Source organism: Paractinoplanes toevensis (genome assembly GCF_018332695.1).
GTDB lineage: Bacteria > Actinomycetota > Actinomycetes > Mycobacteriales > Micromonosporaceae > Actinoplanes > Actinoplanes toevensis.
Genome location: NZ_BOQN01000038.1, coordinates 1 through 54,947 on the forward strand (window position 1 = coordinate 1; position 54,947 = coordinate 54,947).

Genomic DNA, 54,947 nt, shown 5'->3' on the forward strand with positions numbered 1-54,947 from the left:
CATGAACACATTCTCTCGCGGTCGGCAGAACGCGCGCGAACAATCGATCATGAAGGTTTGAAGAGGGCGGTAAGCAAATCTAATCAACCCTGGAATCAGGGCAACAGATAGCGGTGTAACACCCGTTACATTCCTGGGGCGAGCTGCTCGCGGCGGCGGGTCAGGTAGGCGATCTCGGCGGTGTTGGCGGTCAGCTCGATGGCTCGGTCGTAAGCCGCTCGGGACTGCTGGCTGTGGCCCAGCCGGCGGAGCAGGTCGGCTCGCGTCGCGTGGTAGGCGTGGTAGTCGGCCAAGCGGTCCGCCAAGCGGTCGACGGCCGCCAGGGCCACGTCCGGGCCGTCCAGCTCGGCGATCGCGACGGCTCGGTTGAGGGCGACGATCGGCGACGGGTCCAGGCGGACCAACTGGTCGTAGAGGGCGAGCACCTGCGACCAGTCGGTGTCGCGGACGTCGCGGGCCGAGGTGTGCACGGCGTTGATCGCGGCGAGGATCTGGTATCGGCCCGGGGTGGCCCCGGTGGCCAGGCGCTCGCGGACCAGCCGGTGTCCCTCGGCGATCAGCGTCGTGTCCCAGGCGCCCCGGTCCTGCTCGCCCAGGGTGACCAGTTCGCCGGTGGCGGCGACCCGGGCGGTGCGCCGGGCCTCGGTCAGGAGCATCAGCGCCAGCAGCCCGGCCACCTCGCCGTTGTCCGGCAGGAGGGCCCGGATCAGGCGGGTGAGCCGGATCGCCTCGGCGGTCAGGTCGTGCCGGATCGGATCGGTGCCGGGGCCGGTGGCCAGGTAGCCCTCGTTGAAGACCAGGAACAACACGGAGAGTACGCCGGACACCCGAGCCGGGAGATCCTGCGCCGACGGCACCCGGTAGGGGATGCGGGTCGCCTTGATCTTGGCTTTGGCTCGGGTGATGCGCTGCCCCATCGCGGTCTCCTGCACCAGGAAGGCGCGAGCGATCTCGCCGACGGTCAGCCCGCCGACCATGCGCAGGGTCAACGCCACCCGGGTCTCCGGGGCGAGCGCCGGGTGACAGCAGGTGAAGATCAGCCGGAGCCGCTCGTCGTCGACGGCGCCGGTCGGCTCGGGTGGGGTGTCGTCGTACAGCATCTGAGCCTCCCTCTGCTTGTCGTCCCGCTTGTTCTCCCGGCGGAGCCGGTCGATGGCCTTGCGGTTGGCGGTGGTGGTCAGCCAGGCGCCGGGATTGGGCGGTACGCCGTCGGCCGGCCACCGCTCGACGGCGGTCGCGAACGCCTCGGCCGCCGCCTCCTCGGCGATGTCGAGGTCACCGAAACGCCGGGTCAGTGCGGCGACCACCCGAGCCCACTCCTCGTGGTGGGCGCGGGTGACCGCCTCACGTACGCCGGTCATTCAGCCTCGCTGTAGAACGGCCGGACCTCGACCTTCCGGTTGCAGGCCTTCGAGCCGTCGGCGGCGAGTTCGAGCGCCACGTCCAGGTCGGGGGCTTCGAAGATCCAGAAGCCGGCCAGGTATTCCTTCGACTCCACGAACGGCCCGTCGGTGAACAGCGCCTGCCCGTCGCGGTTGTCGACGACGGTGGCGGTGCTGGGCGGGTTGAGGCCGGCGGCGAAGACCCAGTGGCCCTCGGCCTGGACCCGCTCGTTGAACACGTCGATCGCGGTCATCTCCTCCGCGGTGGCGAGGCCGGTACCCTCGGCGATCACCGAAACCAGGTATTGCATGTCATCTCCTCGTTCTTGGTGCCCGTTGGCGGGCTCTCACCCCTGCTACGAACGCCGATGCCCCGATCCGACAGTCAGGCCGGCTCCGTCGGCCAGGTCGTACGAGACGGTCAGCACCCGGTCGGCCTGCAGGTAGATCGAAAGGTCGGCGGCGATGCGGTGCCGGCTCGCCGTGCCGGTCACCGCGATGGTCAGCTCGCCGGCCTCGAGGTGCTCGATGAGCACGAGGGCGTCCCGGCCGAGCCGGTCCGCGCTCTCATGAACCGGTACGGCGACGACGCTGTGCCGTGGCAGGCGGGTCCGCAGGCCGGTGACCAGGCCGGCGGCGCTGAGCCGCGGACCGTCGTCGACCCCGTAGACCACGAGCAACTCGTCGCTGGTGGCCAGCTCGGCCAGCCCGGCCACCACCGCCGCCGCGCACAACCGGGTGTCCGGCTCGGCGAGGACCGCCACGGTCGTCGCGGTCGGACTCGGGCTCGGCTGGAACCCGACGGCCAGGCCCAGCCCGACCCGCAGGTCACGCGTCCGGACGTACAGCATCGCGGCCAGCAGCACGGCGGCCAGCAGGCTCCAGCCCGCGGTGTACGAGTGGGTCAACCCGTGCAGGCCGGCCAGCAGCAGCGGCGGAATCAGCGCGCCGAGAGTGCCGGCCGCGCCGGTCACCCCCATCACCGAGCCGACACTGTACGGCCGGGCCGCCTTGCCGATCAGCGCGAGCAGTGCGCCACCGGCCACCCCGTCGCAGGCGGCCACCCCGGCGATCGCGACCAGCGGCAGCCACGACCGGGGTGCCAGCGCCACGACCACGTACAGGGCCGCCGCGAGGCCGTAACAGCTCACCAGCAGCCGGGCGGTCGGGTGGCGGTCGGTCCACCAGCCGCCGGCCAGCCGGGCCAGCGCGGCCACGGTGACCACCGACCCGGTGGCCGCGAGGGCGTGCGACCACTCGAAGTTCAGGGCCACGACCAGGTAGACCGGCAGGAACACGCCGATCGACACCATGCCGCTCAGCGCGACCACGTACAGCAGCGACACCGACGAGGTCGCGGCCAGCCGGATCAGCGCCAGGCACTCGCGCAGCGGCGAACCACCGCGGCCGGCCGGGGCGGGTTCCCGGATCAGCGTGGCCGCCGACCCGGCGAAGGCCACCAGCAGGCCGCCGAGGACCAGCGCGGTGAGCCGGCCCTCACGGTCGACACTCCAGGAGACGATCGAGAGCACCACGGTGAACGCCACCCCGAGACCGAAGACTCCCAGCGTCAGGCCGCGCCGCCCGTACCGGAAAAGCCTCGAGACCAGCGCCGCGCCCACCACGAAGGCCGAGCTCGCCGAGCCGGCCGCCGCTCCGGCGGCGACCACCGCCGGCAGCGAGTCGGCCAGGCCGAGACCGACGACCGAGGCCGCGGCGATCAGGCTGACGGCCGGAAACATCACGCGTACGCCGAACCGATCGGTCAGCACGCCGACCGGCAACCGTACGAGTGCCGCCACCAGCAGGGGCAGCCCGATCAGGGCGAGGTACCAGCCGGGCGGGACCCCGAACCGCTCGTGCAGGTGCGGACCGAGAAGAACCGAGGCCCGCAGGTTCAGGCCGAGCCCGATCGTCGCGAGCGCCAGTGTCAGCGGCTTTCCCGGAAAGCTCATCACCACCCCACTCGTCTGGGCCTATCCAATCAGCCGTTCCGCGCGGTAGCCATTCGGGCACCCGGGAGTGTCAAGAACAGGTTTCGCCGGTGGTCGCCGCGCTCGCCGGGGATCGTCTTGACTGTGTGGGTGTATCGCGGAAGTGTGCGCCGGGTGAGGATCTCGCGCCGTACCTTCATCGCCGCGTCGGCCGTGGCCGGCACCGTCGCGTCCGCGACGCCGGCCCGGGCCGGCACGCGAGCGGTGGTCCGGCCGCCGGCTTTGGTTCCCGGAGATCGGGTACGGGTGATCGCGCCGGCCGGTGTACCGGACACCCGGCTGGCCCGCGGCATCCAGATCCTCGAGGGTTTCGGCCTGGTGGTGGAGGCCGGCGCGCATCTCTACGACCGGTACGGCTACCTGGCCGGCACCGACGCGGACCGGCTGGCCGACCTGAACGCGGCCTTTCGCGACCCCGGCGTGCGGGGCGTCTTCGCCGCCCGGGGTGGCTACGGCACGCAGCGGATCATCGACCGGCTCGACCTGGCCGCGGTTCGCCGTGACCCGCGGGTCTTCGTCGGCTTCAGCGACCTGACCGTGCTCAGCGGCCGGCTGTGGACCGCCGCGAGGCTGGTCAGTTTCTACGGCCCGATGGTCAACTGGACCGACACGCGCACCGGGCCGACCGAGATCGAGTCCCTGCGCAAGGCGATCATGACAATGGATCCGATCGTGCTGACCAGCGACCCGGCCGAACCCAGCGCCGCGGTCTCGGTCCCCGGCACGGCGACCGGCACCCTGCTCGGCGGCAACCTGACGATGCTCCAGGCCGGTGTGGGCACCCGCGACCTGCCCGACCTGCACCGCGCGATCCTGCTGCTGGAGGACACCGACGAGTCCGCCTACAGCTACGACCGCATGCTGACCCACCTGACCCGCTCCGGCGCCCTCCGGGGGATCGCCGGCGTGGCGATCGGCCAGTTCACCAACGCCCCGGTGGTGAGCGGCCAGTGGACCGCGGCCCAGGCGGTGCAGGACCGCCTGGCCACCCTGGGCGTGCCGGTCCTGGGCGGCCTGCGGATAGGCCACGGCAACGGCCAGCTGACCGTCCCGCTGGGAGCCCGGGCCACCATCGACACCACCACCGCCACCCTGACCGTCGCCCCGGGCGTCGCACCCCGGAGCTAGTTCTCTGACCGGAAACGTTGGCCGGGTGGGTGACACACCGGTCGGGGTGCGCGGTGTGGGCCGGGTCGCGGATCAGGCTGTCGTCATGGCAGATCCTGTTCGGGCACGGCGGCTCACCGATGACGAGGGCCGTCGATTACAGCAGATCGTGCGGCGTCAGACCGAGTCACCGATCCGGCTGCGCCGTGCGATGGTCATCATGGCGTCGGCCAGCGGAAACTGTTCCCGCGATCGCCCGTCTGGTCCAGGGTGACGAAGACGCGATCCGTGAGGTGATCCACCGGTTCAACGAGATCGGGCTGGCCTGCCTGGACCCTCGATGGGCGGGTGGCCGTCCCCGCCGGATCAGTGAAGACGACGAAACGTTCATCGTCGCGACGGCCCGCACCAGACCTCAAGCTCTCGATCAGCCGTTCACCCGGTGGAGCCTGCGTAAACTCGCCGATTACCTGGCCCACAACCGTGGTCTTCGCCGGGTGAACGTCAGCCGTGAACGGCTGCGGGAGTTCCTGCACCTGCACAAGATCAGCTTCCAGCGGACCAGGACCTGGAAGGAATCGAACGACCCGCAGCTCAAGGAGAAACTCGCCCGCATCGAGCCCGTCCGCGCACCAAGGCGCTGATATCCGCAGGTGGGCGGCCCGTAACAAGGTCGAGCTGTGTTTCACTCCGATGCGGACTCCGGGAGGCCGAGCGCCCTGCGCACGTCGCTGGTCAGGCTGGTGGTCACCGGAACCTGTCCTGCGGCTGTCAGGTAGGCGGCAACGGTTCCGGCCGCGGCGACCCGCCGGTAGGCGGCCGCGTGCGCCGCGAGCTGTTTGTGGATGGCGAGGGTCTTCGCGGTCGGTGCCGCCGCCGACATCCAGGCCTCATGGGCGGCGTTCGAGGCGGCGGTGAGTTTCAGATACGTCTCCCCGGCCTCCTTGACCGTCATCCCGGGGGCGGCGGTGGCCTTGGCCGCGACCGCGCCGGTCGTCGTTTGATGATCCGCGGTGCTGCGGCCGGCGACGCCGCGCTCCATCGGCAGGCCGCCGCGGACCTGAAGGAAAAGCCGGGACGGGTAAGCAGGGTGCGGTCACGGCCACTTCTCTGGACGCCCTTCCGAAGGCCGGCGCACCGGCTACGCGGGCCCTCGACGGTGCCGGCTACGTCCAGCTGGGCCAGCTGGCGGGCGGTTCCCGGGTCGAGCCGGCGAGACTGCACGGCATGGACCCGAAGGCGTTGGGGCTCATCGCGGCGGTCCTGGAGGAGCACGGGCTCAGCCTCGGCCGGCTGGCCGGCCGGCTCTCGGTGACCAGGCCTCCAGGTTGGCCGCACCCATGATCAGGACCGGGATGGGCGCCGCGATGGTCCACCAGTGGTGGATCGTCGCCGCCTCTGCCGTCGACAGGAGCCACGGGGAGTGGCGGCCGGTCAGGAACAGCGTTGCCGCGATGAGGCCGGCCTGCGCGGCCGGGCCGGCCAGGGCGGTGGTCCGGGAATGGCCGCGCCGCGCCGCCACCGCGGCGCCGGCCAGGCCGGTCAGCGCGCAGACGGAGGCCTCGGCGGCCAGTTCGGCCAAGGGCAGACCGTTCGCCGGGAGGCTGCGGGATGCCAGGGCGAACAGGGCCAGCCACACCGCGATGGCGGGTGCGACCGCGACGGCGGTCCGCAACCATTGCCGCAGCCAGCGACGCGTCGGCGTCACCGCCACCAGCGTCATGGGCTCGACCAGTGCGAAGCATGCGCCCGCGCCGAGCAGGAACGCGGCGATGCGCAGCGCCCAGACCTGGCTGGCCGGCGCGGGCGCCCCGGCGACGGCCGGGAGGCAGGCCAGCAACGACAACCCGGCGGCGGTTGCCGGGGGAGCCCACGGGACCGTCCGCGACACCGGGACCACGAGCAGCCGGACCTGCCGAATGCGCAGAAGCACGACGCGTCACCGCCCGCGCGGCGAGACGGCCGTGGCGGTGCCGGTGACGGGCTGCTGCGTCTGCTCGCGGCGGACCGCTACCACGGCGACGACCAGCGCGATCGTCACGACGGCAATGGCCGGCAGGCGCCAGTGCCGGGCGAGTGCCACGCCGCCGACGACGGTCAGCGCCGCGACCAGATAGAGCACGTGCCAGCCGGCCGCCCCGGGGGTCACCGGTTCGAGGACGACGGGGAACAGCAGCCATGGCATGCCGGTCGGGTCCGACCCGACCACCGGCAGCATGGCGATCGCGGCCGTGGCTGCGAACAGGGTCAGCGGGCCGGCCGGGGTGGCGGGCCACCAGAGGCCGGCCGCGACTCCCAGAGCGGCCCCGATCATGGGTGGCAGCGCCGGGACGGCGAGGAGCCAGGGGTCGAGGCGGCCGGTCAGCCCGGACGGGACCAGGACCAGGAGCTCGACGCCCTCCGCCAGGACGCCGACCGCGCCGGCCACCGGGATGAACGTCAGCAGGGCGGCCGTCCGGCGCCGGGGCGGCGTGGGGAGCGTGCCGGTGAACTCGGTGGCGTCGTGCCGGTGATCACGGGAGGCGGCGAGGTGGCCGATGAGCACGAGGAAGCCGGCCAGGACCAGTGCCGCCAGGCCGGAATGAGCGGCGAAGGCCGCCCAGGTGCGGGTCGTGCCTCTGCTCCACACGGCGCAGAGCGCCACGGCCAGGATGAATCCCATCCACAGCGTCGACATGCCGGCCAGCAGCCGGGCTTCCGTCGACGCGAGCGCGGCCGCGGCGACCCGGGGCGGCACCGGAACGGCGATCATCGGGTCGTCCCGGCCGGCGCCGGTCCGAGCAGCTTGAGGTAGCCGTCCTCGATGGAGGGTGGCACCGCCACCCCGTCCGGTGGCTGCTCGCCGAGTGTCCGGTAGTCGCCTTCCGCGGTGCGCCAATAGACCGCTCCGCCGCCGGGCCGGCCGGCGGAGCGCCACACCTGTCCGTCGGCCAGCTGCGCCAGCGCCCGGGGGGCGCCGGCGAAGACGGCTCGTCCACCGCGGATGACCACCACCCGTTCGCAGAGCGCGCCGACGTCCTCGGTCTGGTGGGTCGAGAGCAGGACCGTGCGGGTCTCGCCCAGCCGCGAGATCAGCGCACGGAAGAGCATGCGCTGCTCGGGATCGAGCCCCACCGTCGGCTCGTCCAGGACGATCAGATCGGGACCGCCCAGGAGCGCCTGGGCCACGCCGAGGCGCTGTCGCATGCCGCCGGAAAGCTTGCGGACCTTGACGTTCGCCCGGTCGGACAGGCCCACCTCCTCGAGGACCCGGCGGACCTCGGCGCGGCGGACGGCGGGGTCGACGATCTCCTTGAGGACAGCCACGTAGTCGAGCAGCGCCGCCGCGGAGAAGTTCGGGTAGAGGCCCGGGCTCTGCGGCAGGTAACCGAGCCGCCGACGCAGGGCGGTGCGCTGGCGGGAATCGGCGGGATCGAGCCCGTATGCCTCGATCCGGCCGTGGTCGGGCGCGAGCGCCGTCGCCAGGCAGCGCAGCAGCGTGGTCTTGCCGGCGCCGTTGGGGCCGAGCAGGCCGGTGACACCGACGCCGATATCCAGATCGAGGCCGTCGAGCGCGGTGGTGGCGCCGAAGCGCTTGCGAAGATCGCGCATGCGGACGGTGGTCATCGGCTCTCTCCCGGGTCGAGGTGGCGGCGCCGCAGCGTCAGGACAACCACGGCCACGACGGCGGCCAGCAGGTAGCCGAACTGGGCGGCCGGACCGAACAACGCCCCCTGGACGAGCGGCGCCGAGGTGCTGACGGCGAGGGCGACGAGCACCCAGACGCCGCCGAGAAGGGCGGCGGCCGTGGGCAGTGGCAGCACGGTGGCCAGGGCCAGGGTGCCGGCGCAGAGCAGGAACGCCGGCAGGAGCCAGGCGGCCGCCCACCAGCCCGGCCCGGGCGACGCCGCCGCGGCGACGACGCCCATCGCCATGGACGGGCCGACGACGGCCGTGGCGCGCCACAGAACCAGGGTGGGGCCGGCCATCGGCGTGGCCGACGTGATCTCGTGCATCGAATCGGCGGGCGGACCGAACGCGGTCGCGACCGCCAGCACCGGCAGCACCGGCGCGAGGACCAGGAACAGCAGCAGAGTGACGCGGGCGCCGGTCTGGCCAGTGTGTGCCGCCGCCACGGCGAAGGCCAGCACGGCGGCCGTCGCCGCGAAGTACGACAAGCGCAGGGCCGGAGTCGCCGCGATCAGGCGGGCCCGGTGCTCGGGCAGGCCGCTGCGGCGAAGCAGCCACTCCACCGGCGACGGCCGGTCGGCCACGAGCGTGTCGGCGACCGCGAGCCAGGTGCGGTCGAGCCAGGCGGCTTCCGCGGGCACCGACGCCCGGCAGGCCGCACATGCCTGCACGTGCGCGTCGACCGCCATCACCCGGCTCGGGGTGAGCGAACCATCCTCATACGCCTGCAGCAGTTCGGCGTCCACGTGCCAGGCCATGCTCTCTCCTCGCGAAGTCATGCCAGCAACTCCCGCAGCCGGGCCCGTGCTCTCATCAGCCGGGTCTTCGCCGTGCCCTCGGCGACGCCCAGAAGCGACGCGGCCTCGCGGACCGTCAGACCGTCCAGCGCGGTGGCCTGGATGACCGCTCGCAGCTCCGGGGACAGGCGGTCGAGCGCGGCGCCGAGATCTCCGTGCTCGATGCGCAGCAGCACCAGGTCCTCGGCCGACGGCACGGTCTCGGCGGCCTCCCCGGCGACGCCCACCCAGCGGTGCCCGGGCCCGCGCAGCGTGCTGACCAGCCGGCGGATCGCGATGGTCCAGATCCAGGCGGCCGCCTCGCCGCCGCTCTCCCGGTAGTTGCGGGCATCGCGCCAGACGGCGACGAACGTGTCCTGCACGGCGGCGTCGACCACGTCGGGGTCGGCGCACCGGCGGGTGAGCCGCAGCCGGATCCAGGGGGCGTGCCGCAGGTGCAACAGGCGCAGCGCGCCCATGTCCTCGGCCGCCACCGCACGCAGCAACTGCGCGTCGCCGGTCTGCTCGGTCACCGGATCGACCGGTGTCTGTCTTCTCCGCCTCACATAGGGACTATCGCCGAGCGAGCCCGGATTGGTTCACCGGAATTGAGCTTCGATCGGGTTCGCCCAGGACACGTACGTCGGAGTGAAACACAGCTCGACCTTGTTACGGGCCGCCCACCCCGACCGGTGTGTCGCCCGACCCGGCCAACGTTTCCGGTCAGAGCACTAGCCGGCGCCCAGCCTGGTGGCCACCTCGGGCGGCAGCGGGTAGACGGTCTCGGCCGGCAGCAGATCGGCGGCGGCCCGGGCGTTGCCGTCGGTCAGTCGGGAGTGGATCGTGCGGGCCAGGGCCGTCACGTCGCTGATGCCGACCAGCCAGTCGTCCACGTACCGGTCGACAGCCTCGCCCGACAGTCCCACCTGGAGCGACCGATGCGGCAGCGGCGCCAGCCGCAGCGACCGCTCCGGGTCCCACTGCACCCGCACCGGCGCGGTCTTGACCTGCCGTGCCCAGGCCACGCTGTCCGGGTGGAGCTTCCGATCGAAGTGGCTGAGCGCCGCGTTCGCGAGGGCCCACTCGAAACCGTCACGCCGGATCTCGACAGCCAGCACGTGCTCCTGGCCGGGCTTCGTGGCCCACCCGCAGCGATACATCATCCAGAGAAACGACGGCTTGATCCAGGTCATCCGCTCCCGCTTGAACGGCGCCACGAACCTGCCGGCAGCCAGCGCCGGCCGAGCGATCACCGAGGAGTACGCCTGATAGACCGTGATAGTGCTCTCGGTGAAGTGGGCGCGTACCTGTCGAAGCGGGATGTTCACGCCCCGGATGATGACCGCCCGGCGCAGGCCGGCGCATCCGGTTTTGTGCGGTGAGAGGTCCGCCGGTCGGGCCGGGCGGGGCTGGCCGGCGGACCTGGTGGGGCCGGTGGTCCAAGCGGAGGCTCTCGATCCCCTTGAACCACCGGCCTATGGTTTTGCTACCCGTTCGTGGCCGGGCTAACCACACCGGACAGCAACGGTGGGAGAAGCTCGGACAGGATGGCCACGCCGTCGCGGCTCAGGACCGACTCGGGGTGGAACTGGACGCCGGCGAAGCCGGCTCCGCGCAGCGCGTGGACCGCCGCGTCGGACGGGTCGCGGGCGATCTCCACCGGGCCGTAGGGAGAGACGAGCAGCGACGTGTCGGCCACCGCGGCGAAGCTGGAGTAGAAACCTACCCGGCGGGTTCGGCCGAACAGGTCCACGTCGCGGGCGACGCCCTGATAGGGGGAGTCGCGGCGGCGCAGCGGCAGGCCCAGCAGGACGGCCAGGATCTCGTGGCCCAGGCAGACGCCCAGGGTGGGGATGTCGGTCGCGAGCAGGCCGGCCACCAGGTCGCGCATGGCGGTCATCTTCGGGTCGGTCAGGTCGTCGGGGTCGCCGGGGCCGGGGCCGACCACCACCAGGTCGGCGGGGACGATGCCGGTCACCGCGGCGTGCCACGGCATCACCGTCACGGTCAGACCGAGGGCTTTCAGCTGGTGGGCGAGCATGGCGGTGAACGTGTCCTCGCCGTCGACGATCAGCGCGCTCCGGCCGGCCAGCGACGGGATGGTCAGTGCTCCGGGGGCGCGGGAATCCAGCCAGAAACGGGCGAGGTCGGTGTTTCTGGCGGCCAGTGCCGCCCGTACCTCTTCGGTCTCGGATGGGCGTACGGGAAGGGAAGCGTTATCGGTCGCGCCCAGCGCGGCCAGGATCCCGGCGGCCTTGGTGTGGGTTTCGGCGATTTCGCCGGCCGGCGTGGAATGCCGGACCAGGGTGGCGCCGACCGGGACGCGCAGGGTGCCGTCGGGGGAGATCTCGGCCGAGCGGATCAGGATCGGCGCGTCCAGGGTCTGCCGGCCCTGGTCGTCGTGGCCGAGCAGGGCCAGCACGCCGGCGTAGTAGCCGCGGCCGCGGCGTTCGTGGCGGGCGATCACGCGGCAGGCGTTCTCGATCGGGCTGCCGGTGACGGTGGGGGCGAACATGGTTTCCCGCAGCACCTCGCGCACGTCCATCGTGCCCCGGCCGGCCAGCAGGTATTCGGTGTGGGTGAGGTGGGCCATCTGCTTGAGGTACGGGCCGGCCACCTGGCCGCCGTGCTCGGCGACGGTGGCCATCATCTTCAGTTCCTCGTCGAGGACCATGTAGAGCTCCTCGATCTCCTTCGGGTCGGCGAGGAAGTCCATCAGTGAACCCGAGCCGTGCCGGAAGGTGCCGCTGATCGGGTTCATCATGGTGATGCCGTCGGCCACGCTGACGTGCCGCTCGGGGGTGGCGCCGACCAGCGTGCGGGTGCCGGTGTGCACCAGGAACGTCCAGTAGGTGCCCTGTTCGCCGGCGAGGAGCCGGCCGAACGCGGCGCGCGCGGCGGCCACCGGGTCGCCGTCCACCGACGCCTGGTAGACGCGGTGGATGACGAAGTTGGCGCCCTCGCCGTGGCCGATCTCGTCGCGCAGCACGTCCTCGACGATCTCGCCGTACTCGTCGTCGGTGAGGTCGAAGCGGCCGGGGTTCAGCGTCAGCGATCCGGGCGGAAACGCGGTCAGCGGTTCCTGCGAAGTGGCCGTGACCAGCAGGCACTCGAGTGGGGAACCGTCGTCTACGCAGTCGAAGCCGCGTTCGGTGATCTGCCGGTAGGGCACCACCGCGAGCGTCGGCAGGCCGTCGCGGATCGGGATGTCGGCGAGGGTGGCCACCGTGATCACGTCACCGGTGAGCACTTCGACGTGGTCGGCGCCATCGCGGTGGAGCAGGGCGAACGGTTGCATGGGTTTCCTCCGAGGGCGGGCGGTGCCGGCCGAGGCGGAGGGCCATGACGAAGGACGGCCGCCTCGGGGAGGCGGCCGCGTGAAGTTACGCGCGGGTGGGTGTGGCCGCCGGTCTGGCGGGCCACCACATGCTCAATCGCGCGTGCATGCCGACGAGCATAGGGGCAGCGTCAGTGGAATGCCAGGAGCACCGCGGTGCGGGCCCAGCGCATCCGGTCGGGGGCGCAGTCGGGGTGCTCGCCGAATTCCTGCGCGACCAGTTCGGCGCAGCGGTCCTCGCCGATGCGGTGCACGGTGTCGGTGACGGCGGCCCGGATCAGCTCGGCGGTCGGCTGCTGGGATCGCTGGACGTGAGACAGGAAGAGCGCATCGGAGAGTACGGCGTTCATCGGGTCCTCCTCTGCCGGGTGGGCGTAGCGGCGTCGTTGCACACCAGGAGACTCTTCGTGGGATGCAGGTCCGATGCGCAACGGGTGCGGCTGGGTTGCACGATCGGACCGTCCCCACCCAAATAACTGGATATAGTGCGTTTTAGTAGGGAAGACGGGCCAACCGAGGAGAAACCCGTGACGGTGGTGCTGGTCGCCGATGATGACGCCGACATCCGTGACCTGGTGGCATTCAAGCTGGAGCAGGCCGGATTCGACGTGATCGCTGTCGAGGACGGTCAGACGGCCCTCGAGCAGGCCCGCAGCCGCCAGCCGACGCTCGCCGTCCTGGACGTCTCGATGCCCGGTCTCTCCGGCATCGACGTCTGCAAGATGCTGCGGGCCGACCCGGCCACCGCCGGAATACTGATCATCATGCTCACGGCCCGGGTCCAGGAGCAGGACGTCGAGGGCGGATTCAGCGCCGGCGCCGACGATTACGTGACCAAACCGTTCAGCCCCCGCGAGCTCGTCTCACGCATCCAAGCGTTGCTGAGCCGGGCCCGGGCCTGAGAATCCGGCCGGAGGCCCCGCCGATGAGACGTCCGGCCTGCGGCGCGGCCCTCCTCGCCGGCCTGGCCGGGGGTGGGGTGCTGGGCGCCCTCGCGATGGCGCACCTGATGAGCCGGCTGCGGGCCGACAGCCGCCTCAAGGATGCCGAGACCGAGCAGCTGCGGCGCACCGAGGAGGAGCTGCTGGCCCGGCTCAAGGCCCTCGACGCCGCCAAGACCGACTTCATGGCGACCATCTCGCACGAGCTGCGCACCCCGCTGACCAGCATCTCCGGTTACGTCGAGCTGTTGCGCGACAGCGACCCGGACGAGCTGACCGACGCGCAGCAGCGGATGCTCGAGGTGATCGCCCGCAACGCCCGGCGGCTCCGCGAGCTGATCGAGGACATCCTCACCCTGTCCCGCATCGAGTCGGGTGGATTTTCCAGCGATCAGGGCGAGGTGGACCTCGCCCAGGCGATCGAGCGGGCACTCACGGCCATCACGCCGGCCGCGGAGAAGGCGTCGGTCGGGCTTCATTCCGACGTACGGGGACCGCTCCCGTTACGGGGTGACGGTGTCCAGCTGGACAAGGTGCTGGCCAACCTGATCGGCAACGCGGTCAAGTTCACCCCGCCCGAGGGCACCGTGACGGTCCGCGCCGAACGGGCCGGGGAGCACACCGTGCTGTGGGTCTCGGACACCGGCATGGGCATCCCGCCGGCCGAGCAGAACGCGTTGTTCGTCCGGTTCTTCCGAGCCACCAACGCGATCCGGCAGGCGATCCCGGGCACCGGGCTCGGCCTGGCCATCTGCCAGAAGATCGTGGACAACCACGGCGGCTCGATCGAGGTCGAGTCGGCCGAGAACGTCGGCACCACGGTGACCGTCCGCCTACCCCACTAGGGGGTGGCGCAGCCCCGGGTGGCCGGGCGGCAGGGTCTTGCGGATCACCCACCAGCTCACCGCGAGGCAGGCGGCGATCAGCGGCCAGGTCAGGGCGATCCGGGCCACGCCCAGCGCGACCACCTGCCCGGCCGCGTAGAGCGGGAGGAAGACCGCCAGCCGGATCACGTACTGCAGCACCCACACCCAGCTGGCCAGGCCGTACGACCGGAGCAGCGCGGGGTCGCGCCGCCACCGGGTCTTCTGCCCCAGCACGCCGCCGACCACCAGGCCCAGCAGCGGCCAGCGCAGCACGATGCTGACCGCCCAGGCCAGCGCGCTCGCCGCGTTGCTCAGCAGCTGGAGCAGGAAGAAGTCCTCGGCCTTGCCGGTGCGCAGCGCGATCAGGGCGGCCACGCACACGCCGAGCAGGCCGATCAGCACCGCCCGGGGCTTGTCGCCGTGCCGCAGCCGCCACCAGCCGACGGCGACGGCGCAGGCCACCGCGACGGAGGCACCGGCCCAGATGGAGCGTCCGCCGGCCAGCCAGCCGATCACGAAGCCGGCGGCCGGGAGAGTGGCGTCGATCGCCGCCCGGCGCCCGTTCAGCAACTCCGCCAGCGACTCCGGCTGTGCCATCCCGACCCCGTCCCACTCGAAAGTTAGGACAGCCTAACGGAGGACCGGGTCGCGCTCCCGGCGGTGGGCGGCCTTCTCGGCGTACATCGCGGCGTCGGCCCGGCCGATCAGGATGTCCCGGTCGATGGTCTCGCCCCGGAGCGCGCCGGCCATGCCGGCCGAGACCCCCACCTGGACGCGTGCCCCGCCCACCTCGATGGGGTGGCCCACCAGGCTCGTCATCAGTCGCGGCAGATCGTCCGGGGCGGGCCCGCGGCGCAGTACCAGGAACTCGTCCCCACCGAGCCGGCCGACGACGTCATCGGGGCCGGCCGCGCCGGTCAGCCGGGCCGCCACCGCCCGCAGCACGGCATCGCCGGCCTGGTGACCGAACCGGTCGTTGATCGGCTTGAAGCCATCCAGGTCGAGCAGGATCACGGTGACCTCGTCGAGCGTGCACCGCTCCAGGTCGGCCAGTGCCCGGTCGATCTCGGCGACCACGTGCCGCCGGTTGCGCAGGCCGGTCAACTCGTCGTGCAGGGCGTGGTGGGCGAGCGTCGCCTCGGCCCGGCGGCGCAGCTGCGACATCTGCCACAGCCGCAGCAGCACCAGTGGTACCGCCAGCATCGAGCAGACCGGCAGCACCACGCTCGCCACGTCGTCGCCGCGCAGCCCCTGGATCATGGCGATCAGCGGGTTGGCGCAGAGCGCGGCGCCGATCCAGAGCAGCGGCAGCTGGGTGCTCGGCTGGCCGGCGGACCCGTCCGGGTCGGTGATCCGCGGTGCGGCCGGGTGGACGGCCGCGGCCGCGATGGTCAGGTACGCGACCATCGTGATGATCGCGGTCCAGGCCGAGCTGCCGTGCCGGGCGGTGAGCGTTCCGGCGATGTGGCCGCCGAGGGTGGCCACGCTGCAGAGCACGAGATAGCCGATCGGGCCGCGCGCTCCGGCGGCCCGCCGCCCGATCCGGGTGAGGCAGGAGATCAGGGCGGCGAGGATGGCGATGTCGCTGAGCGCCAGCATCTCGCCGACCGTGGTGGCGGTCGGGGTGAGCCGGGGCGCGATCAGCCAGGCCCAGGCCGGACCGGCCACGCACACCCCGAACAGCGCGGCGTCCAGCAAACCGGCCAGGTCGCCGATGCCTCGGCGGCGCAACGCGGCGGCCGTGCCGACGAGGAACAGCAGGTGGGCGGAGGCGATACCGAAGTCGGCGGCGCGGCCCTCGGCCCGGCCGAAATGATGCCCCGGCACCCAGTCCGACCAGAACGCCATGCAGCCGGCGAGCAGGACCAGACCGGCGGTCGCGATGATCCAGGGGCGGCCCCTGAGGTGCCCGGTGGCGAGGGCGCCGGCGAAGGTGACCACCGGGACGAGGGTGACCATCGCGAAGATCACGACCCGCAGGTGCGGGCCGGCGAGGGCGTACGAGGTCGCGGCGAGCACCGTCGCGGCCAGCACCCCGGCGTGCACCGGCCAGGCCGGCGCGGTCGCCCGCGGCCACCTCGTCATTGCGTCCCCCTCGTCGCGCGTTGTCCGCCCATCGGCGACTGCGCGGTCGACCTGAGCGGATTCGGCGAGCGGCGCGCCCGGGCTCAGCGCCCGGCCGCAACGGTCGATAAGTCAGAGGAATAGGCGAAACGCGAATGTTGGGGGCCGTCGTGGGCAACTGGTCGGTTCGATGGAAGATCACCAGCCTGGTGCTCGTCGGCATCGTGCTGGCCGGTGTGCTCGGCGTGACCGGGCTGGTCGGCATCTCGAAGCTGGTGGCCAGCGCGAAGACGCAGGACAACTTCCGTCAGGTGAGTCTGCTGCTGGAGAAGCTCGACACCAACGCGGCCAACGTCGACAGCTTCGTCAACGCCAACCTCGCCTTTCCTACCCAGACCAAGACCTTCGTCGACGGGTCCGCCGCCTTCATGACGGCCGGCGACCAGATCGTCGCCGAGCTGCAGAAGAAGTCGCTCGGCCAGGCCGACGCGGCGACGATCGACACGCTGGACACCTCGTGGGGCTCGTTCACCGACTCGGCCAAGTCGATGCAGCAGCAACTGCTCACGAAGGTCCCGGCCGCCACCCTCTTCAAGATCGGTGGCGACCTCTACAACGCGTACACGGCCTTCTCGGAGCAGCTCACCAAGGCTTCCGCCACGATCAGCACCGAGGCCGCGGCGGCCGCGAAGTACCGCACCGCCCTGATCAAGAAGGTCACCTGGATCTTCGGCGGCGCGCTGGCGGCCGGCGTGCTGATCCTCGCGGTCTTCGGCTACCGCGTCGGGCGCGGCATCATCCGGCCGCTCGGCACCGCGGTCGAGGCCCTGCGCCGGGTCGCGCAGCGTGACTACACGGTCGACGTGCCGGTCCACGGCAGGGACGAGATCGCGCAGATGTCCACGGCGCTCAACGCGGCGGTCGGCGACATCCGCGAGGCGATCCGCACCATCGCCGGCGGCGCGCGCCGGCTGACCGAGGCGTCCCAGCGGCTCACCGTGATCAGCCACGACGTCGACGCGTCCTCGGGGGAGACCTCCGGCCAGGCCGGTACGGTCTCCGAATCGAGCATCCTGGTCACCGAGCGGGTCCGCGAGGCCGCGCAGGGCGCCGAGCAGATGACCGCGGCGATCCGCGAGATCTCCGGCAACACCACCACGGTCGCCCAGATCGCGATGGGCGCGGTCACCACCGCCCAGCAGACCACCGACGCCATGTCGAAGCTGTCCGCCTCGACCGACGAGATCGGCAACGTGATCAAGCTGATCACCGCGATCGCCGAGCAGACCAACCTGCTCGCGCTGAACGCCACCATCGAGGCGGCCCGGGCCGGCGAGCTCGGCAAGGGCTTCGCCGTGGTGGCCAGCGAGGTCAAGGACCTGGCTCAGAACACCACCCGGGCCACCGAGGACATCGGCAACCGGATCCTGACCATCCAGAGCGACACCGGTGCCGCGATCGAGGCGATCGGCCGGATCGCCGACGTGATCAACGAGATCAACCAGTACCAGGCCAGCATCGCCGGCGCGGTCGAGGAGCAGACCGCGACCACCAACGAGCTGAGCCGCCTGTTCGACGACGCCGCGCACGGCGCCGACGCGATCAACCAGTCAATCGGCCGGGTAGCGGCCACCGCGGCGCAGACCGCGGGCGGCGCGACCTCGACCCGAGAGGCGGCGGCCGACCTGTCCGAGCTGGCCGCCAGCCTCAACGGCGTGGTGTCCCGCTTCCGGGTCTAACGCCTGTTCGGTAGATGGAGCCGGGCTGCGGCGTAACCCAACCACCCCATTTTTGTACGTGATGGGGCCGGCCCAGTGGCACTCGGTTCCGCTGCGCGGGGCTCACCCTCCGCGCGCCACCGCCGGGCGGGCCCGGCCGGCAACGCCGCCCCGCTGCCGGACCCATCGCCGCCCGCGACTCACGACCCGTTACCACGCCCCCTGGACAGGCTCATGTCCCGGCCACGCGACGCGCCCTCGCGCTCAGGCTCGCCGGAACTGACCGCCGACCAACACCCGCGACGGCACCTGGAGGCACTTCGACCCTCAGCGCTGGTCAATGCCTGCGGCGCTCGCATTCAGCCGCAGACCTTGTCGAACTGCAGCACCGCACCGGGGGCTAAATCGCCAAGATCTGGACCGCATTCAAGACCGGCACCCGCGCGTACGTCGCGCTGAGCGGCGGCCCGCCCGCTGTTGCGGTTGTGGGCCCCCGGCTCGTACGCAAAGGAACCGCGAGTTCGCCGCCCGGCCGGCCGTTCCCGGGGTTTTGAACCCTGCGGAAAACGACCTAGCGCCGCAGGAACTCCAGCGCGACCGCCGGGAACAGCGGGGAATCGGCCAGGTCGTAGTGGGTCAGGCCGGGGAGGATCGCCAGGGCGTGGCCGCCCTTCGGCCGGCCCTCGCCGCCCCAGCCGCCGTCTCGCAGGCCGCCGTCGAGCAGTGCGAAGACCTCGACGAAGTGGCTCGGCGGGCACATGTCGGCGTCGGCCGCCAGCACCAGGGTCGGCACGGCTAGGCCGCGGACCTGCTCGGTGAAGTCGAAGTCCACGGCCATCGCCGCACCGATCTTGTCGAGCAGCCGGGGGAAGTCCTCCGGGCGCGGTGCCACCCGCTGGTACAGCTCGTACATCGGGGTCTCCTTCATGAACTCGGCGGCGGCCGCGCCGACCTGGCCCTGCTGGGCGAGGATCTCGGGGTAGGTGGCGTCCCGCCGGATGCCGGCCGAGGCGGCGACCAGCCGGCCCACCCGCTCCGGGTGCTGGAACGCGACCTGCAGGGCCACTCCGCCGCCGAGCGAGAAGCCGACCACGTCCGGCTGGTCGAGGCCGAGGTGGTCGATCAGGGCGGCGATGTCGCCGCCCATGAGGCGCACGTCGAGCGGCCGGTCGATGTCCGCGGTGCGGCCGTGTCCCTGCAGGTCGGGCAGGATCACCTGGCGGTCGGCGGCGAACGCGTCCAGGATCGGGCCGAACATCTCGCCGGAGCCCAGGCCGCCGTGCAGCAGGACCAGCGGGCGACCCGATCCGTGCGTCTCGTAGTACATGTTCAGGCCGTTGATCTCGGCGTACATGGTGACTCCTTCGGTTGATGTCGCCGGTATAGACCGGCGGTCGGCGCGAAACTCATCGGCATTGTTCTGGGAGCGCTCCCATGTAACGATGTCCGTCAATTACCGTCCCGCCGCTCACCCACCTCAGAAGGGAGCCCGCGGATGCGCGCTCTCGCGCGGCTGACCGTCGCCACCACCCTGATCGCGGTGTCCACCGCCGCGATCGCCGTCGCGACCCACGCGGACGCGGCTGATGCCCCCGCCCCCATCACCGTAATCAACGCCGACTTCGAGGACGGCACCGTCGAGGGTTTCACCGGCCGCAGCGCCGAGGTCCTCGCCGCCAGTACCGCGCAGGCGCACGGCGGCACCCGCAGCCTCAGCGTCACCGGCCGCACCGCCACCTGGAACGGTCCCGCGCTGAACGTGCTCGACACGTTCGAGAAGGGCACCTCCTACACCATCTCGGTGTGGGTGCGGATGGCCGACGGCTCGGACAGCGCCCGGCTCAGCGTCGAGCGGCGCCTGGCCGACACGGCCAACTACGAGACCGTGGTCGGCAACACCGCCGTAACCAGCGGCGGCTGGGTCAACCTGACCGGCCGCTACACGCTCTCGACCGACGTCGATCACCTGTCGTTCTACGTGGAGACCGCGTCCACCACCGGGTCGCTGTTCCTCGACGACGTCACCGTCAGCTACACCCCGGCCGTGCCGATCCAGACCGACATCCCGAACGTCAAGAGCGTGGTCACCGAGTTCCCGGTGGGCGCCGCGATCACCGGTGCCGAGATCCTCGGCGAGCACGGGCAACTGCTGAGCAAGCATTTCAACTCGATCACCCCGGGCAACGCCCTCAAGTGGGACGCCACCGAGCCCGCGGCCGGCACCTTCAACTACACACAGGCCGACCCCCTCATCGCGTACGCCAAGGCGAACGGTCTCGCGATCCGGGGTCACACGTTCGTGTGGCACAACCAGACCCCGGCCTGGGTGTTCCAGCGGGCCGACGGCACCGCGATGACCGGCACGGCCGACGACAAGGCCCTCCTGCTCGACCGGCTGGAGAACCACATCCGCAACGTCGGCGCCCACTACGGCAGTGCGATCGGCACCTGGGACGTGGTCAACGAGGTGATCGACGAGTCCCAGTCGGACGGCATGCGGCGGTCCAGCTGGTACACCATCACCGGGCTCGACTACATCCGCACGGCCTTCAAGGTGGCCCGTGAGGTGCTGCCGACCGCGAAGCTGTGCATCAACGACTACAACACCAACGTGGCGGCCAAGCGCGACGCCCTCTACAACCTGGTCTCCACGCTCAAGGGCGAGGGCATCCCGATCGACTGCGTCGGGCACCAGATGCACATCAACGTGAGCTGGCCGACCGTGGCCGAGACCGAGGCGATGATCCAGAAGTTCGTGCCGCTCGGCGTCACCCAGCAGATCACCGAGATGGACGTCAGCATCTACACGTCCAGCTCGGAGAACTTCCCGACGCCGCCGGCCGACCGGCTGCTGTCCCAGGCGTACAAGTACCGGGACATGTTCGCGCTGTTCCGCAAGTACGCGTCGGCGATCTCCTCGGTGACCCTGTGGGGCCTGGCCGACGACAACACCTGGCTGGACACCTATCCGGTGAGCCGCAAGGACGCGCCGCTGCTGTTCGACACGACGCTGCAGGCCAAGTCGGCCTACTGGGGCGTGGTCGACCCCACCCGGATCGGCACGACGACCACGGCCCCGACCTCGCCGTCCTCCTCCAGCACCGGTAACCCGACCGACTCGCCCAGCCCGAGCGCGTCGTCGGGGGCCAACTCCTGCTCGATCACCTACCGGGTGACCGGTAGCTGGCAGGGCGGTTTCCAGGGCGACGTGAAGATCACCAACACCGGCACCGCGCCGTACTCCGCCTGGCGGTTGAACTGGCAGTTCGCCGCCGATCAGACGATTACCCAGTTGTGGAACGGCTCGGTGACGCAGAATGAGAACTCGGTGGCCGTCTTCAACGCGGCCTGGAACGGCGTGGTACCCGCCGGCGGCTCGGCGTCCTTCGGCTTCCTCGGCTCGTGGACCGGCAGTAACCCGGCGCCGACCTCCTTCTCGATGAACGGGAACGTCTGCACCGTCGCCTAGTTCGACGTACATCGATATGCTGCGCGAACGGTCCTCCGCCACAGCGGGGGACCGTTCCGCCGTCGATACAGGAGGATCCGTGCGCAAGGCAGCGATACCCGCAGCGGCACTGTTACTCATCGGCCTCGCGGCCACCCCTGCGAACGCCGTCGACAAGATCAATAGCAAGAAGCTCCGGGACGCCGTGACGGTCAACGGCATCCTCGGCCACGAACGCGTCCTGCAGCGCATCGCCAACTCCAACGGCGGCACCCGGGCGTCCGGCACCACCGGCTTCACCGCCTCGGCCACCTACGTGAAGGACACCCTGCGCGCCGCCGGTTACCGGGTGAGCGAGCAGGAGTTCACCTTCCCGTTCTTCCGCGACCTGGCCCCGGCCACCCTGGCCCAGGTGTCGCCGGCCGCGGCCACCTACGCCACCGACACGTTCACCTACTCCGGCAGCGGCACCGTCACCGGCACCCTGGTGCCCACCACCGACGTCCAGGTGCCGCCGCCGGCCACCCCCGGCGTCACCTCCGGCTGCGAGGCGGCCGACTTCCCGCCGGCCGGCGACGCACCCGCGGTCGCGCTCATCCAGCGCGGCACCTGCACGTTCGCGATCAAGGCGAGCAACGCCGTCGCGGCCGGCTACGACGCGGTGATCATCTTCAACGAGGGACAGACCGGCCGGACCGCGCTGGTCACCGGCGACCTCGGCCAGGTCTTTGACGTGCCGATCATCGGGCTCAGCTACGCCGACGGCGCCGCCCTGGTCACCGCGGCCAAGGCCGGGCCGGTCAGCGTACGGGTCAGCACCTCCACCGAGACCGACCTGACCGCGAAGACCAGCAATATCCTGGCCGAGACACCCGGCGGCGACCCTGACAAGGTGCTCGTGGTCGGCGCCCACCTCGACTCGGTGGCCGACGGACCGGGCATCAACGACAACGGCAGCGGCGTCTCCACCGTCCTGGAGACCGCCCGGCAGCTCTCCGCGCTCAAGGTCAAGCCGCGGCAGAAGATCCGGTTCGCGTTCTGGGGTGCCGAGGAGGGCGGCCTGCTCGGCTCGGAGCACTACGTGGACACCCTGCCCGACGCCGACCTCGCCAAGATCTTCGCGAACCTGAACTTCGACATGGTCGGCTCGCCCAACTACGTGCGCTTCGCCTACGACGGCGACGGCTCGGCCTACCCCGGCACCTCCGGGCCGCCCGGCTCGGCCGAGATCGAGGCAGTCTTCCATGACTACTTCACCGCGCAGGGCCTGGCCAGCGGCGAGAAGGAGTTCAACGGCCGCTCCGACTACGGCCCGTTCATCGCCGTCGGCATTCCGGCGGGCGGTGTCTCCAGCGGATCCGACGGGGTCAAAACCGAAGAAGAGGCCGAGGTGTACGGCGGGACCGCCGGCGTCATCTACGACCCCTGCTACCACAAGGCCTGCGACACCATCAGCAACGTCAGCACGAAGGCTCTCGCCGAGCTGGGCGACGCCGCCGCGCACGGCATCTACACCCTGGCCATGACCAAGTCCGGCCTCTTCCCGGACGGCTCCCGGCGGGCCGTGGCAAAGCGTGGACCGTCAGCGATAGCTGAATCGGCCTACTAGCTTCTGCAGATCGCCGGCCAGCGCGGCCAGGTCCGCCGCGGCCTGCTGGCCGGCGAGCACGCTGCGGGTGCTGTCCACCGCGGCACCGGACACGTGGGCCACGTTGCCGGCGATCTGGGCGGCCCCGGACGCGGCCGTGGCCACGTTGCGGTTCATCTCGGCGGTCGTCGCGGTCTGCTCCTCGACCGCCGAGGCGATCGTGGTCTGCAGGTGGTTGATCTGCTCGATCACCTCGCTGATCCGGGTGATCGCGGCGACCGCGTCCTGGGTGTCGGCCTGGATCGCCTGCACCCGGGCCGCGATGTCGCCGGTCGCCTTGGCCGTCTCCTGGGCCAGATCCTTCACCTCGCCGGCCACCACGGCGAAGCCCTTGCCCATGTCACCGGCCCGGGCCGCCTCGATGGTGGCGTTCAGCGCGAGCAGGTTGGTCTGCTCGGCGATCGAGGTGATCACCTTGACCACCTCGCCGATCTCCTCCGAGCTGGCGCCGAGCTTGCCGACCGTGTCGGCGGTCGCCGCGACCACGGCCACCGCCTGCGTCGTGACCTGCGCGCCCTCGGACGTACTGCGGGAGATCTCCTGGATCGACAGGGCCATCTCGTCGGCGCCGGCCGCGACCGTCTGCAGGTTGCGGGACACCTCCTCGGCCGAGCCGTTGGCCGCGCTCGCGCCGTCCGAGACCACCGCGGCGCTCGAGGCGACCCCGTCGGTCACCGCGGACAGGTCGGCCGAGCTCTTGGCCAGGGTCGCGGCGCTGTCGGCCAGCGCGGTGACCGTATCGCGGACCGACGTGGTGGCCTTGTTGACCGACCGGGCCATCGTGCCGATCTCGTCCCGGCCGTGCACGTCGATGTCGCCGGTCAGGTCGCCGGTCGCGACCGCCTCCATGGCGTCGGCGACCACCCGCAGCCGCCCGGTGATCGAGCGGGCCACCAGCAGCGCGAACCCGATGCCGAGCAGCAGCGCGACCCCCAGCGTCACCAGCACCTCGAGCCGGGCCTGCACGAACCGGTTCTGAGCGGCCGCCGCGGCGTCGTCGGCGCTCGTGGTCTCCGCGTCGGCGATCTCGGCGGCCGCGGTGGCCATGCCCGTGACCACCTCGTTGAAGTCGATGGCCGGGGTGCGACCTTCCTTGACGTCGGTGAGGGCCGTGGTGAACTGCGCCCAGTAGTCCACGAACTTGGCCAGCGACCGGTCGGCCGCGTCGCTCTTCGGCTGCGCGCGGTAGAGCTCGAGCGTGTCGCCCAGCTCGAGGATCGCGGCGGCCTGTCCCTCGGCGGCGGTCCGCTGCACGGCGGCATCGGTGGCGGACCGGGCGGCCATGGCGGCGAAGTGGTTGATCGTCGCCTGAGCGCCGCGGATGTCGCCGAGCAGCTGGAGGTTCGTGACGTTGACCTCGCGGACATCGTCGAGCCGTCCGTCCATCTCGCCCATCCGCTGCACGGCCAGCACCGTGGCGACCGCCACGACGACGGAGGCGAGCAGCACCGCCGTGACGATCTTGCTGCGCACCCGTAGGTCGCCGAACCACCGTGACACCACGTTGCCGCCCCCGAGATCTCGTCAAAAACTCTGACTACCACTGTTCGGCCCCGCCTGATGGCCGGTTGGCGATCGTGGCCCCGGCAGAATGTGACCATGGCGATCGAAGCGGATGTGGCGGTGGTCGGTGCGGGCATGGCGGGCGTGTCGGTCGCCTACGAACTGGCCGCCGAGCACGACGTGGTGCTGCTGGAACAGGAGAGTCAACCCGCGTACCACACGACCGGGCGGTCGGCCGCGATGTTCCTGGAAAGCTACGGCGGGCCGGAGGTGCGCGCGCTGACCGCGGCCAGCCGGGCCCGCTTCGACGAGGCGGGCGGCCTGCTCAGTCCGCGATCGCTGCTCTGGGTCGCGCCCGAGGACCAGATGGACGCGCTGTCGGCGCTGGGCGCGGCACAGCCGGAACTGGTGCCGCTGAGCCCGGCCGAGGCCGTCGCGCGCTGCTCGGCGCTGCGCACCGACTGGCTGGCCGGCGCGCTGCTGGAGAAGAACGCCTCGGAGATCGACGTGCTCGGCCTGCACCAGTTCTACCTGGGCGGCGCCCGGCGGCGCGGGACCACCGTGCTGGTCGACGCGACGCTGCGGGGCGGCCGGCACACCGGCGGGAGGTGGCTGCTCGACACGGCGGCCGGGCCGGTCACCGCGACGGCCGTGGTGAACGCGGCGGGCGCCTGGGCCGACCGGGTCGCGGCCGCGCTGGGCGTGCCCGGACTGGGGATGCGTCCGCTGCGCCGCACGGCCGCGGTGGCCCGGGCGACCGGGGTGGATCGCGCCTGGCCGCTGGTCGCCGACGTGGGGGAGACGTTCTACTTCCGGCCGGAGGGCCTCGGCGTGCTGGTGTCGCCGGCCGACGAGACGCCGAGCGAGCCGTGCGACGCGCGTCCCGACGACCTGGACGTGGCCCTGGCCGTCGAGCGGGTCAACGAGGCGACCACGCTCGGCCTGCGCTCGGTGGTCACGGCCTGGGCGGGGCTGCGCACCTTCGCCCCCGACCGCAAGCCGGTCACCGGCCCCGACCCGGCCGCGCCGGGCCTGTTCTGGCTGGGCGGCCAGGGCGGCTACGGCATCCAGATCGCCCCGGCCCTGGCCCGCCTGGCCGCCGATTCCGTCACCGGCGGCGCCGTCCCGGCCGCCCTCGCGGTCGCCCGCTTCCGCTGACCGCGCCCTCGCCGGGTGCGGCCCTGGTGGGCGCGGCCCTGGTCGCCGGGGTCGCGGCCGGTGGCGCGCTGCTTGCGGGTGTGCGCTGGGCAGTCGCGCTGTTACCGCTGGTACTTCTGGGTTCGGCTGTTCTGGCGGGACTGCCACGCGGCCGTTGGCCGAATGCGGATGACCGGCCCTAGCGGGCCGCGACACGGGCCACCCGAAGCAGACGGACGGTCAGCGAGGACCGGCACCCCAGATGAAGATCAACACGGTAAACCGGACTACTCTCCCAGCCGAGCGAAAACCTGGCGGCGGGTTAATCGGCACTAAAGGAGCCTAAATCTCTATGTACTCCAATCTTTCCGACATTCTGCAGGTAGACGGCGCCCTCAAGGCGATCACGGCCGACGCCCAGGCCCTGGTCGAGCAGGAACTGGCCAACAAGTCCGGCGTCTCCGCGGGTGCGGTCAAGCTGGCCTACAAGGCAGTCACCTCGTTCGCGCCCGGCTACTACGCGCAGACCGTCGAGCTCATGGTGCCGAACATGCTGCACCAGCTGCAGCCGTTCTGGACCGACTTCCAGGCGGCCGGCGGCGGCACCTTCGGCGACTACCTGGTCAAGCGCCAGGACGAGGTCGGCCCGGCCCTGCTCCGGGTCACCGACGACATGGCCAAGGACTCCGACAAGCCGGTGATCGTCCGGGCCTACAAGACCGTGCGCGGCAGTGCCGAGAAGCACATCGAGGCGGCCATCCCGGCCGTCGGCGCGCTGGTGGAGAAGTACGCCGCCTGATCGTCCCGAAATGTGGGCCACGCCGCGAGGCGTGGCCCATCTTTTTTGATCAAAAACGGAGATCGCCAACGTTTTCATGCATTCTGAAAACGATCATCGTCTATGCCTTGACATCAGTCCGAAATGGATTTCAAACTAGCCGTTAACCCGACTCGGGAGGTCGGCAATGGCGGTGACGATCAAGGATGTGGCCCGCGCGGCCGGCGTCTCGGCGTCCACCGTCACCCGCGCGCTCACCATGCCGGCCCTGGTCCACCCGGAGACGCGCGACCGGGTCCGGCGCACCGCCGCGAGCCTCGGCTACCACCCCAACCGCGCCGCCCGCGGCCTGATCACCGGCCGCACCGGCAACCTCGGCCTGCTCGTGCCCGACCTGGGCAACCCGTTCTTCCCCAGCGTCGTCAAGGGTGTGCAGGCCCGCGCGCACGAGGCCGACTACGCGGTCTTCCTGGCCGACACCGACGAGGACTCGGCCGCCGAGATCGGCCTGGTGCGCAAGCTGTCCCAGCAGGTCGACGGCCTGCTGCTGTGCTCGCCCCGGATGACCGACGACGAGCTGCGCACGCTGGTCGGCGACACCCCGCTGGTGCTGGTCAACCGCCGGCTGGCCCGGGTGCCGTCGGTCATCCCCGAGTTCCTCGACGGCATGCGCCAGGCGGTCAGCCATCTCACCGCGCTGGGCCACCGCCGGATCGGTTACGTGGCCGGCCCGCGCAGCTCCTGGGCCAACCGCGAGCGGGCCCGCTCGGCGCGCACCGTCAGCGCCGCAGCCGGTGCCGAGCTGGTCGAGATCGGCAGCGTGGCGCCGCAGTTCGAGGGCGGCGTGGCCGCGGCCGACCAGGTGCTGGCGGCCGGGGTGACCGCCGTCATCGCCTACAACGACCTGGTGGCGCTCGGGCTGCTCAACCGCTTCACGGCCCGCGGCGTATCGGTCCCCGGCGACCTGAGCGTCCTCGGCTTCGACGACATCCCGCTGGCCGCCATGGTCCATCCCGCCCTGACCACCGTCGCCCTACCGAAGGAGCAATCCGGCCGCGCCGCGGTCGACCTGCTCCTGCAACTCCTGGCCGACCCGGATCGCTCCCCGGCAGCCCGCCGCGAGCTACCCACCCAGCTGATGGTCCGCGCGTCCACCGGCCCAGCCCCCGTCCACCCGGCCCCCAAACCCGCACCCGCCGAATCCGCGCCTTTGGGCTCGGCCGGCCCTCCTTGATCTGCTGCCGCATGCCTCCGGCTGTTGCTGGTTTCGCCCACCCCGCTGCTGCCGGCTGACCCCCGCTCCGCCGCCGAAAGGGTGTCAAATGTCCAGAAAAATCGTTTCAGGTGCTGCTCTTGCCCTCACTCTCCTGATCGCCGCCTGCGGTGCGCCCGACAAACCGGGCGGATCCAGCGGCAAGACCGACGGTCCGGTGCCGGACAAGCCGGGGAAGGCCGTCACGATCAACATCCTCGACGTCGCCGGGGACCTTCAGCTGACTCAGGGCATGATCGACGAGTTCGTGTCCAAGAACGGTGACCAGATCGCCAAGGTCACCTACTCCAAGGCCACCGCGCCCGAGCTGGTCGGCAAGGTCAAGGCCCAGCAGAACGCCGGTCGCGTCGACATCGACCTGGTGCTGACCGGTGTGGACGGCCTCGCCGCCGGCATCGACCAGAGCCTGTGGACGCCGCTGCTGCCGACCTACGCGAGCCGCCTGCCGGGCATGAACGACTACCTGCCGGGGGCGGCCGCCATGCAGAAGCTGGCCGGTGACTTCGGTGTCACGGTCACCTACTACCCGTCCGGGCCGCTGATCGAGTACCTGCCGGCCAAGGTGGCCAGTCCGCCGAAGTCCGCCGCCGACCTGCTGGCGTTCGCCAAGGCCAACCCGGGTGCGGTCCAGTACGCGCGACCGTCCAACTCCGGCCCCGGCCGTACGTTTCTGATGGGTCTGCCCTATCTGCTGGGTGACTCCGATCCGAAGGACCCGGTCAACGGCTGGGCGAAGACCTGGGCCTACCTGGCCGAGCTGAACAAGTACGTGACGCTCTACCCGTCCACCACCAGCGAGACGATGAAGAACCTGGCCAACGGGTCGGCAAAGATCATCGCCAGTACGACGGGCTGGGACATCAACCCGCGGGTGCTCGGCACCGTGCCCAAGGAGGCCGCGGTCGGCACGCTGCAGGGCTTCCACTGGGTCACCGACGCGCACTACGCGGTCGTGCCGAAGGGTGTCGACGTCGAGAAGCAGGCCGCGATCCTCAACCTGCTCAAGGACATGCTCACCCCGGCGCAGCAGGCCAAGGCGTACGACAAGGGCTACTTCTACCCGGGCCCGGCGATCAAGGACGTGCCGCTGTCGATGGCCCCGCAGGAGAGCCAGCAGGCCCTCGGCGAGTACGGCCGCCCGGAGTACGAGCAGCTCATCGCGAGCAATCCGCTCGAGGTGCCGCTGGACGCCAAGGCGCTGGTCGCGGCGTTCGACAAGTGGGACCGGGAGATCGGCGGCGCGAAGGTGAAGAAGTGACCTGGCTCCGGATCAAAAGCGTCACCCGGCGCTTCGGCGGCAAGGAAGCGCTGAGCGGCCTGACCCTCGATATCGAGCAGGGCGAGTTCATCGCCCTGCTCGGCCCCTCCGGCTGCGGCAAGTCGACCGCACTCAATTGCCTGGCCGGCCTGCTCCCGCTGTCCGAGGGCAGCATCTGGCAGGACGACCAGCGCCTCGACACGCTGCCGCCGGAGCGCCGGGGCTTCGGCATGGTGTTCCAGAGCTACGCGCTCTTCCCGCACCTGTCGGTGCGCCGGAACATCGCGTTCGGCTTGCAGATGCGGCGGCTGCCCCGGGCCGAGGTGCGCCGCCGCACCGACGAGGCGATCAAGCTGGTCCGGTTGGAGGAGCACGCCACCAAGTTGCCCGGTCAGCTCTCCGGCGGGCAGCAGCAGCGGGTCGCCATCGCCCGCGCGGTGGTGCTCGAACCGTCGCTGGTGCTGATGGACGAGCCGCTGTCCAATCTGGATGCCAAGCTGCGCCTGGAGATGCGCACCGAGATCCGCCGCCTGCACCAGAGCCTGGGCCTCACCACCGTCTACGTCACCCACGACCAGGAGGAGGCGCTGTCCATGGCCGACCGCCTGGTGGTGCTGCGCGACGGCCGGGTCCAGCAGATCGGCACCCCGGAGGAGCTGCACACCCGGCCCGCCAACCGGCACGTGGCCGACTTCATGGGCTACCGCAACCTGCTGCCCATGAAGGTCACCGCGGTGACCCCGGCGGTGGTCACGGTGGAGGGAGCCGGTCTGGCTCTGCAGGGTACGGCGGTGGGCACGCTCGCCGCCGGCGACGAGGTGGTCGCCGCCGTCCGCCCCGAGGATCTGCAGGTAGGGGAGGGCGGGGTGCCGGTCACCGTCGAGGTGGTCGAGTACCAGGGACGGGAACTGGCCGTGGAAGCCCGCACGTCGCAGGGCACGATGCTGCACCTGCGGGCGGCGGAACGGCCGGCCCCCGGGGACCGGATCTCGGTGGTCGCCGACCCGGCCCGGGTTCTGGTGTTCCCGGCATGACGGAGAAGACCGCGCTGCGGCACCGGCTCGCCGAACGCGGCGTCGACCGGCAACTGCTGCTCCTGCTGCCGGCGCTCCTCGCCGTGCTGATCCTGTTCGTCTACCCGTTCGCGTACGGCATGGGGTTGTCCTTCCAACCCGATGAGGGTGGCGTGCTGGGGGCGTACAAAAACTTCTTCGAAGATGCCTATCAGCGCGACACCATCTGGACCACCCTCCAGCTGGCGTTGCCCGCCGCCTTCCTGAACGTCGCCGCCTCCGTGCCCATCGCCTACCGGATGCGTGGCCGTTTCCGCGGGAAACGGCTGCTCACCACGGTGCTGGTGGTGCCGATCACGCTCGGCACGGTGCTCACCGCCGAAGGGCTGCTCAACTTCCTCGGGCCGACCGGCTGGTTCAACCGGGCCCTGCTCAACGCCGGGCTGGTCGACGCGCCGCTGCGGCTCACCAACAACTACTGGGGGGTGTTCCTCTCCCTGGTCATCACCGGGTTCCCGTTCGCGTTCCTGCTGATCCTGTCGTATCTCTCCGGCATCGACCCGACCCTGGAACGGGCCGCCGCGACGCTCGGGGCGGGCTGGTGGCCGCGCTTCCACCGGATCACGCTGCCGCTGCTCGCGCCGGGGCTGGCCACCACGTTCTGCCTGACGTTCGTGCTGGCGTTCAGTGTCTTCCCGTCGGCGATCCTGGTCGGCGACCCGGCCGGGTCCACCCGGGTCATCTCCATCGCCGCCTACCACGCGGCCTACGAGGCCTACGACTACTCGCTGGCCAGCGCGATCGCCGTGGTCATGGGCGTGGTCGAGCTGGCGGTCGTCGCGGCCGTGCTGGGCGTGCGGTCGCTGTTCTACACCGGCTCGACGGGAGGTAAGGGATGAGGCGTCGTCTGGTCGCTAGCCCGGGAGCCTGGGTGGTCTGGGGAGCGGTGACCTTCTTCTTCGTCATGCTGGCCGGGGTCATCTTCTCGGTGCTGGTCAGCTCGTTCGGGCGGCGCTGGTTCGACACGTGGCTGCCGGAGAGCTGGACCGGCCAGTGGTACGGCCAGGCCTGGCGGGAATTCACGCTGCCCGCGGTTCTCGTCGTCACGATCGAGGTGTCGATGCTGGTCGTGCTGATTTCGGTGCTCGTAGGCGTACCCGCTTCTTATGTTTTGGCGCGCAAGAAATTCCCCGGCCGGCGCCTTCTCTATCTGCTGTTTCTTCTGCCCATCCTGATGCCACCGATCACCTACGGCATCCCGCTCGCCACCGTGCTCTACAAGTACGGCTTCGCCGGCAACATGTCCGGTGTCGTGCTCGCCAACCTGGTGCCGTCGATCCCGTTCGTGATCCTCACCATGACCCCGTTCATCGAGCAGGTCGACCCGGCGATCGAACGCGCCGCGCGGATGTGCGGCGCCCGCACCTGGCAGGTCTTCGCGCGGATCCTGGCGCCGCTCCTGGTGCCCGGCATCCTGGCCGCGTCGATCCTGGTCCTGGTGCGCACGGTCGGCATGTTCGAGCTGACCTTCCTGACCGCCGGGCCGGACTCGCAGACCCTGGTGGTGGCGCTCTACTACACGATGTCGGCGGCCGGGATCCGGGCGCAGCAGTCGGTCGACGCGATGGCCGTGATCTACACGTCGATGATGCTGGTGCTGCTGGTGGTGGCGCTGCGTTTCGTCAACCCGACCCAGCTGGTGGCCCGGGTCAAGGAGGACGTGGATTGAAGATCGTCGAGGCCCGGGTGATCGTCACCTGTCCCGGCCGCAACTTCGTCACCCTGAAGATCGTGACCGATTCCGGCCTGACCGGCGTGGGGGATGCGACGCTCAACGGGCGGGAGCTCGCGGTCGCCGCCTACCTGACCGAACACGTCGTTCCGGCGCTGATCGGGCGGGATCCGGCGCGGATCGAGGACACCTGGCAATACCTCTATCGCGGAGCTTACTGGCGGCGCGGGCCGGTCACGATGACCGCCATCGCGGCGGTGGACACCGCGCTGTGGGACATCAAGGGCAAGGTGGCCGGGCTTCCCGTTTACCAACTGCTGGGCGGTCGGTCGCGGTCCGGCGTTCGGGTGTACGGGCATGCCAGCGGATCATCGATTCCTGATGTGCTGGCTTCGGTCGCCGGGTTCATCTCACTGGGCTACCAGGCCGTACGTGTGCAGGCTGTTGTTCCTGGAATTCCGGACATCTACGGAGTTTCCGCCGGGCCGGTCTATGAGCCGGCGACCGCCGGGGTCGCCTCCGTCGCCTCGTGGGCCACGCCTGACTACCTCGCGCACATCCCCGCGGTCTTCGAGGCGGTGCGGTCGGAATTCGGGCCCACGCTGCAACTCCTGCACGACGTGCACCACCGGCTCACCCCCATCGAGGCCGCCCGACTAGGGAAGTCGCTGGAGCCGTTCGCGCTGACCTGGATGGAAGATCCGGTCCCGGCCGAACTGCAGGACGGCTTCCGGCTGATCCGGCAGCACACCACCACACCCCTGGCCGTCGGGGAGGTCTTCAACACCATCTGGGACTGCTCTCAGCTGATCCAGGAGCGATTGATCGACTACATCCGGGCGACCGTCGTGCACGCCGGCGGGATCACCCACCTGCGGCGGATCTTCGACCTGGCCGCGCTCTACCAGGTGCGGTCCGGGTCGCACGGGGCCACCGACCTGTCGCCGATCTGCATGTCCGCCGCCCTGCACCTCGACCTGGCCATCCCCAACTTCGGGTTGCAGGAGTACATGCCGCACACCCCGGAGACCGACGCCGTCTTCCCGCACGGCTACCGCTTCGCCGACGGCTACCTGCACCCCGCCGAGGAACCCGGCCTCGGCGTCGACATCGACGAATCGCTGGCCGCTGCCTATCCGTACCGGCCGGCCGCCCTGCCGGTGAACCGTCTGACCGACGGAACCCTGCACGATTGGTGACCCGCTTGGCTCCCCGCTTGCTCCTCCGGAATCGTTCCACCGGCGGCGGTCCTGCCGATTCTCGCTGCATCGGAAGTCCGCGGGGGAGGAAACCAAATGGGTACGTCCGTCATGAGCAAGGCGCATTCGCAGAACGTCGCCGCCGCCCGGTACCGGGCCGCCGTCGCTGACGTGCCCGACGTGCTGGAGATGGTGGCGGACGTCTGCCGGGCCCCGATGGCCGCTCTCAAGGTCATCGGCGACACCGAGGCCCACGTGGCCGTCGGCCATGGCATGCCCTTCCTCGGCGATGTGCCCAAGGCAGCCTCGCTCTGCGACATGGTGTCGGAGGCCGACCACGCCGTCGCCGTCGACGACGCCGCGCACGATCCGCGGATGTCCCAGCACCCGCTGGTCGCGGGCTCCGCACACGTCCGGTTCCTGGCCGCCGCGCCGCTGCACCACGACGGGCACATCGTCGGCGCACTCTGCGTCTTCGACCCGGGCCCCCGCCAGATCGACGCCGAGACCACCACCCGGTTCCTCGAGCGCATCGCCAAGCGCATCGACTCCGAGACCGCGCTGCGGCACCTGCTCACCGAACAGCAGCCGCTGCCCCTGCCGATCGACCAGGACGAGGTCATCACCACGATCTCGCACGAGGTCCGCACCCCGCTCACCGTCATCCGCGGCCAGCTGGAGATGCTCACCGACCACCCGGACGCGATCAACCCAGAATTCACCCGGCACGCCGAGGCCGTCCGCCGCAACGCCGACCGGCTCTGCCGCACCGTCGACAACCTGCTGCGCGCCGCCGACCAGCAGCGCCACGCCCCCATCGGCGAACGGTCCGTGATGGACCTGCGTGACGCTATGCGTTCGGTGCTGGCCGAGCTCGGACCGGCCGGCGCTCGCGTGGTGCTGGACCTCCCCGGCCGGCCGGTGTGCGTGACCGCCGACCAGCGGCTGCTGGAGATCGCGCTGTCACACCTGGTCAACAACGCGTTGCACCACGGCGGGCCGGGCTCCCCGGTGGTCGTCTCGGTGCTGCCCGGCGAGCAGCCCACCATCGAGGTCCGTGACCAGGGTCCCGGCCTGGACGAGACCGAGCTGAGCCGGCTCGGCACCGCGTTCTACCGCTGCGCCGAGGCCCGCCGTCAGGAGAAAGCCGGCCTCGGGCTGGGCATCTCGATCAGCCGCCGGATCTGCGAGGCCCAGGGTGCCGCGCTGACCCTGCACAGTGCACGCGGCTCCGGCATGGTCGCCCGGGTCAGCTTCCCGGCGTCGTAACGTTGCGTAAACCCGCCACAACCTTTAGCCAATTTGGTAGTCGCGCAAACTAGGAAGATCGGCATAGGGTTCGCCGGGCGCAAGCTTCGCGCCGACGAAATCCAGGAGTGGACATGCGTCGTACCCTCGCCGTCTTCGCCGTTGTCGCGACGCTGCTGGCGTCGTCCGCGTGCACCTCCGACGTCGAGGCCGACGGCGCCGGCGCAGTCGGCACCAAGGTCGACGTCGGGGTCATCGCCATCATCGACGTGGCCCCGATCTACCTGGGCAAGGCCAAGGGGTTCTTCAGCAAGCGCGGCATCGACCTCGCCCTGACCGCCGAACAGGGCGGCGGCCCCATCGTCAAAGGGGTGCTCGCCGGGAAGTACCAGTTCGGCTTCAGCAACGTGACGTCGCTGATGGCGGCCCAGTCCGACGGCGCACCCCTCAAGGCGGTGGCCAGCGGGGTGGCCTCCACCGGCCGGGCCGGCCGGGACTTCTCGGCCGTCGTGGTGCGCGACGGCAGTCCGATCCGGACGGCGAAGGACCTGGTCGGCAAGAAGATCGGCGTCAACATCCTGAAGAACATCGGCGACACCACGGTCCGCCAGTCGGTGCGCAAGGCCGGTGGCGACGCCGGTTCGCTCACGTTCGAGGCGATCCCGTTCCCGCAGATGGCCGGGGCGCTGCGGGCCGACAAGATCGACGCGGCCTGGGTGGTCGAACCCCAGCTGTCCGAGATCCTCACCTCGGGCGGCAACGTGGTGGCGTCCAACTTCGTCGACACCGCGGCCGATCTGACCGTCGCGCTGTACTTCACCAGCCAGGCGACCATCGCGCAGAACCCCAAGCTGGTCGCCGACTTCACCGACGCGATCCGGGAGTCCCTCGACTACGCGGCCGCGCATCCCGAGGAGGTGCGCGATGTCGTGGGCACCTACACGCCCATCAACGACACCGTGCGGATCAGCATGATCCTGCCCAGCTGGCCGGAGAGCATCAACCGGGCATCCCTGGAGAAGGTCGCTCAACTGGGGCGCAAGGACGGGATCTTCAAGAAGACTCCCTCGCTGGACCAGCTGCTGCCCTGATTCGCGTCCCCTGAGATGGCACTTCCTTCATCGGCAGACTTCGATATGGTGCCGGTGTCCGGTCGTCCCGGCCGTCGGTGGAGGTAGCGATGCTGGTCAGGATTGGTGTTGTGCTCGGTGGCGTGGCCCTGTCGCTGGCGGGTCTGGTGGGCAGCGCTGTGGCGTCGCCCTCGACGGCGGCGGCCGACCCGACTCCCGGGCCGACGCTCACGTGCCCGCCGGCGTTGCCGGTCGGCGGATCGGTCACCGCCGTTACCGCGCGGAGCCTTTCCGTCAGCTACTCGATGTTGCTGACCCCGCCCTGCGGCTACAACCCGCCGGTCACCGTGACTCTCTTCGCCACTTCGGAGGATGCCCGGCAGTGGCTGAACCCGGTGGCCGAGGCGGTGTCCGGGCCGGAGCGCAACGGGACGGTGACCATCGCGGGCCTGACGCCCGACACCGCCTACTGGTTCCGGTTCAGCGCCGACGGACGCCGGGACCCGTACGTGATCGGAACCGGGCGAACCGCGGCGCTGGCGGCGTGCACCGCCACCGTGACGATCGACAGCGCGTGGGGCGGCGGCTTCGTCGCCACCGTTGCCGTGCGCAACGTGGGTGCCGAGACGCTCGGCTCGTGGTACGTCTCGTGGCGGTGGGCCGGCGGCGAGCAGATCGTGTCGGTGTGGAACGGGGTGGCCCAGGACGGCAACACCGACGTAACGATCCACAATGCCTCGTACAACGGGACGCTGCCGCCCGGCGGCTCGACAACCTTCGGCATGCTCGTCGCGGCCGGCTCACCGGCCACGATCACCCCTACCTGTGCCCGCTGACCGCCGGCTCTTGAGGTCGGGTTCGCGAGAATCAAACCCACTTTCCGGTACGGGAGACTCGTCACCAACCGCACCATCACCCGACCGCCGCCACCCCGCAAGCAGCGTGCCACACCAGCACGTGCCGCGACTCTCGCGCAACGACACACGCACGCAGCCCGCGCGCGGCAACGCCTCGCGCTGCTCACCCAGATGCGCCGCTATGCTCGGAGGGCGTTTTATACGTATGCGCCCCGGTCGCGACGGGGTGATGCCACGTCTTGACGCCCGGCATCGCAGATCTTGTGGAGTTGCCGTTCTGTCCTCGCGGAAAGTCCACAAGATCGTGTCTGATCGAGCTGTCGACATCGGACATAGCCGGTATGTCATCCTCTTCTGACCGCTAGGGAGCTTCCGGGACGAAGGTCGCGGCGCCGGCGCCCGGGACCCGCACGACGCGTGCGGGCATGCCGGGGCCCGCCGGGTCGGGGCCACAGCACCACGCCGTCCGGCAGGGGGTCGCCGAAAGCGACGCGGAGCCGGAAGACGCGCGGGCCTAGGCTCCGCCACGCGTGCGACGCTCCGCCTTCCGGCCACCGCGCGGGCCTAGGCTCCCGCCGCGCGTGCGGTGCTTCCGCCTTCCGACCACGGCAGCCCGATATGCCGTCTATATCCGGCATCGACTGTATGGCCCGCGGCGAACTTGTCGAGTTCGCACCCCGCTGAGTGCTGCACTTTTCAAGATCTGGCGGCGCGCTGCGGACCGACGTCACCACTGTGCCCCTCGTCGATCCGCCCACCCGCGGCATCTACTCGATCACGCCCCGCCGAGCGCCGCACCCCGCCGCGGCGCCGCTGATCGGCGAGCTCCTGGCCGCTTTCGAGCCGGTTTCCCGTACGGAATGAGGCCGGTCAGGCCGGTTCGACCGGCAACCACAGCTCGCACGTCGCGGTGCTGAAATCCTCGGCGCGGTCGAGCACCGCCACGATCTCCGGGCCGGGGCGTAGCCGCCAGGGGTTGGCCGGGAACCACTCGGTCGCGGTCGCGGCCCAGGTGCTCTGCAACACCTGCGGGAAGGGGCCGGTGCTGCGGAAGACCGCCCACCGGCCCGGAGGTACCTCGATGACGTCGAGGTCGTCCGGCACGGGCGTGTTGCCGGTGACGGCGACCCCGTGCAGGTAGGTCAGCTCGCTGCCCTCCGTGCGGTCCGGATCGAGATCGTCGGAGACGGCGAGCAGGCCGGCCGGCTCGGTGTCGCTCAGCGCCTTCAGCCGGGCCGGCTCCTCCTTCGGCAGGGCGGTGATGTGCCGCTGGATGTGCGGGTTGACGCCGTGGTGGATCAGTGGCACGCGGGCGGCGTGCCCGACGAGCCGGAACGCGGGCCGGTCGGCGATGCGGGTGTCCATGGGGGTGCTCCCTTCGACGGTCAGGCGGAACCTGAGCTGCGGTTGTGTGCGAAGGGGGCCGCCGTCCCGGCGCACGTCACCCGGGCCGGCGCCGTGCACCGCCCGGAACGCGCGGCCGAACGCCTCGGTCGAGCCGTACCCGAACCGGACCGCGATGCCCAGCAGGTCGTCCGTGCCCCGCACGACGTCGGCGGCGGCAACGGTCATCCGGCGTCGGCGGACGTACTCCGACAACGGCATGCCGGCCAGCGACGAGAACATCCGGCGCAGGTGGTACTCGGTGGTGCCGAGCGTCCGGGCCAGGCCACTGACGTCCAGTTCCGCGGTGAGATGCTCCTCGACGGTGCTGACGAGCTGGTTCAGTGCCGAGATCACGGTGCCTCCCTTCGACGTCAAGCCTGGGCGCCGGCACCCGGGCCGCGCCCGACCGTCCCGGTCCGATCCGATCATCCGCGTCCCGGCCGGTCGGCTCCGGCCCCACGACGATGTCCGCGGCCGGTGGAGGTCGTTAAGCTGCGAGGATGGTCCGGGATGAGCTGTTGCGGCTGAGGGCGAGCGCGGTGGCCGAGGAGGCGACGCTGGCCCGGGACCTGGAGGCGCTGTTCGCCGCGTCGAGGGATTCGAACGCCGACGACGAGCACGACCCGGAGGGCGCCACCGTAGGCTTCGAGCGCGCCCAGCTGACCGCACTGCTGGCCGCCGCCCGCGAGCGGATCACCGAGGTCGACGACGCACTGAGCCGCGTGGACCGGGGAACCTACGGCATCTGCGAACGATGCGGAAAGCCGATCGCCCAGGAGCGACTCGGCGCGCGGCCGTTCGCCCGCCACTGCATAGCCTGCGCGTGAATCACCGCTAGAAGCGGCCGCCTCCGCCGCGGCGACCGCCGCCACCGCCGCCACCGGTTCGGCGGCCTCGGGAGCCGCTGCCGCCGAAGCCGCCGCCGCCCCAGTTAGCGCCCCCGCCGCCGAAGCCGCCGCGCGAGCGGGAGCCGCCGGCCAGGATGCCGCCCAGCACCGCGCCGGCGAAGGAGCCCGCGTCGAAGCCGCCGCCCCCACCCCAGCCCTGCACGTCGGTGCGGGCGACCTGGCCGGCGTGGGCGGCCAGCTGCTGCGCCTGCTGGGCCTCGGTCAGCGCGGCGCCCGGGTCGGACGCGGCCAGGCTCTCCGCCAGGGCCAGGTGCCGCTGGGCCTCGGAGAGCGACGCCCGCGCACCCGTGTCGACCGCGCCCCGGCGGGTGGTGATGAAGTCGTCGGCCGCGGCCACCTCGCCCCGGGCCACCGGCAGTGCCTGGGCGAGCAGACTCCGCGCCCGGGAGTCCCGCTCGGCGGTGTCGCGTGCCTCGGCCAGGGCGTCGTCGAGGGCAGCGTCAGCGGCCTGCAGCCGGGCGGCCGCGGCGACCGGATCGGGCTGCGCGGCGGCCAGGCCCGCCCGTACCTCGGCCACGGCCTGCTCACCGGCGGACACCGCGCCGCCCAACCCGGCCGGGACCGCGCCACCCCCGCCCAGCACGGCCCGTGCCGCAGCGATCTCGGCCGTCACCTCGGCAATGAGCGCATCGACGGCGGCCCGCGCGGCCGGCAGGTCGACCGCCGCCCGGTTGACCGCCGCGATCAGCTGATCGGCCTGATCCACCGCCTGCTCGGCCGCCCGGACCGCGAGCGCGGCCTCGGCGCGGTCGCCACCCGGGACTGTGGCGCTGTCCCCGCCCGAGACCTGGGCGTCGGCGTCGCCCAGGTCGGTGCGGGCCTGGGTGAGGGCGGACGCGGCGAACGTCAGCCGTTCGCGGGCCTGGTCGACGTTGGCGGCGATGCCGGTGACCGAACTGCCCGCGTACCGCGAAAGGAGGTCCTGGACCGTGGCGGCGGCCGCGGGCAGCGCGGCCTCGAGTGCCGTGCGTCGCCGGTCGAGTTCGTCGGCCACCTCGGCGGCGCGGCCCTCGAGGTCGCGCAGCCGGTCGAAGGACTCGGACTCCGCGTCCAACCGGGCGTCGGCGGCCTGGCAGCGTTCGATGATCTGAGCGAGCGTGCGCCGCCGGGTGGCCTCGTCGGGAGCCGGCATCTCGTCGAGCGTCATCCGCAGGCGGAACGCCTCGGCGACATCCTGACGGGAAGCGGCAAGTGCCGCGCGGAAGGGCTCGGCCGCGGCCGCACCGTACTGACCGGCGGCCAGTTCCAGCTCGCGCTCGCTGGCCCGCAGGTCGTCGTCGAGCTCGATCAGCAGCGCGTTGGCCCGGTCGGTCAGCTCCGCCAGGCTCGGCCCGGCCGGCGGCGCGGGCACCGGGGCGGACCGGGCCTTGCTGCGGCGCCGCAGGAAGACCCAGGCCAGGGCCACGACGATGACCAGCACGATGATCACGATCACCCAGGTGAGGCTGCTCCCGGCGCCGGCCGCCTTGCCGTAACCCTGAGCCGCGGCGATCACCGCGCCGGACCAGTCGTTCTTCGCGAGGGCCGGCTCGATGTCGTCAGCGGCGACGTCGGCGAGCTCGCTGTCGGTCAACCGCGAGTCGTCCGGGAACGAGTAGGCGTAGGCCCGGTCCCCGGTGGCAACGGCCAGCAGAGCGTCGCGGTCGCCGAGGTCGCTGAGCCGGGCCGTCTCGTCGGTCCACTGCTGCGCGGGCGTGCCGTCGAACGAGTCGACCAGCACCACGAACAGCTGGATGCCGGTGTCCTCCTGCAGCTCGCCGAGGGCGTCGTCGACCGCGGCGCGGTCATCGAGCACCCCGGCCTGATCGGTGACCTGACCGGCGAGGCGCTCGGGCGCCTGCGCCCACGCCACGCCGGGCGCCAGCAGCGCGGCGACCAGGGCGAGCAGGGCGGCCAGGCGAGGGATCCGAGTCACCTGCTCAACCTAAAGGTCGCCGGGGCGGGTCAGGGGTGCAGGAGGGTTGTTCGTTCCTGGTTCAGCAGGGCCAGTTGGGTGCGGGTCTCGGTGATTCGCGCGGCCAGGGCGCTGCGGATGCGGCCTACCTGCTGGGACGCCTCGCCCAGCTGGCCCAGGCCGTCCTTGATCTGGCCGCGCACCGACAGGTCGGTGAAGATGTTGTCCAGCCAGACGTCCGCGAAGCGGGTGAAACCGCCCAGCGTCAGCCGGCCGGCCAGGGACGGCAGGGCCAGGTCTACGTCGCGCAGTTCGGCTCGGAGCACCGCCAGGCGGCGGTCGGCCTCGGCGGCCCGGGCCGCCGCGTCGTCCAGGCGGCTGTGTTTGACCAAGCTGCTCAGGCCGCCGCCACCGAGGAACGTGTCGGCGGTGGACCAGTTGTCGGCCGAATCGAGCATCTCGTTGGCGTCGGCCAGTGCCCGCGCCGCGGCCCGGGCGGCGGCCTCCGCCTCGGTCAGTTCCTTGAGTTCGGCGGTCAGGCGGCCGCGCTGCTCGGCCAGTTCGGCCAGCCGCCCGCCGGGGCCGGTGCCGTCGGTCAGCAGCTGCCGTTCCTTCTCGGCCAGCAGCATCGCGTACGTTGCGGGCGCGGTCGACGTCGCCACCAGCCGCTCCTCGACGTGGGCGAGCTGGGCGCGCAGCGCGTCGAGCCGGTCCTGGGCCTGGGCCACCCGGTAGCGCGCCGCCTCCGCCTCGGCCCGCTCCCGGTCGAGGGCCTGCTCGCGGGAACCGCGGACGGTGGCCAGCAGCCTGGCCAGCGAGAAGTTCTCCAAGCGGTCGACGTCCCGCTGCTCGATCGCGTGCCGCCGGCGCAGCCCCTCGATGGTCTGGGTGAGCCCGGTGATCGCGGCACTGATCCCGGCCTGGCGGGACCCGAGCAGCTCACGTTCGCGGAGGTCGGCGGCAAGGCGGGTCAGGTCGTCGTCCATGCTCTCGAGGAAAGCTGATGCGCGCAACTGCGACACGGGGAGGCCTCATGGCGGACGACCGGCCCTGGCTGGCGGTCTATCCGGAGGGTGTCCCGGCGGACATCGCCGAGCCGGAGCGGGCGCTCACCGCGAACCTGGACGCCGCGGTCGCTCGGTTCCCGGACCGGGTGGCGCTCGATTTTCTCGGTGCTGTCACGACGTACGCTCAGCTCGGTGACCAGGTCGCGCGGGCCGCGGAGGCCCTGCGCGGCCTCGGGGTCCGGCCCGGCGACCGGGTGGCGCTGATCCTGCCGAACTGCCCGCAGCACGTGGTCGCCTTCTACGCCGTCCTGCGTCTCGGCGCGGTCGTCGTCGAGCACAATCCGCTCTACACCGCGGACGAGCTGGCCCATCAGCTCGCCGATCACGGCGCGACCGTGGCGATCTGCTGGGAGAAGGTGGCCGCGACGGTGGCCTCGGTCGCGCGGGTGACCATCGTCGGCGTCGACCTGACCGCCGCGTTGCCGCTGGTCAAGCGGCTCGCGCTGAGGTTGCCGCTGCCGCCGGCCCGCCGGGCGCGGACCGAGATGCGGGGGCCGCTGCCGGCGGGTGCGCTGCGCTGGGAGGCGCTGGTCGCCGCGGCGTCGCCGATCGCCGCGACCGTTCCGGGGCCGGGCGTCGACGACACCGCGCTGTTGCAGTACACGGGCGGCACCAGCGGCACGCCGAAGGGCGCCATCCTCACCCACAAGAACCTGGCGGCCAACGCCGAACAGAGCCGGGTCTGGGTGCCCGGGTTGCGCGACGGGGGCGAGACCTTCTACGCGGTGCTTCCGCTGTTTCATGCGTACGGGCTGACGCTGTGCCTGACCACGGCGGTGCAGATCGCCGCGACGATCGTCCTGTTGCCGCGCTTCGACGTGGGCATGGTGCTCGACGCGGCGAAACGGCGCCCGCCCACGTTCTTCCCGGGCGTGCCGCCGATGTACGACCGGCTGGCCACCGCGGCTCGCGAGCGTGGCACCGACCTGAGCTCGGTGCGGTACTCGATCAGCGGCGCGATGCCGCTGCCGCCGAAAACCGCCGAGGTCTGGGAGCAGCTGACCGGGGGCCTGCTCATCGAGGGGTACGGGATGACCGAGACCTCGCCGATCACGGTGGGCAACCCGATGTCGGAGCGGCGCCGGACCGGCTCGATCGGCGTACCGTACCCGTCCACCCGGGTCCGCCTCGCCGACCGGGACGACCCGGCCCGGGACGTGCCGGCCGGGGAGCCGGGCGAGCTGCTGGTGCAGGGCCCCCAGGTGTTCTCCGGTTACTGGAACCTGCCGGACGAGACGGCGGCGGTGCTGCTGCCGGGCGGCTGGATGCGGACCGGCGACATCGCCGTGATGAGCGACGATGGCTTCCTGTCGATCGTGGACCGGGTCAAGGAACTGATCATCACGGGCGGGTTCAACGTCTACCCGTCGGAGGTCGAGGACGTGCTCCGGAAGCATCCGGACGTGGCCGATGTGGCGGTGGTCGGCCTGCCGTCGGAGCGTACGGGGGAAGAGGTTGTCGCCGTTGTCGTTCCGGCCGAGGGAGCGGCGGTGGACGCGGAGGCGCTGCTGCGATGGGCGCGGGAGCGGTTGTCCGGCTACAAGGCGCCGCGCCGGATCGAGATTACCGAGGAGCTGCCGCGCAGCCAGATCGGCAAGGTGCTGCGCCGCGAGGTGCGCGACCGCCTGCTCGCCTGACGGGGGTCAGGAGGTGCGGCGCTGCCACCAGTGGCGCTTCGGCGGCTTCGGTGGCTCGGGCTCTTCCTCGTCGGAGGAGCGGTTCAGGACGGCGACCGCCAGGGTGTGGTCGCCGGGGGTGCAGCCCGGGGTGATCAGCATCAGCCGGGCCAGGGACTCCTCGATGGTGACCACCCGCATCGCGGCCATCGCGGCGTCCAGGCGGGCTCGCACCAGGTCGTGCACCGCGCGGCGGCGGGCCGGGTCCCGGTAGGCGTCGGTGACCAGGGCGAACAGGGCCGCGTCGGAGACCCAGTCCTCGGGGCCGAAGGCCAGGTCGGTCAGGGCCTCACGGCCCTCGTCGCCGTGCCGGAGCAGGGCCAGGCACGCCCACGGCTGGAGCAACCGGTACCAGTAGGTGGGGGTGGTCCTGGCCAGGTGCTGCCAGCGTGGGGTGTCCGGCGGGCCGGGCAGGTGGGCCAGCAGGCCGAGCAGGTCGTCGAGCGGCAGCTTGCCCAGCGGCTCGGCCTGCAGGTAGCCCGACAGCGGTGACGGCCACGGTTCGCCGGCCACCTCCTGCAGCACCCGGACCGCCTCGGCCGAGGGTGCCGCGACCGCGGGCACCGGGTTGACGCCGTCATAGCGCCACACCTTGTAGCGGCCGGGGCGGACCGGGACGCGGATGTCCGGCGACGGGAAGCCCTCGATGGCGATGTCGACCGGACCGGTCACCCGGCGGCAGGCGGTGGTCGCGCTGGGTGGCTCGGCCGCCGAGACGGCCAGGCCGGTGAGTGCCAGTTCCTCACCCTCGGCCCGGCGTCGGCCGACCTCGTTGGCCACGTTGCACAGCGCCTCGGTGGGCATCGGCACCCAGTTCAGCCACGGCCGCTGCGCGCAGGCCAGGGCGAACAGGGTCTCGCTCGTCGCGCACGGGTGCGGGTCGTCCAGCACGGCGACCAGGGCCGCGACGTCGCCGGTTTCGCGGAACCACACCGCGTGCCGCGCGGCCTCGCGGTGCGGGAAGCTCGGGTCGTCGGCCAGACCCCGCAGGTCGGCATCCGCGTCTCCGGAAAACATGGCGGCGAGCCTACAACGGGGTAGGGCCTAGGGTGTTCCATGCGCTACGAGCGACCGTAGGGAGACCGATGCGCGCCGTCCTCGCTGATCTGTCCGTGCCGCGCTATCTGCTGACCGCCGTCGCGCCACGAGCGGGCCGGATGCTCTCGCTGCGCGACGACCTGCCGGTGCCGGCGCTGCCGGACGCGCCGGGCTGGCTGCTGCTGCGGCCGGAGCTGGCCGGGATCTGCGGCAGTGACGTCGCGGTCGCGCACGCCAAGTCGTCGGTGGTGCTCAGCGCGTTCTACTCGGCGCGCGAGCAGATCCTCGGCCACGAGATCGTCGCGGTGGACGAGTCGACCGGCGAGCGCTTCGCGGTGGACCCGGTGATCTCCTGCGTGCACCGCGGGTTCGAGCCGTGCCGATCCTGCCGGGACGGTCACCCGTACGTCTGTGAAAGGTTCGATCAGCCGGGCGTGACCGGATGCCGGTCGCCGACGCAGGGTTTCGACGCCGCCCTCGGCGGCGGATGGGGTGAGTACGTCGTCGCCCACCGCTCCCAGCTGCATCCGGTCGGCGCCGTCCCGTCCCGCCGGGCCGTGCTGGCCGAGCCCGCCTCGATCGCCCTGCACGCCGCCCTGCGCTGGCGCCGCACCGGCGACCGCGCCGTGGTCATCGGGCCGGGCACGATCGGGCTGCTCACCGTGGCCGCGCTCCGCCGGCTGCACCCGGGACTGGACATCACCGTGGTCGGGCCGGGCGCGCTGCGCGAAACGACCGGCGCCGACCGGGCCCTCGACTCCGGCCCGCACGTCGTGGAGGCCCTGGCCGAGCTGCACGGCGGGCGGGTGATCCGGCCGCGCCTCACCAAGGTCCCGATCCTCGAGCAGGGGGTGGACGTGGTCTTCGACTGCGTCGCCCGGCCGCAGACCATCGACCTCGGCCTGCACCTGCTGCGCCCGACCGGCACGCTGGTGCTGGTCGGCGGGGCCGGGCGGCAGCGGGTGGACTGGTCGCTGGTGTGGAACCGGCAGCTCACCGTGCAGGGCACGGTCAACTCGGGTCCGGAGGAGACGCTCGGCGGGCGCACCACGATGTCGCAGATCGTGGAGTGGCTGGCCGACCCGTCCTATCCGGTGGACGGCCTGGTCACGCACACGTTCGTGCTGCCCGAGTGGCGGGCCGCGCTGGCGACGGCGGCGGCCGGGCCGCCGGCGGTCAAGGTGACGCTGCGCCCCAACCCGGGGTTGCCGTTGATAGCCTGACGGCTACCGTTCAGTAATTCGAATCGGGGGCGCGGATGATCACCGGTAGCGCGCAGGCGGAGGCGTGGCGGCAGCGGGTCCTCCCGCCGATCGAGGAACCGAGGCCCGGCGTCTGGTCGATCCCGGTGCCGATCCCGCACAACCCGATGCGGTACACGCTCTGCTACGCCTTCCCGGACGACGGCGGCCTGATCGTCGTCGACCCCGGCTGGGACAGCGACGAGGCCCGGGCGGCGCTGACCGCCGGGCTCGCCGCGGCCGGGGCGACCGTCGCCGACGTGCGCGGCGTCGTGGTCACCCACGTGCACCCCGACCATCACGGGATGAGCGGCTGGCTGCGCGGTGAGTCCGGGGCCTGGATCGGCATGCACCCGGCCGAGGCGGCCACGCTTCCGGCGCGGGCGTGGCGCGGTCAGCATCCGGGTACCGACCCGGAGTGGCTGGGCCGGCACGGCGTACCCCCGGAAGAAGTTGATCTTTTGGGGGTTCGGCCCGAGCGGATGGCAGCGCTGCTGGAGATGCCCGAGCCCGACCGGGAGATCAATGACGGTGACCGGTTGCCGCTGGCCGGGCGGTCGATCCGGGCCGTCTGGACCCCCGGGCACACGCCCGGTCACCTGTGCCTGCACGACGCGTCGGCCGGTGTTCTGCTCACCGGCGACCACCTGCTGCCCCGGATCAGTCCCAACGTGGCCGTGCTGCCGACCTCGGCGGGTGACCCGCTCGGCGACTACCTGGGGTCGCTGTCGCGGATGTCGGCGTTCGGGGACGACGAAGCGTTACCGGCGCACGAGTACCGGTTCCGGGGCATCGACGCCCGGGCCGCCGCCCTGGTCGAGCACCACGACGAGCGGGCGGCCGAGATCCTGCTGGCCGTCGCGTCCCTCGAGCGGCCGACCGGCTGGGCGATCGCGTCCCGGCTGACCTGGTCGCGGGGATGGGACGCGCTGCACGGCATGCTGCGCCGGATGGCCCTCGCCGAGACCCTCGCCCACCTGCACCACTTGGCCGCGATCGGCGTGCTGGAATGCCTGCCCGGCACTCCCGCCGTATGGCAGAAAGTCTGATTCTCAGGCCATCGCCAGCAGCGTCAGGCCCATCGCGGCGCTCATCGTGCCGTGACACAGCGCGGTCCAGTCCGCCGGTCGTGTGTCGACCGTGGTGGCCGACAGCCGCATGCCCCTGATCAGCCACCACACCGAGGCCGCGACCAGGTAACCGCCCAGTCCCGCGCTCACCCAGGGGTGTTGATGGCCGCCCGCACTCATCCAGACCATCGCCCCCATCGTGCTGGCGAAGAACAACGGCATCCCCCGCCGGGCGTACGCCGCCCGGGCCGCGAACCACCCCGTCGCGAGCGTGAACACGGTGATCCAGGTGCTCTCCGGCACCGCATCACCCCACGGCCAGATCATCACGATCATCGACAGCCCCATCACCAGATGCAGCGCGTCCTCATGCAGCGCACCCGTCCGCCACAGCCACCTCACCAGGTGAAAGGCGGCAGCCGCGCCGAACGCCAGCGTCAACATCCATCGCAGCGACTCGAGCTGGATCATCGTCCTCACGCTAGGGCGCGGCGATCATGCGGTCAGTCCCTCGCAGGGCTGCTTCGTCACCGTCGGCGGTACGCCGCGCCGCCCCGGCCGACTTGCGGCAGGATCGGGGTATGCGACTTGATCTTTCGGGACGAACGGCGCTGGTCACCGGATCCACCCAGGGCATCGGCCGGGCCATCGCGGCCGGGCTGGCCGCCGCGGGCGCCCGGGTCGGGGTGAACGGGCGGTCGGCGGAGTCGGTCGAGCGGGCCATCGCCGGCCTGCCCGACGGCGACTTCGTGCCGGTCCCGGCCGACGTGGCCACCGAGGCGGGCGCGGCCGGCGCCGTCGCGGCACTGCCCGAGGTGGACATCCTCGTCAACAACCTGGGGATCTTCGGCGCGCAGCCGGCACTGGAGATCACCGACGACGACTGGCGCCGCTACTTCGAGGTGAACGTGCTGGCCGCGGTGCGCCTGACCCGCGCCTACCTGCCCGGCATGCGGGCGCGGGCCTGGGGCCGCATCCAGTACATCGCCAGCGACTCGGCGGTGGTCACCCCGGCCGAGATGATCCACTACGGGATGACCAAGACCGCCCTGCTCGCCGTCTCCCGCGGCTTCGCGAAGGCGGCGGCAGGCTCGGGCGTCACGGTCAACAGCGTCATCGCCGGCCCGACCCACACCGGCGGCGTCGAGGACTTCGTCCGTTCCCTGGTCGGCGATGACCTGCCCTGGGACGAGGCGCAGCGCGAGTTCATGCGCAAGCACCGCCCGCAGTCCCTGCTGCAGCGCCTCATCGAGCCGGAGGAGATCGCCAACATGGTCGTCTACCTGGCGTCGCCGCAGGCCTCCGCCACCACCGGCGGTGCCCTCCGGGTCGACGGTGGCTACGTCGACGCCATCCTGCCCTGACCGGCGTTTCCTGGGCCGCGGTTGCTGGGCCGCGGAAAAATGGCTTGCCCGCCATGTGACGATCTCCGCGATGCCTACCGCCGTACGTTTCGTGCCACTGCCCCCGCGAGCGCTCGAAGCTCTGCTCGCCGACGACCTGGAAGCCGCCCGGACGATCACCGGGGTCCGGCTGACGGAATGGTTCCTCTCCGACGAGATCACCTGGTTGTGGCGGATGCGCCTCGACCAGATCGCCGGGGATCCCCGGGCCGCCGACTGGATCGCCCGGGCCGCCGTCTCGGTCCCCGACGAGGTGGTGGTCGGGGCCGGCGGCTTCCACGGCCCGCCCGACGAGTCCGGCATGGTGGAGATCGGCTACAGCACCGACCCGGCCCACCGGCGGCGCGGGTACGCCCGCGCGATGGTCACCGAGCTGTTGCGGTGGGCGGCGACCGAGCCGTCGATCCGTACGGTCCGGGCCACCATCAGCCCGGACAACAAGCCGTCCCTGGCGACCATCGCCGGCTTCGGCTTCGCCCACGTCGGCGAACAGTGGGACGAGGTGGACGGCACCGAACTGATCTACGAACGCCCGCCGGTCCAGGCCGCCTGACCAACGGGCGGCGCCGGGTGGGCCGGGCCTCGGGTGAAGTACGCGCGGGTCGCCCGGGGTGCGCTCAGGGTGATCAGGGCGGCCACCGCGACCAGCACGACGCCCGCGCCGGCCCACGGGACCGCGCCGCTCAGCGCGGTGATGAGCAGGAGCACCACGCCGAACAGGATGGTGAACGGCAGCATCACCAGGCCGGTGATCCAGGCCCAGGTGCGGCCGCGCCGCACCTGGTCGCCGAGCAGCAGCACGAACAGGCCGAAGACCAGCACGAACGAATTCAGCACCAGGAACACCGCGCGGGCGCCGGAACTCCACTGGTCCTGGCCCAGGTTCACCGCCACGCCGTACGCGACCCGGCCGACGATGAGCACCCCGACTGTCGCGAGCAGGCTCGCACCTATCTCCACCGACCGCGGCCGTTCCTGATCCCCGTACGACATTCTGTTTCTCCCCGTTGCATCGATCATGATCGTTGCTGCCATCCTAGGGTGAGTCGGACGACCGGAAGGACCCCGCATGCAGCAGGACAAAGGCGTACGCGTCGACCACGGCGTGGTGTCCGGCACGTTCAGCCTCGACGGGCAGACGTACGACGTCGACAACAACATCTGGGTGGTCGGCGACGACACCGAGTGCGTGGTGATCGACGCCCCGCACGACGTCGACGCGATCCTGGCCGTCGTCGGCGACCGCACCGTCCGGGCCATCGTCTGCACCCACGCCCACGACGATCACGTACGGGTGGCGCCCGCCCTGCGCGACCGCACCGGCGCGCCGATCCTGCTGCACCCCGCCGACCGCCCGCTGTGGGAGTTGACCCACGGCACGGCGACCGCCTGGGACACCGACCTGGCCGACGGCGACGCGATCGCCGTCGGCGGCAGCACCCTCACGGTGCTGCACACCCCGGGCCACGCGCCCGGTGCGGTCTGCCTGTACGCCGCCGACCTGGGCTGCGTGTTCACCGGCGACACCCTGTTCCAGGGCGGCCCGGGCGCGACCGGCCGGTCGTACTCGGACGCCGACCTGATCGTCGCCTCCATCCGGGCGAAGCTGTTCGCCCTGCCGGCCGGCACGGTCGTGCACACCGGCCACGGCGACGACACCACGATCGAGGCGGAACGCGCTAACGCTTGAGGAAGAGCCGGGCCGCGTCCTCCAGGCGGCGGTGGTAATCGGACCACCAGGCCTCGTCCTCGGACGGCAGATTGCTGTTGCTCTGGCGTACGCCGGCCGCGCCGTCGGCCAGCTCGCGCACGATGTCGGCGTGGCCGGCGTGCCGGTGCGTCTCGGCGATCACGTGGACCAGGATGCGGTGCAGCGAGACGACCTGGGACTCCGGGCGCCACCACGGCACCCGGCCGGTCGCGTCCAGGCCGAGGGTGGCGATGGTGGTGTCGGAGTGCTGCCACACGCGGCGGTATCGGTCGATGATCTCGTCGCGTGACTCGTCGGCGGTGGCCCACATGTCGGCGTTCGGCTCGGCGCCGGCGTCCATCCACGGCATCGGCTCTCCGAACGGCCGGCCGAAGGTGTCGCCGAGGTAGCCGGCCTCGACGCCCGAGACGTGCTTGACCAGGCCCAGCAGATTGGTGCCGGTCGGGGTGAGCGGACGGCGTACGTCGTACTCGCTCAGGCCGTCGAGTTTCCAGACCAGAGCGTGCCGCGCCTCGTCGAGGTACTGCCGGAGGTCGGCCTTGGGATCGAAAGACGTCATGCCCACGAGCATGCGTCATCCGACCGGCTTCGCGAAGAACACCCGGCGGTAGCCGTGGTGCGTGGCGCGTTCGATCTCCCGGAAGCCGCGGCGCGGGTAGTACTCGAGGTTCTCGGTCATCGCCTCGTTGGTGTAGAGCCGCACCTCCGGGAGTCCGAGCTCGCGGGCCTGCTCCTCGGCGTACGCCAGAAGCTCTGTCCCGACGCCGAGGCCGCGCGCCTCCTCGGCCACCGCGATCGTCTCCACCTCGAGGTATCCGGTCCGCGCGGCGCACTGCACCATCCCGACGACCCGGCCGTCGTGCTCGACGACCCGGCAGCGCCCCTCGGCCACCGGAACGCGATAGTCCACCCCCATCGGCGCCGGTTCCCGGCCGATGCGCGGCACGTAACGCACGAAGGCCGCCCGGACGAGCTGCTGGATCGATGCCGCGTCCGCGGCCAGCGCCAACCTCACCACCATGCGGTCAGCCTCGCAATCCGGTTGTCCGGCGCGGCCATCGGGGTGACCATGCCGGGGTGAGGTCGCCGCTGCAAGGTGGACTGCCGCCGTCGGGGGCGGTGGGTGGTGCCGTGGTGGAGATCGCCTGCGACGAGTCCGGGTTCTCCGGCACGAATCTGTTGCACTCGACCGAGCCGGTGATCACCCACGCGAGCGTCGATCTGAGCACGAGCGAGGCCGTCGAGCTGATCGCGGCGCTGCGGTCCCGATTCCGGCTCTCGCCGCACGAACTCAAGTCGGGTCACTTCCTGCGCCGGCTGGGCGCGAGCGAGATGGTGGACTGGTTCCTGGCGGCGCTGCGGGGCCGGGCCCACGTGCACGTGATCGACAAGGAGTTCTTCCTGGTCACCCGCATCGTCGATCTTCTGCTGAGCGAGCCCTCGTACGCATCCGGCACCCGCCTGGCCCAGGAACGACGGCCGGCGGCGATCGCCCTGCACCGAGCCGGCCGGCCCGGCGACGACTGGGACGCCTTCCTGTCGGCCTTCGTGGACATGGTCCGGCGCAAGCGCCGGGGTCCGGCCCGGGAGACCGTGGAGCGCTTCTTCCACGCGCGGGACGCCCTGGCCCGGCGGGTGCCGGCCGACGCGGTCCTGGCCGCCCTCGATCCGGTCCGGGTGCGGGCCGTGCTGACCAGGCTCGACGACGACGATCGTACGATTCCGCCGCCGCTGGAGCCGATGCTGCCGGCCCTGGCCGAGACGGTCCTGTTCTGGAGCGGCGGCGGCCGCCGGGTGCTGGTCTTCCACGACGAGCAGAGCGCCCTGACCGCCGACCGGCTGACCCGCCTCCAGCAGGTGCTGCCGGCCGGCGCCCTGGCCGGCCTGGTGATGGTCGACTCCCGCGACGACCCGCGGGTGCAGGTCGCCGACCTCCTGGCCGGGGTGGCCCGGCGACTGCCCACGGCCCGAGGATGGCTGGGTGACCAAGGACTGGGTTCGATGGCATCGGGACTATGAGACGCCGGGGTCGTCGCTGGCCCGGCGGCTCACGGTCGTACAGGACTACCTCGGCCGCGCGCTGGGCGAGGGTCCGCTGATCAGTCTGTGCGCCGGGGACGGGCGCGACGTGCTGCCCGAGCTGGCCCGGCGCCGGAGCGTGCGCGCGGTGCTGGTGGAGCTCGACCCGGAACTGAGCCGGCGAGCCCGGACGACGGCCGCCGAGCTGGGCCTGACCGGCGTCGACGTGCGAACGGCCGACGCGGGCGACGCGACCAACTACCGCGACGCCGCCCCGGCGCAGGTGGTCATGGCCTGCGGGGTGTTCGGCAACATCAGCGAGACGGACGTGCGCCGGACCGTCGCGGCGCTGCCGTCCCTGCTGGAGCCGGGCGGCATCGTGATCTGGACCCGTGGGCGGGGCGACAGCGGTGCGGATCCGAGCGACGCGGTCCGAGGGCTCTTCGCGGAGAACGGATTCGAGGAGATGGCCTTCGCCCGGCCCGCGGACGCTCGCTTCCGGGTCGGCATGCACCGGCTGGTCACCGAGCCGGGTCCGCCCGTGGCCGGGCGGCTCTTCGCTTTCCGCGCGCCCCAGCCGCCGCCAGGGCGAGGCGGTAGAGTCGCGCGATGACGCTCGATGATCGGCTCGATGCGCTGGACGAGCTCTGGTCGGTTTGGGCTGCCGTGGGGGCGGGCCTGACCGATGCGGACTGGCAGCGATCCACTCGCCTGGACGGCTGGGACCTACGTGCGCTGTGGGCGCATGCGGCCGGCTGGCCGTTCGGTTTCTCGATGCTGGTCGGGCGGGTCACCGACGACAAGGTGACCCATCCGGTGGCGGCCGACCTGCTGCGCGAGTTCAACGAGCCGGGCGGGATCGCCAACACCGGGCGCGAGCAGGTGGCCGGATCCGCCCGGGACGACGCCGCGAAGTACACGATCGAGCAGTTGGTCGGGCAGTTCGCCACGGCCGGGCCGGAGGCCGTCGCGGCCGCCCGCTACCTGGGGCCGGTGACGGTCGACTACTTCGGGCGGGCGGTGCTGCCGCTGGGTGAGGCGGTGAGCATCGGGATCGTCGAGGCGACCGTGCACCTGCTCGACGTTCAGCGTGCTCTAGGGCGTACGCCCGAATTGCCGGAAGCCGGACTCGCGCACACCGCCGAGGTGATCGCTCAGATCGCGCCGCCGGTCGATTTCATCGAGGCCGCGACCGGCCGGGCGTCCACCGACCTGTTCCCGGTGATGTCCTAGCTACGAAACCTCGGTGACGATCAGGTGGCCGACCCGGCGGCGCAGTTCGGAGCGGCCGGGCTGGGCCAGGCCGGCGTCGGTGACCAGCACGTCGGCGCCGTCCAGCGGGGCGATCACGGCGGCGCTGCTGACGCCCCACTTGCCGTGGTCGGCCAGCACCACCACCCGGCGGGCCGCGGCGGTGAGCGCGGCGCTGGTGCGGGCCTCGGCGACGTCGGGCGTGGTGAAGCCGGAGCGCACCGCCATGCCGTAGACGCTGAGGAACACCACGTCGAGGTTGAGTCCGGCCGCGGTCTGTTCGGCGACCGGCCCGGCGAGCGCGCCCGAGCGGGTGCGCACCCCGCCGAGCAGCACCACCGTCTGGCCGGGCAGGCCCTCGTGGTGGAACGCGTCGGCGACCTCGATCGAGTTGGTGACCACGGTCAGGCCGGGTACGCCGAGCAGCTCCCGCGCGAGCAGGGCGGTGGTGCTGCCGGTCAGGACGCCGATCGCCTCGGACGGCCGGACGAGGCGGGCGGCGGTCCGGGCGATCGCGGCCTTCTCGCGGTGCCGGCGCGGTTCCGGCCCGGCGGCGAGGGCCGGGCCGGGAGCCAGCGCCATCGCCCCGCCGCGCACCCGGGCGACGAGACCCCGCTCGGCGAGCGCCTCGACGTCGCGCCGCGCGGTCACGCCGGAGACGCCGAGGCGGTGGCCCAGTTCGGTGATCCGGGCGCCGCCGGTGCGGTTGATCTCCGCGAGGATCCGGGCCTGCCGCTGCTCGGCGTACACGTCTAGACCGCCGTTGCGGCCAGCCGGGTCGCGTCCGCGCTCAGGTCGTCCGGCTGTTCCTGCGCGGCGCGTTCGGCGGCCACCCGCGATTCGTAGGCGGCGATCTCGGTATTTTTAAGAGCTGCGGACCAGCCGAGCGGGCCGGCCAGCAGGTCGGCGGCGGCCCGGGCCGCGGTCACCCCGCGGTCCGGGGTCTCGATGGAGATCCGGGTACGGCGGGTGAGCACGTCGTCCAGGTGCCGGGCGCCCTCGTGGGTGGCCGCGTACACGATCTCGGCGCGCAGGTAATCGGGGGCGCCGACCAGTGGTTCGTGCAGCGCCGGATCGGCCTCGATCAGGGCGAGCACCTCGTCGACGAGCGTCCCGTACCGCTTGAGCAGGTGTTCGATCCGGGTGACGTGCAGTCCGGCCCGGCGGGCCAGTTGGGCGCGCCGGTTCCAGGCGGCTCGGTAGCCGGGCGCACCGAGCAGCGGAACCTGCTCGGTGCAGGACGCCGGCACCCGCGTGTCGAGGTCGCGGACGGCGGCGTCGACCGCGTCCTTGGCCATCACCCGGTACGTCGTGTACTTGCCGCCGGCCACCAGGACCAGGCCGGGGGCGAGGGTGTCGACGGCATGCTCACGGGAGAGCTTCGCGGTGATCTCGGCGTCGGCCGACAGCAGCGGCCGCAGCCCGGCGTAGACGCCCTGCACGTCGTCCCGGGTCAGCGGGGTGGCGAGCGACTTGTTCACCTCGGCGAGCAGGTAGTCGACGTCGTGCGCGGACGCCGCCGGGTGCGCCTTGTCGAGGTTCCACGGGGTGTCGGTGGTGCCGATGATCCAGTTCCGGTCCCAGGGGATCACGAACAGCACGCTGGTGGCGGTGCGCAGGATCATCCCGGTCTGGCCGGCGATCTTCTCGCGCGGCACGACCAGGTGGATGCCCTTCGAGGCGGTGATCTTGAACTGGCCGCGCTCGCCCTTCAGCAGCGACTGGATGTCGCCGGTCCACACGCCGGTCGCGTTGATCACCGTGCGGGCCCGGATCTCCAGCTCGGTGCCGTTCTCCAGGTCCCGGGCGCGCACGCCGACGACCCGGCGGCCCTCGCGGAGGAAGCCGACCACCTCGGTACGGGCGGCGACCTGCGCCCCGTTCGCGGCGGCGGTGCGGACCAGGAACATGGTGTGCCGCGCGTCGTCGACCTGGGCGTCGTAGTAGCGGATCGCGCCGACCAGCGACTCGGGGCTCAGCGCCGGGAACGCCCGCAGCGCCTCGGTGCGGCTCAGGTGCCGGTGCCGGGGGAGACCGGCACCCCAGCCGGAGAGGGCGAGCGTGTCGTAGAGGGCGAGACCGGCCCCGGCGTACAGCCGCTCCCAGGCGCGGTGCCGCAGCGGATAGAGGAACGGCACCGGCCGGACCAGGTGCGGGGCGAGTCGCTGGATGAGCAGGCCACGTTCCCGCAGCGCCTCGCGGACCAGCCCGAAGTCGAGCATCTCCAGGTAGCGCAGTCCGCCGTGGATCAGCTTGCTGGACCGG

Annotated in this window: 54 protein-coding genes and 2 pseudogenes (1 of these 56 running past the window's edge); 29 read left to right on the forward strand and 27 right to left on the reverse strand. The window is 71.7% G+C overall.

Features of this window, described 5'->3' with window-relative positions:
- Positions 1 to 125: 125 nt before the first annotated feature.
- From Ato02nite_RS12750 to Ato02nite_RS12760, 3 genes are read right to left on the reverse strand one after another with little or no spacing between them, the layout of a single operon-like run.
- The gene (locus tag Ato02nite_RS12750) at positions 126 to 1,361 is read right to left on the reverse strand and encodes an RNA polymerase sigma factor (RefSeq protein ID WP_213006688.1); all 1,236 of its coding nucleotides are present in this window, start codon (positions 1,359 to 1,361) and stop codon (positions 126 to 128) included.
- Positions 1,358 to 1,693, reverse strand: coding sequence for a YciI family protein (locus Ato02nite_RS12755; RefSeq protein ID WP_213006689.1), 336 nt, complete (start codon positions 1,691 to 1,693; stop codon positions 1,358 to 1,360). Before Ato02nite_RS12755 ends, Ato02nite_RS12750 begins: the two co-directional genes overlap by 4 nt.
- Before the next feature lie 45 nt (positions 1,694 to 1,738).
- Positions 1,739 to 3,337, reverse strand: a complete 1,599-nt coding sequence (locus Ato02nite_RS12760; RefSeq protein WP_213006690.1) for an MFS transporter — start codon at positions 3,335 to 3,337, stop codon at positions 1,739 to 1,741.
- A gap of 192 nt (positions 3,338 to 3,529) precedes the next feature.
- Between Ato02nite_RS12760 and Ato02nite_RS12765 the strand changes: the two genes are divergently transcribed.
- Both Ato02nite_RS12765 and Ato02nite_RS51560 read left to right on the forward strand, forming a co-directional pair.
- On the forward strand, positions 3,530 to 4,504 hold the full coding sequence (locus Ato02nite_RS12765) for a S66 peptidase family protein (RefSeq protein ID WP_246606879.1): 975 nt from the start codon (positions 3,530 to 3,532) through the stop codon (positions 4,502 to 4,504).
- A gap of 85 nt (positions 4,505 to 4,589) precedes the next feature.
- A pseudogene (locus tag Ato02nite_RS51560) lies at positions 4,590 to 5,124 on the forward strand (helix-turn-helix domain-containing protein); the annotation flags it as partial.
- Positions 5,125 to 5,168: 44 nt separating this feature from the next.
- Here the strand turns inward: Ato02nite_RS51560 and Ato02nite_RS12775 are convergent.
- The 10 genes and pseudogenes from Ato02nite_RS12775 to Ato02nite_RS12815 form a co-directional block, all read right to left on the reverse strand.
- Positions 5,169 to 5,525 carry a hypothetical protein gene (locus Ato02nite_RS12775; protein ID WP_213006692.1) on the reverse strand — a complete coding sequence of 119 codons (357 nt, stop codon included), beginning with the start codon at positions 5,523 to 5,525 and terminating at the stop codon, positions 5,169 to 5,171.
- 237 nt (positions 5,526 to 5,762) lie between these two features.
- Positions 5,763 to 6,416 (reverse strand): hypothetical protein, encoded by a 654-nt coding sequence (locus Ato02nite_RS12780; protein WP_213006693.1) that lies wholly within the window; start codon positions 6,414 to 6,416, stop codon positions 5,763 to 5,765.
- A gap of 6 nt (positions 6,417 to 6,422) precedes the next feature.
- Complete coding sequence (locus Ato02nite_RS12785; RefSeq protein ID WP_213006694.1) at positions 6,423 to 7,235, reverse strand: hypothetical protein; 813 nt, start codon at positions 7,233 to 7,235, stop codon at positions 6,423 to 6,425.
- Complete coding sequence (locus Ato02nite_RS12790) at positions 7,232 to 8,089, reverse strand: ABC transporter ATP-binding protein (protein WP_213006695.1); 858 nt, start codon at positions 8,087 to 8,089, stop codon at positions 7,232 to 7,234. Before Ato02nite_RS12790 ends, Ato02nite_RS12785 begins: the two co-directional genes overlap by 4 nt.
- The gene (locus Ato02nite_RS12795; RefSeq protein ID WP_213006696.1) at positions 8,086 to 8,910 is read right to left on the reverse strand and encodes a zf-HC2 domain-containing protein; all 825 of its coding nucleotides are present in this window, start codon (positions 8,908 to 8,910) and stop codon (positions 8,086 to 8,088) included. The genes Ato02nite_RS12790 and Ato02nite_RS12795 overlap by 4 nt, the downstream gene beginning before the upstream one ends.
- Positions 8,911 to 8,927: 17 nt before the next feature.
- Entirely contained in the window at positions 8,928 to 9,494 is a 567-nt protein-coding gene (locus Ato02nite_RS12800) for an RNA polymerase sigma factor (RefSeq protein ID WP_246606759.1), read from the reverse strand.
- A 39-nt stretch (positions 9,495 to 9,533) separates the two neighbouring features.
- A pseudogene (locus Ato02nite_RS53250) lies at positions 9,534 to 9,611 on the reverse strand (integrase); the annotation flags it as partial.
- Between the two features lie 48 nt (positions 9,612 to 9,659).
- Complete coding sequence (locus tag Ato02nite_RS12805; protein WP_213006697.1) at positions 9,660 to 10,256, reverse strand: DUF4291 domain-containing protein; 597 nt, start codon at positions 10,254 to 10,256, stop codon at positions 9,660 to 9,662.
- Between the two features lie 158 nt (positions 10,257 to 10,414).
- Positions 10,415 to 12,226 (reverse strand): anthranilate synthase family protein, encoded by a 1,812-nt coding sequence (locus tag Ato02nite_RS12810; protein WP_213006698.1) that lies wholly within the window; start codon positions 12,224 to 12,226, stop codon positions 10,415 to 10,417.
- A 170-nt stretch (positions 12,227 to 12,396) separates the two neighbouring features.
- On the reverse strand, positions 12,397 to 12,615 hold the full coding sequence (locus tag Ato02nite_RS12815) for a hypothetical protein (protein WP_213006699.1): 219 nt from the start codon (positions 12,613 to 12,615) through the stop codon (positions 12,397 to 12,399).
- A 177-nt stretch (positions 12,616 to 12,792) separates the two neighbouring features.
- Between Ato02nite_RS12815 and Ato02nite_RS12820 the strand changes: the two genes are divergently transcribed.
- Positions 12,793 to 13,167 (forward strand): response regulator transcription factor, encoded by a 375-nt coding sequence (locus tag Ato02nite_RS12820; RefSeq protein ID WP_213006700.1) that lies wholly within the window; start codon positions 12,793 to 12,795, stop codon positions 13,165 to 13,167.
- Positions 13,168 to 13,190: 23 nt separating this feature from the next.
- Positions 13,191 to 14,051 carry a sensor histidine kinase gene (locus tag Ato02nite_RS12825; RefSeq protein ID WP_213006701.1) on the forward strand — a complete coding sequence of 287 codons (861 nt, stop codon included), beginning with the start codon at positions 13,191 to 13,193 and terminating at the stop codon, positions 14,049 to 14,051.
- Here the strand turns inward: Ato02nite_RS12825 and Ato02nite_RS12830 are convergent.
- Both Ato02nite_RS12830 and Ato02nite_RS12835 read right to left on the reverse strand, forming a co-directional pair.
- On the reverse strand, positions 14,040 to 14,669 hold the full coding sequence (locus tag Ato02nite_RS12830; RefSeq protein WP_213006702.1) for a DUF3159 domain-containing protein: 630 nt from the start codon (positions 14,667 to 14,669) through the stop codon (positions 14,040 to 14,042). The two genes, Ato02nite_RS12825 and Ato02nite_RS12830, sit on opposite strands and share 12 nt — an antisense overlap.
- Positions 14,670 to 14,702: 33 nt before the next feature.
- On the reverse strand, positions 14,703 to 16,157 hold the full coding sequence (locus tag Ato02nite_RS12835) for a GGDEF domain-containing protein (RefSeq protein WP_213006703.1): 1,455 nt from the start codon (positions 16,155 to 16,157) through the stop codon (positions 14,703 to 14,705).
- 134 nt (positions 16,158 to 16,291) lie between these two features.
- Here Ato02nite_RS12835 and Ato02nite_RS12840 point away from each other — a divergent pair, with 134 nt between their 5' ends.
- Positions 16,292 to 17,875: a methyl-accepting chemotaxis protein gene (locus Ato02nite_RS12840; RefSeq protein ID WP_213006704.1), complete on the forward strand. Its 1,584-nt coding sequence runs from the start codon at positions 16,292 to 16,294 to the stop codon at positions 17,873 to 17,875.
- Between the two features lie 550 nt (positions 17,876 to 18,425).
- Here the strand turns inward: Ato02nite_RS12840 and Ato02nite_RS12845 are convergent.
- Positions 18,426 to 19,208, reverse strand: coding sequence for an alpha/beta fold hydrolase (locus tag Ato02nite_RS12845; RefSeq protein WP_246606761.1), 783 nt, complete (start codon positions 19,206 to 19,208; stop codon positions 18,426 to 18,428).
- A gap of 141 nt (positions 19,209 to 19,349) precedes the next feature.
- On the opposite strand from Ato02nite_RS12845, the gene Ato02nite_RS12850 reads away from it, so the two are divergent.
- Positions 19,350 to 21,323: an endo-1,4-beta-xylanase gene (locus tag Ato02nite_RS12850; protein WP_213006705.1), complete on the forward strand. Its 1,974-nt coding sequence runs from the start codon at positions 19,350 to 19,352 to the stop codon at positions 21,321 to 21,323.
- Positions 21,324 to 21,402: 79 nt separating this feature from the next.
- Positions 21,403 to 22,911: a M20/M25/M40 family metallo-hydrolase gene (locus tag Ato02nite_RS12855; protein WP_246606763.1), complete on the forward strand. Its 1,509-nt coding sequence runs from the start codon at positions 21,403 to 21,405 to the stop codon at positions 22,909 to 22,911.
- Here the strand turns inward: Ato02nite_RS12855 and Ato02nite_RS12860 are convergent.
- A complete protein-coding gene (locus tag Ato02nite_RS12860) occupies positions 22,885 to 24,453 on the reverse strand; it encodes a methyl-accepting chemotaxis protein (RefSeq protein ID WP_213006707.1) in 1,569 nt (522 codons plus the stop codon). The two genes, Ato02nite_RS12855 and Ato02nite_RS12860, sit on opposite strands and share 27 nt — an antisense overlap.
- 96 nt (positions 24,454 to 24,549) lie before the next feature.
- Between Ato02nite_RS12860 and Ato02nite_RS12865 the strand changes: the two genes are divergently transcribed.
- The 12 genes from Ato02nite_RS12865 to Ato02nite_RS52490 all read left to right on the forward strand — a co-directional run bounded on the left by Ato02nite_RS12865 (position 24,550) and on the right by Ato02nite_RS52490 (position 36,882).
- Entirely contained in the window at positions 24,550 to 25,611 is a 1,062-nt protein-coding gene (locus Ato02nite_RS12865) for an NAD(P)/FAD-dependent oxidoreductase (protein WP_213006708.1), read from the forward strand.
- A 331-nt stretch (positions 25,612 to 25,942) separates the two neighbouring features.
- Entirely contained in the window at positions 25,943 to 26,389 is a 447-nt protein-coding gene (locus Ato02nite_RS12870; protein WP_213006709.1) for a DUF6918 family protein, read from the forward strand.
- A 166-nt stretch (positions 26,390 to 26,555) separates the two neighbouring features.
- A complete protein-coding gene (locus tag Ato02nite_RS12875) occupies positions 26,556 to 27,602 on the forward strand; it encodes a LacI family DNA-binding transcriptional regulator (protein WP_213006710.1) in 1,047 nt (348 codons plus the stop codon).
- Positions 27,603 to 27,690: 88 nt separating this feature from the next.
- Positions 27,691 to 28,899, forward strand: coding sequence for an ABC transporter substrate-binding protein (locus Ato02nite_RS12880; RefSeq protein ID WP_213006711.1), 1,209 nt, complete (start codon positions 27,691 to 27,693; stop codon positions 28,897 to 28,899).
- On the forward strand, positions 28,896 to 29,933 hold the full coding sequence (locus Ato02nite_RS12885) for an ABC transporter ATP-binding protein (protein WP_213006712.1): 1,038 nt from the start codon (positions 28,896 to 28,898) through the stop codon (positions 29,931 to 29,933). The genes Ato02nite_RS12880 and Ato02nite_RS12885 overlap by 4 nt, the downstream gene beginning before the upstream one ends.
- Positions 29,930 to 30,811 carry an ABC transporter permease gene (locus Ato02nite_RS12890; RefSeq protein WP_213006713.1) on the forward strand — a complete coding sequence of 294 codons (882 nt, stop codon included), beginning with the start codon at positions 29,930 to 29,932 and terminating at the stop codon, positions 30,809 to 30,811. Before Ato02nite_RS12885 ends, Ato02nite_RS12890 begins: the two co-directional genes overlap by 4 nt.
- Positions 30,808 to 31,641, forward strand: a complete 834-nt coding sequence (locus Ato02nite_RS12895; protein ID WP_213006714.1) for an ABC transporter permease — start codon at positions 30,808 to 30,810, stop codon at positions 31,639 to 31,641. Before Ato02nite_RS12890 ends, Ato02nite_RS12895 begins: the two co-directional genes overlap by 4 nt.
- A complete protein-coding gene (manD, locus tag Ato02nite_RS12900; protein ID WP_213006715.1) occupies positions 31,638 to 32,843 on the forward strand; it encodes a D-mannonate dehydratase ManD in 1,206 nt (401 codons plus the stop codon). Before Ato02nite_RS12895 ends, manD begins: the two co-directional genes overlap by 4 nt.
- A gap of 96 nt (positions 32,844 to 32,939) precedes the next feature.
- Positions 32,940 to 34,112 (forward strand): GAF domain-containing sensor histidine kinase, encoded by a 1,173-nt coding sequence (locus Ato02nite_RS12905; RefSeq protein WP_213006716.1) that lies wholly within the window; start codon positions 32,940 to 32,942, stop codon positions 34,110 to 34,112.
- 113 nt (positions 34,113 to 34,225) lie between these two features.
- Positions 34,226 to 35,182 (forward strand): ABC transporter substrate-binding protein, encoded by a 957-nt coding sequence (locus tag Ato02nite_RS12910; protein ID WP_213006717.1) that lies wholly within the window; start codon positions 34,226 to 34,228, stop codon positions 35,180 to 35,182.
- Positions 35,183 to 35,271: 89 nt separating this feature from the next.
- On the forward strand, positions 35,272 to 35,997 hold the full coding sequence (locus Ato02nite_RS12915) for a cellulose binding domain-containing protein (protein ID WP_213006718.1): 726 nt from the start codon (positions 35,272 to 35,274) through the stop codon (positions 35,995 to 35,997).
- Positions 35,998 to 36,753: 756 nt separating this feature from the next.
- Positions 36,754 to 36,882: a hypothetical protein gene (locus Ato02nite_RS52490; RefSeq protein WP_281419726.1), complete on the forward strand. Its 129-nt coding sequence runs from the start codon at positions 36,754 to 36,756 to the stop codon at positions 36,880 to 36,882.
- 6 nt (positions 36,883 to 36,888) lie between these two features.
- Here the strand turns inward: Ato02nite_RS52490 and Ato02nite_RS12920 are convergent, their stop codons facing one another.
- Positions 36,889 to 37,758, reverse strand: coding sequence for an AraC family transcriptional regulator (locus Ato02nite_RS12920; RefSeq protein ID WP_213006719.1), 870 nt, complete (start codon positions 37,756 to 37,758; stop codon positions 36,889 to 36,891).
- A gap of 146 nt (positions 37,759 to 37,904) precedes the next feature.
- Here Ato02nite_RS12920 and Ato02nite_RS12925 point away from each other — a divergent pair, with 146 nt between their 5' ends.
- Entirely contained in the window at positions 37,905 to 38,231 is a 327-nt protein-coding gene (locus Ato02nite_RS12925) for a TraR/DksA family transcriptional regulator (protein WP_213006720.1), read from the forward strand.
- Positions 38,232 to 38,238: 7 nt separating this feature from the next.
- Here Ato02nite_RS12925 and Ato02nite_RS52495 read toward each other — a convergent pair whose 3' ends face one another.
- Together Ato02nite_RS52495 and Ato02nite_RS12935 are read right to left on the reverse strand one after the other, a co-directional pair.
- The gene (locus tag Ato02nite_RS52495; RefSeq protein ID WP_281419727.1) at positions 38,239 to 40,227 is read right to left on the reverse strand and encodes a TPM domain-containing protein; all 1,989 of its coding nucleotides are present in this window, start codon (positions 40,225 to 40,227) and stop codon (positions 38,239 to 38,241) included.
- Positions 40,228 to 40,256: 29 nt separating this feature from the next.
- Entirely contained in the window at positions 40,257 to 41,192 is a 936-nt protein-coding gene (locus Ato02nite_RS12935; protein WP_213006721.1) for a hypothetical protein, read from the reverse strand.
- Positions 41,193 to 41,239: 47 nt separating this feature from the next.
- On the opposite strand from Ato02nite_RS12935, the gene Ato02nite_RS12940 reads away from it, so the two are divergent.
- Positions 41,240 to 42,910 (forward strand): long-chain-fatty-acid--CoA ligase, encoded by a 1,671-nt coding sequence (locus Ato02nite_RS12940; protein WP_213006722.1) that lies wholly within the window; start codon positions 41,240 to 41,242, stop codon positions 42,908 to 42,910.
- 6 nt (positions 42,911 to 42,916) lie between these two features.
- Here Ato02nite_RS12940 and Ato02nite_RS12945 read toward each other — a convergent pair whose 3' ends face one another.
- Positions 42,917 to 43,966, reverse strand: coding sequence for a hypothetical protein (locus tag Ato02nite_RS12945; RefSeq protein WP_213006723.1), 1,050 nt, complete (start codon positions 43,964 to 43,966; stop codon positions 42,917 to 42,919).
- Positions 43,967 to 44,034: 68 nt separating this feature from the next.
- Between Ato02nite_RS12945 and Ato02nite_RS12950 the strand changes: the two genes are divergently transcribed.
- Together Ato02nite_RS12950 and Ato02nite_RS12955 are read left to right on the forward strand one after the other, a co-directional pair.
- Complete coding sequence (locus Ato02nite_RS12950; protein WP_213006724.1) at positions 44,035 to 45,210, forward strand: zinc-dependent alcohol dehydrogenase; 1,176 nt, start codon at positions 44,035 to 44,037, stop codon at positions 45,208 to 45,210.
- 35 nt (positions 45,211 to 45,245) lie between these two features.
- Positions 45,246 to 46,277, forward strand: coding sequence for an MBL fold metallo-hydrolase (locus tag Ato02nite_RS12955; protein WP_213006725.1), 1,032 nt, complete (start codon positions 45,246 to 45,248; stop codon positions 46,275 to 46,277).
- A 3-nt stretch (positions 46,278 to 46,280) separates the two neighbouring features.
- Here Ato02nite_RS12955 and Ato02nite_RS12960 read toward each other — a convergent pair whose 3' ends face one another.
- Positions 46,281 to 46,769: a DUF5134 domain-containing protein gene (locus Ato02nite_RS12960; RefSeq protein ID WP_213006726.1), complete on the reverse strand. Its 489-nt coding sequence runs from the start codon at positions 46,767 to 46,769 to the stop codon at positions 46,281 to 46,283.
- A gap of 110 nt (positions 46,770 to 46,879) precedes the next feature.
- On the opposite strand from Ato02nite_RS12960, the gene Ato02nite_RS12965 reads away from it, so the two are divergent.
- On the forward strand, positions 46,880 to 47,662 hold the full coding sequence (locus Ato02nite_RS12965; RefSeq protein ID WP_213006727.1) for an SDR family NAD(P)-dependent oxidoreductase: 783 nt from the start codon (positions 46,880 to 46,882) through the stop codon (positions 47,660 to 47,662).
- A gap of 70 nt (positions 47,663 to 47,732) precedes the next feature.
- Positions 47,733 to 48,254, forward strand: a complete 522-nt coding sequence (locus Ato02nite_RS12970; RefSeq protein WP_213006728.1) for a GNAT family N-acetyltransferase — start codon at positions 47,733 to 47,735, stop codon at positions 48,252 to 48,254.
- Here the strand turns inward: Ato02nite_RS12970 and Ato02nite_RS12975 are convergent.
- Complete coding sequence (locus Ato02nite_RS12975) at positions 48,224 to 48,694, reverse strand: hypothetical protein (protein ID WP_213006729.1); 471 nt, start codon at positions 48,692 to 48,694, stop codon at positions 48,224 to 48,226. The genes Ato02nite_RS12970 and Ato02nite_RS12975 overlap by 31 nt on opposite strands.
- A gap of 76 nt (positions 48,695 to 48,770) precedes the next feature.
- Between Ato02nite_RS12975 and Ato02nite_RS12980 the strand changes: the two genes are divergently transcribed.
- On the forward strand, positions 48,771 to 49,391 hold the full coding sequence (locus Ato02nite_RS12980; RefSeq protein ID WP_213006730.1) for an MBL fold metallo-hydrolase: 621 nt from the start codon (positions 48,771 to 48,773) through the stop codon (positions 49,389 to 49,391).
- On the opposite strand, the gene Ato02nite_RS12985 is transcribed toward Ato02nite_RS12980, so the two are convergent.
- Together Ato02nite_RS12985 and Ato02nite_RS12990 are read right to left on the reverse strand one after the other, a co-directional pair.
- The gene (locus Ato02nite_RS12985) at positions 49,381 to 49,971 is read right to left on the reverse strand and encodes a DinB family protein (protein ID WP_213006731.1); all 591 of its coding nucleotides are present in this window, start codon (positions 49,969 to 49,971) and stop codon (positions 49,381 to 49,383) included. The genes Ato02nite_RS12980 and Ato02nite_RS12985 overlap by 11 nt on opposite strands.
- 15 nt (positions 49,972 to 49,986) lie before the next feature.
- Entirely contained in the window at positions 49,987 to 50,433 is a 447-nt protein-coding gene (locus Ato02nite_RS12990; RefSeq protein ID WP_213006732.1) for a GNAT family N-acetyltransferase, read from the reverse strand.
- A 56-nt stretch (positions 50,434 to 50,489) separates the two neighbouring features.
- On the opposite strand from Ato02nite_RS12990, the gene Ato02nite_RS12995 reads away from it, so the two are divergent.
- Genes Ato02nite_RS12995 through Ato02nite_RS13005 form a run of 3 tightly spaced genes read left to right on the forward strand, consistent with a single transcriptional unit; the run spans position 50,490 to position 52,664 of the window.
- Positions 50,490 to 51,431, forward strand: a complete 942-nt coding sequence (locus Ato02nite_RS12995; protein WP_246606765.1) for a DUF3800 domain-containing protein — start codon at positions 50,490 to 50,492, stop codon at positions 51,429 to 51,431.
- Positions 51,394 to 52,044 (forward strand): methyltransferase domain-containing protein, encoded by a 651-nt coding sequence (locus Ato02nite_RS13000; protein ID WP_213006733.1) that lies wholly within the window; start codon positions 51,394 to 51,396, stop codon positions 52,042 to 52,044. The genes Ato02nite_RS12995 and Ato02nite_RS13000 overlap by 38 nt, the downstream gene beginning before the upstream one ends.
- A complete protein-coding gene (locus tag Ato02nite_RS13005) occupies positions 52,041 to 52,664 on the forward strand; it encodes a maleylpyruvate isomerase N-terminal domain-containing protein (RefSeq protein ID WP_213006734.1) in 624 nt (207 codons plus the stop codon). Before Ato02nite_RS13000 ends, Ato02nite_RS13005 begins: the two co-directional genes overlap by 4 nt.
- Here Ato02nite_RS13005 and Ato02nite_RS13010 read toward each other — a convergent pair whose 3' ends face one another.
- Positions 52,665 to 53,432, reverse strand: coding sequence for a DeoR/GlpR family DNA-binding transcription regulator (locus Ato02nite_RS13010; RefSeq protein WP_213006735.1), 768 nt, complete (start codon positions 53,430 to 53,432; stop codon positions 52,665 to 52,667).
- A 2-nt stretch (positions 53,433 to 53,434) separates the two neighbouring features.
- Positions 53,435 to 54,947: the 3' portion of a glycerol-3-phosphate dehydrogenase/oxidase gene (locus Ato02nite_RS13015; protein ID WP_213006736.1), read on the reverse strand. The gene runs 185 nt beyond the window's last position; the window shows 1,513 of its 1,698 coding nt (coding positions 186–1,698); its start codon lies beyond the right edge, outside the window — the gene reads right to left on this strand; the stop codon is at positions 53,435 to 53,437.

Bases quoted from the DNA above. Each gene is read 5' to 3' on its own strand.
- Ato02nite_RS12940 (WP_213006722.1), top strand. From the start codon at position 41,240: ATGGCGGACGACCGGCCCTGGCTGGCGGTCTATCCGGAGGGTGTCCCG.
- Ato02nite_RS13005 (WP_213006734.1), top strand. From the start codon at position 52,041: ATGACGCTCGATGATCGGCTCGATGCGCTGGACGAGCTCTGGTCGGTT.
- Ato02nite_RS12850 (WP_213006705.1), top strand. From the start codon at position 19,350: ATGCGCGCTCTCGCGCGGCTGACCGTCGCCACCACCCTGATCGCGGTG.
- Ato02nite_RS12910 (WP_213006717.1), top strand. From the start codon at position 34,226: ATGCGTCGTACCCTCGCCGTCTTCGCCGTTGTCGCGACGCTGCTGGCG.
- Ato02nite_RS12750 (WP_213006688.1), bottom strand. From the start codon at position 1,361: ATGACCGGCGTACGTGAGGCGGTCACCCGCGCCCACCACGAGGAGTGG.
- Ato02nite_RS12895 (WP_213006714.1), top strand. From the start codon at position 30,808: ATGAGGCGTCGTCTGGTCGCTAGCCCGGGAGCCTGGGTGGTCTGGGGA.
- Ato02nite_RS12875 (WP_213006710.1), top strand. From the start codon at position 26,556: ATGGCGGTGACGATCAAGGATGTGGCCCGCGCGGCCGGCGTCTCGGCG.
- Ato02nite_RS12950 (WP_213006724.1), top strand. From the start codon at position 44,035: ATGCGCGCCGTCCTCGCTGATCTGTCCGTGCCGCGCTATCTGCTGACC.
- Ato02nite_RS12975 (WP_213006729.1), bottom strand. From the start codon at position 48,694: ATGTCGTACGGGGATCAGGAACGGCCGCGGTCGGTGGAGATAGGTGCG.
- Ato02nite_RS12880 (WP_213006711.1), top strand. From the start codon at position 27,691: ATGTCCAGAAAAATCGTTTCAGGTGCTGCTCTTGCCCTCACTCTCCTG.
- Ato02nite_RS12790 (WP_213006695.1), bottom strand. From the start codon at position 8,089: ATGACCACCGTCCGCATGCGCGATCTTCGCAAGCGCTTCGGCGCCACC.
- Ato02nite_RS12905 (WP_213006716.1), top strand. From the start codon at position 32,940: ATGGGTACGTCCGTCATGAGCAAGGCGCATTCGCAGAACGTCGCCGCC.
- Ato02nite_RS12945 (WP_213006723.1), bottom strand. From the start codon at position 43,966: ATGTTTTCCGGAGACGCGGATGCCGACCTGCGGGGTCTGGCCGACGAC.
- Ato02nite_RS12925 (WP_213006720.1), top strand. From the start codon at position 37,905: ATGGTCCGGGATGAGCTGTTGCGGCTGAGGGCGAGCGCGGTGGCCGAG.
- Ato02nite_RS12915 (WP_213006718.1), top strand. From the start codon at position 35,272: ATGCTGGTCAGGATTGGTGTTGTGCTCGGTGGCGTGGCCCTGTCGCTG.
- Ato02nite_RS12825 (WP_213006701.1), top strand. From the start codon at position 13,191: ATGAGACGTCCGGCCTGCGGCGCGGCCCTCCTCGCCGGCCTGGCCGGG.
- Ato02nite_RS12980 (WP_213006730.1), top strand. From the start codon at position 48,771: ATGCAGCAGGACAAAGGCGTACGCGTCGACCACGGCGTGGTGTCCGGC.
- Ato02nite_RS12845 (WP_246606761.1), bottom strand. From the start codon at position 19,208: ATGTACGCCGAGATCAACGGCCTGAACATGTACTACGAGACGCACGGA.
- Ato02nite_RS12755 (WP_213006689.1), bottom strand. From the start codon at position 1,693: ATGCAATACCTGGTTTCGGTGATCGCCGAGGGTACCGGCCTCGCCACC.
- Ato02nite_RS12840 (WP_213006704.1), top strand. From the start codon at position 16,292: ATGTTGGGGGCCGTCGTGGGCAACTGGTCGGTTCGATGGAAGATCACC.
- Ato02nite_RS12810 (WP_213006698.1), bottom strand. From the start codon at position 12,226: ATGCAACCGTTCGCCCTGCTCCACCGCGATGGCGCCGACCACGTCGAA.
- Ato02nite_RS12890 (WP_213006713.1), top strand. From the start codon at position 29,930: ATGACGGAGAAGACCGCGCTGCGGCACCGGCTCGCCGAACGCGGCGTC.
- Ato02nite_RS12865 (WP_213006708.1), top strand. From the start codon at position 24,550: ATGGCGATCGAAGCGGATGTGGCGGTGGTCGGTGCGGGCATGGCGGGC.
- Ato02nite_RS12960 (WP_213006726.1), bottom strand. From the start codon at position 46,769: ATGATCCAGCTCGAGTCGCTGCGATGGATGTTGACGCTGGCGTTCGGC.
- Ato02nite_RS12935 (WP_213006721.1), bottom strand. From the start codon at position 41,192: ATGGACGACGACCTGACCCGCCTTGCCGCCGACCTCCGCGAACGTGAG.
- Ato02nite_RS12990 (WP_213006732.1), bottom strand. From the start codon at position 50,433: ATGGTGGTGAGGTTGGCGCTGGCCGCGGACGCGGCATCGATCCAGCAG.
- Ato02nite_RS12835 (WP_213006703.1), bottom strand. From the start codon at position 16,157: ATGACGAGGTGGCCGCGGGCGACCGCGCCGGCCTGGCCGGTGCACGCC.
- Ato02nite_RS12815 (WP_213006699.1), bottom strand. From the start codon at position 12,615: ATGAACGCCGTACTCTCCGATGCGCTCTTCCTGTCTCACGTCCAGCGA.
- Ato02nite_RS12965 (WP_213006727.1), top strand. From the start codon at position 46,880: ATGCGACTTGATCTTTCGGGACGAACGGCGCTGGTCACCGGATCCACC.
- Ato02nite_RS12985 (WP_213006731.1), bottom strand. From the start codon at position 49,971: ATGACGTCTTTCGATCCCAAGGCCGACCTCCGGCAGTACCTCGACGAG.
- Ato02nite_RS12970 (WP_213006728.1), top strand. From the start codon at position 47,733: ATGCCTACCGCCGTACGTTTCGTGCCACTGCCCCCGCGAGCGCTCGAA.
- Ato02nite_RS12955 (WP_213006725.1), top strand. From the start codon at position 45,246: ATGATCACCGGTAGCGCGCAGGCGGAGGCGTGGCGGCAGCGGGTCCTC.
- Ato02nite_RS12795 (WP_213006696.1), bottom strand. From the start codon at position 8,910: ATGGCCTGGCACGTGGACGCCGAACTGCTGCAGGCGTATGAGGATGGT.
- Ato02nite_RS12830 (WP_213006702.1), bottom strand. From the start codon at position 14,669: ATGGCACAGCCGGAGTCGCTGGCGGAGTTGCTGAACGGGCGCCGGGCG.
- Ato02nite_RS12785 (WP_213006694.1), bottom strand. From the start codon at position 7,235: ATGATCGCCGTTCCGGTGCCGCCCCGGGTCGCCGCGGCCGCGCTCGCG.
- Ato02nite_RS12760 (WP_213006690.1), bottom strand. From the start codon at position 3,337: ATGAGCTTTCCGGGAAAGCCGCTGACACTGGCGCTCGCGACGATCGGG.
- Ato02nite_RS12775 (WP_213006692.1), bottom strand. From the start codon at position 5,525: ATGGAGCGCGGCGTCGCCGGCCGCAGCACCGCGGATCATCAAACGACG.
- Ato02nite_RS12870 (WP_213006709.1), top strand. From the start codon at position 25,943: ATGTACTCCAATCTTTCCGACATTCTGCAGGTAGACGGCGCCCTCAAG.